Origin of the sequence: Actinacidiphila cocklensis, from assembly GCF_907177275.1 — a bacterium.
In the GTDB taxonomy this organism is placed as follows: domain Bacteria; phylum Actinomycetota; class Actinomycetes; order Streptomycetales; family Streptomycetaceae; genus Actinacidiphila; species Actinacidiphila cocklensis.
Map to the genome: position 1 here is coordinate 57,672 of NZ_CAJSLV010000064.1, position 40,928 is coordinate 98,599.

The 40,928-nt window shown below is 71.7% G+C and carries 43 protein-coding genes (1 of these 43 only partly in view); 22 read left to right on the top strand and 21 right to left on the bottom strand.

Going from position 1 to position 40,928, the window contains the following annotated elements; genetic code table 11:
* Nucleotides 1–578, bottom strand: the 5' end (the start) of a protein-coding gene (locus NFU81_RS22980) for a glycoside hydrolase family 30 beta sandwich domain-containing protein (RefSeq protein ID WP_251492903.1). Its footprint begins 1,354 nt before the window's first position; only the first 578 of its 1,932 coding nucleotides appear in the window; it begins with the start codon at nt 576–578; the stop codon falls past the left edge of the window.
* A 449-nt stretch (nt 579–1,027) separates the two neighbouring features.
* On the opposite strand from NFU81_RS22980, the gene NFU81_RS22985 reads away from it, so the two are divergent.
* From NFU81_RS22985 to NFU81_RS23005, 5 genes are all read left to right on the top strand, one after another.
* A complete protein-coding gene (locus tag NFU81_RS22985) occupies nt 1,028–1,786 on the top strand; it encodes an ABC transporter ATP-binding protein (protein WP_251492905.1) in 759 nt (252 codons plus the stop codon).
* A 1-nt stretch (nt 1,787) separates the two neighbouring features.
* Nucleotides 1,788–2,471: an ABC transporter ATP-binding protein gene (locus tag NFU81_RS22990; RefSeq protein ID WP_251492990.1), complete on the top strand. Its 684-nt coding sequence runs from the start codon at nt 1,788–1,790 to the stop codon at nt 2,469–2,471.
* 109 nt (nt 2,472–2,580) lie between these two features.
* Entirely contained in the window at nt 2,581–3,828 is a 1,248-nt protein-coding gene (locus NFU81_RS22995; protein WP_251492907.1) for an ABC transporter substrate-binding protein, read from the top strand.
* A 4-nt stretch (nt 3,829–3,832) separates the two neighbouring features.
* The gene (locus NFU81_RS23000; protein ID WP_251492909.1) at nt 3,833–4,699 is read left to right on the top strand and encodes a branched-chain amino acid ABC transporter permease; all 867 of its coding nucleotides are present in this window, start codon (nt 3,833–3,835) and stop codon (nt 4,697–4,699) included.
* A complete protein-coding gene (locus tag NFU81_RS23005) occupies nt 4,696–5,724 on the top strand; it encodes a branched-chain amino acid ABC transporter permease (RefSeq protein WP_251492911.1) in 1,029 nt (342 codons plus the stop codon). Before NFU81_RS23000 ends, NFU81_RS23005 begins: the two co-directional genes overlap by 4 nt.
* A gap of 65 nt (nt 5,725–5,789) precedes the next feature.
* Here NFU81_RS23005 and NFU81_RS23010 read toward each other — a convergent pair whose 3' ends face one another.
* The 3 genes from NFU81_RS23010 to NFU81_RS23020 form a co-directional block, all read right to left on the bottom strand.
* Nucleotides 5,790–6,935 carry an FG-GAP-like repeat-containing protein gene (locus NFU81_RS23010; RefSeq protein WP_251492992.1) on the bottom strand — a complete coding sequence of 382 codons (1,146 nt, stop codon included), beginning with the start codon at nt 6,933–6,935 and terminating at the stop codon, nt 5,790–5,792.
* Nucleotides 6,936–7,240: 305 nt separating this feature from the next.
* On the bottom strand, nt 7,241–7,825 hold the full coding sequence (locus NFU81_RS23015) for a PH domain-containing protein (RefSeq protein ID WP_251492914.1): 585 nt from the start codon (nt 7,823–7,825) through the stop codon (nt 7,241–7,243).
* A 220-nt stretch (nt 7,826–8,045) separates the two neighbouring features.
* Nucleotides 8,046–8,525, bottom strand: a complete 480-nt coding sequence (locus NFU81_RS23020; RefSeq protein WP_251492916.1) for an ATP-binding protein — start codon at nt 8,523–8,525, stop codon at nt 8,046–8,048.
* Nucleotides 8,526–8,682: 157 nt separating this feature from the next.
* On the opposite strand from NFU81_RS23020, the gene NFU81_RS23025 reads away from it, so the two are divergent.
* Both NFU81_RS23025 and NFU81_RS23030 read left to right on the top strand, forming a co-directional pair.
* Nucleotides 8,683–9,540, top strand: a complete 858-nt coding sequence (locus NFU81_RS23025) for a helix-turn-helix domain-containing protein (RefSeq protein WP_251492918.1) — start codon at nt 8,683–8,685, stop codon at nt 9,538–9,540.
* Complete coding sequence (locus NFU81_RS23030) at nt 9,537–9,782, top strand: DUF397 domain-containing protein (RefSeq protein ID WP_251492920.1); 246 nt, start codon at nt 9,537–9,539, stop codon at nt 9,780–9,782. Before NFU81_RS23025 ends, NFU81_RS23030 begins: the two co-directional genes overlap by 4 nt.
* A gap of 42 nt (nt 9,783–9,824) precedes the next feature.
* On the opposite strand, the gene NFU81_RS23035 is transcribed toward NFU81_RS23030, so the two are convergent.
* Together NFU81_RS23035 and NFU81_RS23040 are read right to left on the bottom strand one after the other, a co-directional pair.
* On the bottom strand, nt 9,825–10,334 hold the full coding sequence (locus NFU81_RS23035) for an RICIN domain-containing protein (protein WP_251492922.1): 510 nt from the start codon (nt 10,332–10,334) through the stop codon (nt 9,825–9,827).
* Between the two features lie 139 nt (nt 10,335–10,473).
* Nucleotides 10,474–11,010, bottom strand: a complete 537-nt coding sequence (locus tag NFU81_RS23040) for a TetR/AcrR family transcriptional regulator (protein WP_251492924.1) — start codon at nt 11,008–11,010, stop codon at nt 10,474–10,476.
* Nucleotides 11,011–11,087: 77 nt separating this feature from the next.
* Between NFU81_RS23040 and NFU81_RS23045 the strand changes: the two genes are divergently transcribed.
* The gene (locus NFU81_RS23045) at nt 11,088–12,137 is read left to right on the top strand and encodes an aldo/keto reductase (RefSeq protein WP_251492926.1); all 1,050 of its coding nucleotides are present in this window, start codon (nt 11,088–11,090) and stop codon (nt 12,135–12,137) included.
* A 46-nt stretch (nt 12,138–12,183) separates the two neighbouring features.
* Here the strand turns inward: NFU81_RS23045 and fxsT are convergent, their stop codons facing one another.
* A complete protein-coding gene (gene fxsT, locus NFU81_RS23050) occupies nt 12,184–14,364 on the bottom strand; it encodes an FxSxx-COOH system tetratricopeptide repeat protein (RefSeq protein ID WP_251492928.1) in 2,181 nt (726 codons plus the stop codon).
* A gap of 172 nt (nt 14,365–14,536) precedes the next feature.
* Between fxsT and NFU81_RS23055 the strand changes: the two genes are divergently transcribed.
* A complete protein-coding gene (locus NFU81_RS23055) occupies nt 14,537–14,719 on the top strand; it encodes a hypothetical protein (protein ID WP_251492930.1) in 183 nt (60 codons plus the stop codon).
* A gap of 92 nt (nt 14,720–14,811) precedes the next feature.
* Here the strand turns inward: NFU81_RS23055 and NFU81_RS23060 are convergent, their stop codons facing one another.
* Nucleotides 14,812–15,777 (bottom strand): NADP-dependent oxidoreductase, encoded by a 966-nt coding sequence (locus NFU81_RS23060; protein ID WP_251492932.1) that lies wholly within the window; start codon nt 15,775–15,777, stop codon nt 14,812–14,814.
* 111 nt (nt 15,778–15,888) lie between these two features.
* On the opposite strand from NFU81_RS23060, the gene NFU81_RS23065 reads away from it, so the two are divergent.
* Together NFU81_RS23065 and NFU81_RS23070 are read left to right on the top strand one after the other, a co-directional pair.
* The gene (locus NFU81_RS23065; protein WP_251492934.1) at nt 15,889–16,332 is read left to right on the top strand and encodes a winged helix-turn-helix transcriptional regulator; all 444 of its coding nucleotides are present in this window, start codon (nt 15,889–15,891) and stop codon (nt 16,330–16,332) included.
* A gap of 24 nt (nt 16,333–16,356) precedes the next feature.
* Nucleotides 16,357–16,959 carry a hypothetical protein gene (locus NFU81_RS23070; protein ID WP_251492936.1) on the top strand — a complete coding sequence of 201 codons (603 nt, stop codon included), beginning with the start codon at nt 16,357–16,359 and terminating at the stop codon, nt 16,957–16,959.
* Nucleotides 16,960–17,013: 54 nt separating this feature from the next.
* Here NFU81_RS23070 and NFU81_RS23075 read toward each other — a convergent pair whose 3' ends face one another.
* Together NFU81_RS23075 and NFU81_RS23080 are read right to left on the bottom strand one after the other, a co-directional pair.
* The gene (locus tag NFU81_RS23075) at nt 17,014–17,511 is read right to left on the bottom strand and encodes a hypothetical protein (RefSeq protein WP_251492938.1); all 498 of its coding nucleotides are present in this window, start codon (nt 17,509–17,511) and stop codon (nt 17,014–17,016) included.
* Nucleotides 17,512–17,615: 104 nt separating this feature from the next.
* Complete coding sequence (locus NFU81_RS23080; protein ID WP_251492940.1) at nt 17,616–18,182, bottom strand: hypothetical protein; 567 nt, start codon at nt 18,180–18,182, stop codon at nt 17,616–17,618.
* A 241-nt stretch (nt 18,183–18,423) separates the two neighbouring features.
* On the opposite strand from NFU81_RS23080, the gene NFU81_RS23085 reads away from it, so the two are divergent.
* The gene (locus NFU81_RS23085; protein WP_251492942.1) at nt 18,424–19,059 is read left to right on the top strand and encodes a dihydrofolate reductase family protein; all 636 of its coding nucleotides are present in this window, start codon (nt 18,424–18,426) and stop codon (nt 19,057–19,059) included.
* Between the two features lie 98 nt (nt 19,060–19,157).
* On the top strand, nt 19,158–20,294 hold the full coding sequence (locus NFU81_RS23090) for a DUF2510 domain-containing protein (RefSeq protein ID WP_251492943.1): 1,137 nt from the start codon (nt 19,158–19,160) through the stop codon (nt 20,292–20,294).
* A gap of 259 nt (nt 20,295–20,553) precedes the next feature.
* On the opposite strand, the gene NFU81_RS23095 is transcribed toward NFU81_RS23090, so the two are convergent.
* On the bottom strand, nt 20,554–21,057 hold the full coding sequence (locus NFU81_RS23095) for a DinB family protein (RefSeq protein ID WP_251492945.1): 504 nt from the start codon (nt 21,055–21,057) through the stop codon (nt 20,554–20,556).
* Between the two features lie 161 nt (nt 21,058–21,218).
* On the opposite strand from NFU81_RS23095, the gene NFU81_RS23100 reads away from it, so the two are divergent.
* Nucleotides 21,219–21,902 carry a winged helix-turn-helix transcriptional regulator gene (locus NFU81_RS23100; RefSeq protein ID WP_251492947.1) on the top strand — a complete coding sequence of 228 codons (684 nt, stop codon included), beginning with the start codon at nt 21,219–21,221 and terminating at the stop codon, nt 21,900–21,902.
* A gap of 98 nt (nt 21,903–22,000) precedes the next feature.
* Entirely contained in the window at nt 22,001–23,245 is a 1,245-nt protein-coding gene (locus tag NFU81_RS23105; protein ID WP_251492949.1) for a DUF4032 domain-containing protein, read from the top strand.
* Between the two features lie 10 nt (nt 23,246–23,255).
* Here NFU81_RS23105 and NFU81_RS23110 read toward each other — a convergent pair whose 3' ends face one another.
* On the bottom strand, nt 23,256–24,497 hold the full coding sequence (locus NFU81_RS23110; RefSeq protein ID WP_251492951.1) for a Gfo/Idh/MocA family protein: 1,242 nt from the start codon (nt 24,495–24,497) through the stop codon (nt 23,256–23,258).
* Between the two features lie 183 nt (nt 24,498–24,680).
* On the opposite strand from NFU81_RS23110, the gene NFU81_RS23115 reads away from it, so the two are divergent.
* Both NFU81_RS23115 and NFU81_RS23120 read left to right on the top strand, forming a co-directional pair.
* On the top strand, nt 24,681–25,688 hold the full coding sequence (locus tag NFU81_RS23115) for a LuxR C-terminal-related transcriptional regulator (protein ID WP_251492953.1): 1,008 nt from the start codon (nt 24,681–24,683) through the stop codon (nt 25,686–25,688).
* Nucleotides 25,689–25,838: 150 nt separating this feature from the next.
* Nucleotides 25,839–26,357 (top strand): superantigen-like protein SSL4, encoded by a 519-nt coding sequence (locus NFU81_RS23120; protein ID WP_251492955.1) that lies wholly within the window; start codon nt 25,839–25,841, stop codon nt 26,355–26,357.
* Nucleotides 26,358–26,468: 111 nt separating this feature from the next.
* Here the strand turns inward: NFU81_RS23120 and NFU81_RS23125 are convergent, their stop codons facing one another.
* The 3 genes from NFU81_RS23125 to NFU81_RS23135 all read right to left on the bottom strand — a co-directional run bounded on the left by NFU81_RS23125 (nt 26,469) and on the right by NFU81_RS23135 (nt 28,292).
* Nucleotides 26,469–26,693 (bottom strand): hypothetical protein, encoded by a 225-nt coding sequence (locus tag NFU81_RS23125; RefSeq protein ID WP_251492957.1) that lies wholly within the window; start codon nt 26,691–26,693, stop codon nt 26,469–26,471.
* A 397-nt stretch (nt 26,694–27,090) separates the two neighbouring features.
* A complete protein-coding gene (locus tag NFU81_RS23130; RefSeq protein WP_251492959.1) occupies nt 27,091–27,582 on the bottom strand; it encodes a glutathione peroxidase in 492 nt (163 codons plus the stop codon).
* Nucleotides 27,579–28,292, bottom strand: a complete 714-nt coding sequence (locus tag NFU81_RS23135) for a pentapeptide repeat-containing protein (protein ID WP_251492961.1) — start codon at nt 28,290–28,292, stop codon at nt 27,579–27,581. The genes NFU81_RS23130 and NFU81_RS23135 overlap by 4 nt, the downstream gene beginning before the upstream one ends.
* A 108-nt stretch (nt 28,293–28,400) precedes the next feature.
* Between NFU81_RS23135 and NFU81_RS23140 the strand changes: the two genes are divergently transcribed.
* Complete coding sequence (locus NFU81_RS23140) at nt 28,401–29,795, top strand: FtsW/RodA/SpoVE family cell cycle protein (protein WP_251492963.1); 1,395 nt, start codon at nt 28,401–28,403, stop codon at nt 29,793–29,795.
* On the top strand, nt 29,792–31,267 hold the full coding sequence (locus NFU81_RS23145; RefSeq protein WP_251492965.1) for a penicillin-binding transpeptidase domain-containing protein: 1,476 nt from the start codon (nt 29,792–29,794) through the stop codon (nt 31,265–31,267). The genes NFU81_RS23140 and NFU81_RS23145 overlap by 4 nt, the downstream gene beginning before the upstream one ends.
* Before the next feature lie 7 nt (nt 31,268–31,274).
* On the opposite strand, the gene NFU81_RS23150 is transcribed toward NFU81_RS23145, so the two are convergent.
* The 3 genes from NFU81_RS23150 to NFU81_RS23160 form a co-directional block, all read right to left on the bottom strand.
* Nucleotides 31,275–32,132 carry a polysaccharide deacetylase family protein gene (locus tag NFU81_RS23150; protein WP_251492967.1) on the bottom strand — a complete coding sequence of 286 codons (858 nt, stop codon included), beginning with the start codon at nt 32,130–32,132 and terminating at the stop codon, nt 31,275–31,277.
* 147 nt (nt 32,133–32,279) lie between these two features.
* Nucleotides 32,280–33,455 (bottom strand): CapA family protein, encoded by a 1,176-nt coding sequence (locus NFU81_RS23155; protein WP_251492969.1) that lies wholly within the window; start codon nt 33,453–33,455, stop codon nt 32,280–32,282.
* Nucleotides 33,456–33,472: 17 nt separating this feature from the next.
* On the bottom strand, nt 33,473–34,585 hold the full coding sequence (locus tag NFU81_RS23160) for a ferritin-like domain-containing protein (protein ID WP_251492971.1): 1,113 nt from the start codon (nt 34,583–34,585) through the stop codon (nt 33,473–33,475).
* A 105-nt stretch (nt 34,586–34,690) separates the two neighbouring features.
* Between NFU81_RS23160 and NFU81_RS23165 the strand changes: the two genes are divergently transcribed.
* Nucleotides 34,691–35,584: an AurF N-oxygenase family protein gene (locus tag NFU81_RS23165; RefSeq protein ID WP_251492972.1), complete on the top strand. Its 894-nt coding sequence runs from the start codon at nt 34,691–34,693 to the stop codon at nt 35,582–35,584.
* A gap of 105 nt (nt 35,585–35,689) precedes the next feature.
* Here the strand turns inward: NFU81_RS23165 and NFU81_RS23170 are convergent, their stop codons facing one another.
* Nucleotides 35,690–36,448, bottom strand: a complete 759-nt coding sequence (locus NFU81_RS23170; protein ID WP_251492974.1) for a TetR/AcrR family transcriptional regulator — start codon at nt 36,446–36,448, stop codon at nt 35,690–35,692.
* A 271-nt stretch (nt 36,449–36,719) separates the two neighbouring features.
* Here NFU81_RS23170 and NFU81_RS23175 point away from each other — a divergent pair, with 271 nt between their 5' ends.
* Both NFU81_RS23175 and NFU81_RS23180 read left to right on the top strand, forming a co-directional pair.
* Nucleotides 36,720–36,959, top strand: coding sequence for a hypothetical protein (locus tag NFU81_RS23175; protein WP_251492976.1), 240 nt, complete (start codon nt 36,720–36,722; stop codon nt 36,957–36,959).
* Nucleotides 36,960–37,052: 93 nt separating this feature from the next.
* On the top strand, nt 37,053–38,663 hold the full coding sequence (locus NFU81_RS23180) for a chitinase (RefSeq protein WP_251492978.1): 1,611 nt from the start codon (nt 37,053–37,055) through the stop codon (nt 38,661–38,663).
* Nucleotides 38,664–38,743: 80 nt separating this feature from the next.
* Here the strand turns inward: NFU81_RS23180 and NFU81_RS23185 are convergent, their stop codons facing one another.
* On the bottom strand, nt 38,744–39,727 hold the full coding sequence (locus tag NFU81_RS23185) for an RNA polymerase subunit sigma-70 (protein WP_251492980.1): 984 nt from the start codon (nt 39,725–39,727) through the stop codon (nt 38,744–38,746).
* A 34-nt stretch (nt 39,728–39,761) separates the two neighbouring features.
* Nucleotides 39,762–40,553 (bottom strand): SDR family NAD(P)-dependent oxidoreductase, encoded by a 792-nt coding sequence (locus NFU81_RS23190; protein ID WP_251492982.1) that lies wholly within the window; start codon nt 40,551–40,553, stop codon nt 39,762–39,764.
* Between the last annotated feature and the right edge of the window lie 375 nt (nt 40,554–40,928).

The following is a 40,928-nucleotide window of genomic DNA, read 5'->3' on the forward strand; positions in this document are numbered from 1 at the left end:
GAGTCCTTCATCCAGGCCGGCGGGCTCCACGGCGTGGCCATCACGGTGAGCTGCGGGTTGAGCTGCCTGGCCTGCCGCAGCAACGGCAGGATCTGCGCCTGGTCGTGGGCGACGCTGAAGTTCTTCAGGCCGAAGTCGGTCTGCCCTGCGGGCATGTCGTCGTACGTGTAGTGCGCGGCCGCTGCGGTGAAGTCGGAGGAGCCGACGGGCTGGCGCAGGAAGCTCACGCCGATGCCCTGCCGCGGGTCGAACAGCTTGCGCATCGCCGCGGCGCGCGCCGCCGCGGGCAGCGAACTGAGCACCGCCGCGGAGGAGTCGGTCATCGCGCCGCCGAAGCCGTCCATCCGCTGGAAGGTCTGGTTCGGGTCGACGGTGATCGTCGTCAGATCGGAGCCGCCGGCGTGGAACGCGACGCTTGCCTGCGGCTGCAGTTGGGCGGAGTCGTCGGCGGTGGTCAACCACACATGCGCGCTCGGCTGCGTCTTGTGGGTGGCCGGAGCCGCGGTCGCCGCGGCGGGCAGGCAGGTCAGGCACAGAGCGGCGGCGCTGACCGCCGCGGCGCCCAGGGTGCGTCTCATCGGGAGCTCCTTGAAACACATGTAACACGTTGGAAACGTTGGGGTGTTCCGCCCAGGGAACCGTTGCGCTGCCTTGCCTGTCAAGGCTTGTGCCGCACGTCCGGAGCGCCAGGTTCCGGCCGCGGATGTAACACCTCGCTGTAACGCCTCGCCATTCGCCGCCGGGCGGCCACCGTCCCAGAGGGGCTCACGGTCCGATCCGGACCACCCGCCGGTGGCCGGCTGAGCGCGCAGTTCCCCGCGCCCCTGGGCGGCACCCCCCTTGCGCAGGGGACCGCGCGACCACCGCGCCCAGCGGAAGCGCACCCTCCCGCGGGAGAGGCACCCCCACGGCACCGCGCCCAGCGGATGCGTACCGCTGGATAGGGATGTGGCCCACACATCGGTGGGGCTCTTGTGGCGGTAGGCACCATCGTCGGGGCGGGGTGCGGAAAATACCGTCACCGGGCATGGACGACGACCGCAGCATCCTGGCGACACACGGCCTGTGCAGGGACTTCCAGGGCTTCCGCGCCGTGAACGCGGTGGACCTGGCGGTCGCCGAGGGCACCGTGCACGCACTCGTCGGACCCAACGGGGCAGGAAAGACAACCCTGTTCAACCTGCTCACCGGGTTTCTCCCGCCCACCGCAGGGCGGATCACCTTCGCCGGCCAGGACATCACCGGGCAGCCGCCCGAGCGGATCGCCGCCCGCGGCATCGCGAGGTCCTTCCAAGTGACCAGCCTCTTCGCGCAGATGGGCGTCCGCGCCCACGTGGAGCTGGCGCTCCAGGCGCGCGAGGGCCTGGGCCGCCGCTTCTGGCGCAGCGAGAACCTGATGCGCCGCTTCTCCGCCCCGGCCCAGGACATCCTCGCCGAGGTCGGCCTCGCCGACCTCGCGGAGCGGCCCGCGGGCAGCCTGCCGTACGGGCAGAAGCGGGCACTGGAACTCGCGCTCGCGCTCGCGCTGGACCCGCGGCTGCTGCTGCTCGACGAACCGACCGCGGGGATGGGCCTGGAGGACGTCGACCGCACGGTCGCCCTCATCGCCCGTATCCGCAAGGGCCGGACCGTGGTGATGGTCGAGCACAACATGACGGTCGTCGGCTCGCTGGCCGACACGGTGACGGTGCTCCAGCGCGGCGAGGTCCTGGTGACCGGCCCGTACGAGCAGGTCAGGAGCGACCCGCGGGTCGTCGAGGCGTACTTGGGAGCCGACGTTGCTTGAGGTGGAGGGCGTCAGCGCCCGTTACGGCGAGGCCACGGCCCTGGACGGGGCGTCTCTCACGGTCGGCGAGGGCGAGGTGGTGACCCTGGTCGGCAGGAACGGCGCGGGCAAGACGACGCTGTTGCGCTGCCTGATGGGCCTGCACCGGCCCGCCGCGGGCCGGATCGTCCTGGCGGGGCGGGACATCACCGGGCTCGCGGCCCACCGCAGGGCCAGGCTCGGCCTCGGCTACGTCCCCGACGACCGCGGGATCTACGCCGGGCTCTCCGTCGAGGAGAACCTGACGCTGCCGCCGGTCGCCGCAGGCTCGGCGTGGCCGCTGGCCCGGGTCTACGAGGCCTTCCCCGTGCTGGCCGCCAGGCGCCGCTTCCCGGGCGGGCGGCTGTCCGGCGGGGAGCAGCAGATGCTGGCGCTGGCCCGGGTGCTGCGGGCGGGCGCGCGGGTGCTGCTGTGCGACGAGCCGACCGAGGGCCTGGCCCCGGTGGCCGTGCGGCAGATCGGCGAGATCCTGCGCGGCGCCAAGGAGCACGGGGTCTCGGTGCTGCTGGTCGAGCAGAACCTGCGGTTCGCCACGACCGTCGCGGACCGCCACTACCTGCTCGCGCAGGGCCGGGTCGTCGAGGCCCTGGACAACCGCGACGTCAAGCAGCGCGAGGACGAACTCCTCGCCCATCTCGGGCTGTAGCCCGCAACCCCGGGCGCACGCCCGCAACCTCAGGCCGACGCCCGCAACCCCGGGCCGACGCCCGCAACTTCGCAACCTCGGGCCGCGGCCCGGATCTGGAGGCAGTGCAATGAAGCGCAGGCTGACGATGGGTGTGGCCGCGGCCGCGGTGGGGACGCTGCTCGCGGCCTGCGGCGCCGGCGGCCCCGGCTCGGGCGGCGGGAAGATCAGCGGCGGCAAGCTCACCCTGGGCGTGCTCACCGACCTGTCGGGCGTCTACGCCGACCTCGCGGGCAACGGCGCCGTCGCCGCGGTGCAGATGGCCGCGGACGACTTCCAGAAGAAGTACGGCGACAAGGCCGTCACCAAGAAGATCGACGTGATCAAGGCGGACCACCAGAACAAGCCGGAGGTCGCCAACACCCAGGCCAGGGAGATGTACGAACGCAAGGGCGCCGACGCCCTGTTCGACGTGCCGACGTCGTCCGCGGCGCTCGCGGTGCAGACGGTCGCCGCCCAGCAGAAGAAGCTGTACTTCAACACCGGTGCCGCCACGACGGAGTTGGCGGGCAAGTCCTGCAACGCGTACACGTACGAGTGGGCGTACGACAGCTACATGCTCGCGCACGGCACGGGTACGCAGGTGACGCAGCAGGGCGGCAAGAACTGGTATCTGATCTACCCGGACTACGCCTTCGGGCAGGACATGCAGGCGAAGTTCACGCCCGCGATCGAGAGCGCGGGCGGCCGGGTCGTCGCGAAGGACCCGACGCCCTTCCCCAGCGACAACTACTCGACGTTCCTGCTCAAGGCGCCCACCCTCAACCCGAAGCCGGACGTGCTCGGCGCCCTCCAGGCGGGCGGCGACCTGGCCAACGTCGTGAAGCAGTACGACCAGTTCAAGGTGAAGGACAAGGGCGTCCAGCTCGCCATCGGGCTGCTCTTCGACAGCGACATCAGGGCCATCGGCGCGGACAAGCTCGCCGGGACGATGTTCACCACGGCCTGGTTCTGGAATCTCGACGACCGCTCGCGGGCCTGGGCGCAGCGCTTCCAGCAGCGCACCGGCCAGCTGCCGACCTTCGACCAGGCGGCCGACTACTCGGCGGCGACCGCGTATCTGGAGGCGGTGCAGAAGGCAGGCACCGACAAGGCGGAGTCGGTCTCGAAGGTCCTGAACGGCATGACCTTCGACGACTTCTTCGCGCGCAACGCGACCGTGCGGACCGCCGACCACCGGGTGACGCACGACGCCTACCTGGCGAAGGTCAAGGCGCCGGCCCAGGCGACGCAGGACGGTGACTACACCGAGCTGGTGCGCACCATCCCGGCGGCGCAGGCCTTCGACAAGCCCTCCCCCGACTGCCACCTGGGCTGACGACATGACCTCGTTCCTGCAACAGCTCTTCAACGGCCTGGTCAGCGGCAGCTTCTACGCCCTGCTGGCCCTCGGCCTGGCCGTCATCTTCGGCATGCTGCGTGTCGTCAACTTCGCGCACGGCGCCCTCTACATGCTCGGCGCCTTCGGCGCGGTGGTGCTCGGCGACAGCGCGGGGCTCGGCTTCTGGTGGGCGCTGCTGCTGGTCCCGGCGGCGCTCGCCGTCGCCGGGATGGCGATGGAACGGCTGCTGGTGCAGCGGCTGACCGCCCTCGACCCGCTGTACAACTTCCTGCTGACGTTCGGCATCGCCCTGGTCTGCCAGGACCTGCTGCGGATGAAGTACGGCTCGCACTCGCAGCCGTACGACCACGCGCCCTTCAGCGGCACGGTGGACCTGGGGCTGTTCGACTACCCGGCCTACCAGGTCTTCGTGCTGGCCGTCTCGGTCGCCGTGTGCGTGGCGGTGTGGCTGCTGCTGACCCGTACGCGGATCGGCACGGTGGTGCGGGCGTCCACCGAACGTCCCGAGCTGACACGGGCGTTCGGCATCGACACCCGGCGCTGGGTGACGCCGGTCTTCGGCTTCGGCGTCGCCCTCGCGGGCCTGGCGGGGGTGCTGGCCGCGCCGATGCGGGCGGTCAACTCCGACATGGGCGCCGACCTCATCATCACCGTCTTCGCGGTCGTGGTGATCGGCGGCCTCGGCTCCGTCTTCGGCTCGGTCATCGCCGGGTTCGCGATCGGCATGCTCCAGGCGCTCGGCAATCTGTACGTCCCCGTCCTGTCCCAGACCTCGGTCTATCTGCTGATGGCCGTCGTCCTGCTGGTCAGGCCCGCGGGCCTGTTCGGCAAGGAGGAGCACGCATGATCCTCGGCCTGATGCGACGGCTGGGCGACCGCCCGGCGTGGATGCGGTGGGGCCTGCTCGCGGTGGGCCTGGCCGTGGCGGCGATCCTGCCGTGGGTGCTCTATCCGCCGGTGGCCACCGACATCCTGTGCTGGGGCCTGTTCGCGGTCGCCTTCGACCTGCTGCTCGGCCACGCGGGCCTGCTGTCCTTCGGCCACGCCGCCTTCTGGGGCGGCTCGGCGTACGTCACGGGCCTGATCGCGCTGCACAGCGGACTGCCGTTCTACGTCGCCGTGTTGGGCGGGGCGGTGGCGGCCGCGGTGCTGGCGCTGCCCATCGGCTACCTCGCGGTGCGGCGCAGCGGCATCTACTTCGCGATGATCACCCTGGCGTTCGCGCAGATGGTGTACTTCGTCGCCAACCAGTGGAGTGCGGTCACCGGCGGCGAGAACGGGCTCCAGGGCATCCCGCGCAACCTGCCGGGCGTCGACCTGTCCGACGCCTTCACCTTCTACTACGCCGCCCTGCCCGTCGTGCTGCTCGGCCTCGCGGCGGCGCGGCGGATCGTCCGCTCCCCCTTCGGCCGGGTCACCGCCGCCATCCGCGACAACACCGACCGCGTCCGCGCCCTCGGCTACCCCGCCGACCGCTACAAGCTCACCGTCTTCACCGCATCCGCCTTCCTGTCCGGCCTCGCGGGCGGCCTGTTCGCCGTCAACCACGGCTTCGCCTCCCTCCAGGAGGTCGACTGGACCACCTCCGGCAAGGTCGTGGTGATGACCGTGCTCGGCGGCATCGGCACGCTGTGGGGCTCCCTGGTCGGCGCGGCGGCGATCGTCCGCCTGGAGGACTGGCTCTCGACGGCGGGCTTCGAGCAGACCGACCTGGTGACGGGCGGCGTCTTCATCGTCGTCGTCCTCCTCTTCCGCCAGGGCCTGTGGGGCACCGCCACCCGCCTCCTCCGCCCGCGCCCCCCGGCGCCCCCGACCCCGGACCCGGCCGAGCCGGCCGACCCCGACCGCACGCCACACCTGACCAAGCGCTAGGGACGTGTCCGCGGCGGCCTCGCCACCGAGCTGCACAGACGGTCGAGGCCGTCAGAGCGCATCCGTCAGAACGTGCCGTTGAGTTCTGACCAGTCGGCGTTCACCATCTTCGCCGCGCGGAAGGTGCCACGGCCGGTGCCGGAGTAGAGCAGCTGCCTGCCCACTTCACCGCCGTGATAAAGCTCGTTGGTGACGGTGTTGAGGTCGTTGATGCCGTCACCGTCTGTGTCGCCGACGCTGACGAAGGACTCCATGGCGTTCCAGCCGGATCCGATGAGCTTGCGCGCCCCGAAGCTGCTGCGGCCGGTGCCCGGGTAGAGCCACAGCCTCCCGGTGGTGTCGCGGGCCAGCAGGTCGTTCTTCTTGTCCCCGGTCAGGTCGCCCGGCCCGGTCAGGGCGTTCATGGAGTTCCAGCCGCCGCCGACCAGCCGCCGCGGCATGACGTGGCTGTGCCCGGTGCCGGGATACAGCCACAGCTTCCCGGTCTTGTCCGCGGCCAGGACGTCGTTCTTCCCGTCACCGGTGAGATCACCGGCCGCGGCGATGCGGGACATGGTGTTCCAGCCGGTGCCGATCAGTCTGCGGGTCAGGAAGCCGCCCCGGCCTGTGGCCGGATACAGCCAGAGCTTCCCGGTGGTGTCGCGGGCCAGGAGGTCTTCGATTCCGTCGCCGGTGAGGTCGCCGTGCCGGGTGATCGCGGTCATGGAATTCCAACCGCCGCCGATCAGCCGGCCGCTGTTGTCCCCCGGTGCGAACCAGAGCCGACCCGCCGTGTCGCGGGACAGCACGTCGGCGCGGCCGTCACCGTTTATGTCGCCGAACCCCGCCTTCGTGGGGCTCTTTTCCGAGTACCACTGGCCGTAGGCGGTCCAGATGCACTCGCGTTCGGTCTTGAAGAACCTCAGCGAGGTCATCACCTTCAGGTAGATACCCCCGCCGCCGCCCCCGGTACCGTCCGGAAGGTCGGTGTGAACCGTGCCGTCGGTGCCGTACAGGCACGCCACGCTCGACGTGCGGTTCACGGTCCACTTCAGCTTGCCGTTGAAGGCGCCGAAGGACGACAGGTTCGTCTTCGTCTTCATCATGCTTCCGGTGGCGTCGCTGCCCGTCCACCCGCAGTAGTAGCCCATCGGGCATGCACCGGCGCCGCTCGCCGCCTGAGACGGGACCGCCGCGGGCAGCACCCCCAGCACCGCGCCCGCCGTTGCCACAGCCAAACCCCGCACCATCGCCCTGTGCACAGCCGAACTCCTCACCCTGTCGGGTCCCCACCCTTGAGATCTGAGCAGTGAATATAATCCCTCGGCCCGGACACCCACGGCCGCCACCGACCGATTCACGCCGCGCGCCCGGGGAGGCGGCGAAGCGGCTCGGGACCCGATCCAGCGATTCCCTCCGGCTCCCCACAGCCCAGCCGTCCCCGGCGCCTGCACGGTCGGTCATCAGCCGCGATCCCCGGCGGGTGGAGCCCGCCGATTCCGACCGCGAGGCGCACCTGGCCGGGCAGTGACCCCGGCTACCTGTGCGCCAGGATCACGACGGCCACGATGACGACCCCGACGCCCACGCCCACCAGCCTCCCGATCTGCTCAGGCGACCTCCGGTACAGCCAGTTGCCCGTGGCCCGGAACCTGGTGGACGGGTCCGTGCTCGCCTCCCACCAGCCGATGACCTCCTGGCAGTTGGCGTCGAAGTCAGGGTCGGGGTACAGGGAGCTGCGCTGGAGCGCGGGCAGCGAGCGGGTCCGCCCGTTCGCGAAGGTGACCTGGAGCGTGGAGTAGCCGTCGAACTGGCCTCTCGCGTGATGGACGCCGACCCATCGGACCTCACTCCAGGGGTGGGTGCGCCCCCGCCCGAAGTCCGAGCAGATGGTGACTCCGGCCGCCCCGACCGTCGTCCGGCACCGGCGCATCCTGACGATGGTCAGCCCGGCGAACGCCAACGTCCCGCCCACCAGCCACCCGGCCGCCGCGGCACTGAGCTGCGAGAAGGAGACGGCTCCTTCGACGAGCACCAGCACCCCCAGCAGGGAGATCCTCGACCACTGCGCGTTGCGGTACCGGTCCCTCCCCCGGAAAGTCAGTTCCTGCCCAGCACTCACAGCGCATCCCCCCACCTCGCCCCCGCGACGGACGTCCGATCCGCCCGCCGTCGTCCGGCCCTGCCCCCCGGCGAGCAGGATCAGGGATCTCGCTCGCGGGTGCAATGGTGGCACCAGCTGTCCTGATCCACCTGTGCCGTACGCGGCAGCTTCACCAGGGCGAACACTGCCGACTGCTGATGCAACCGATCGCCGCCCGCCGGCGTCTGGCGCCGCAGGACTACTGCGCCCTGCCCGCCGGGCGGGCGGGGAGGTCGAGTTCGGCGCGGACGGTCTTGCCGACCGGGTGGCGGTCGACCACCGCCCAGCGGTCCGCGACCGCCTCGACCATCAGCAGTCCGCGCCCGGACTCGGCGAGCGCCCCCGGGGACAGGAGTTCGCCCGGGCCTGGCGGGCGCCGCTCGCTGCGGGTGTCGGAGACCTCGATACGCAGCGTGGCCCGGCTGAGTACGAGCCGCAGCTCGAAGTCCCGCCCGGTGACGCACCCGTGCGTCACCGCGTTCGCCGCCAGCTCGGCCACGATCGTCTCGGCCGCCTCGAACTCGGCGGAGCTGTACGGGATTCCCCAGCCGCTCAACTGGTGCAGCGCCAGGTGCCGCGCGAGCCGCGCACCCCGGCGGGTGGAGCTGAACTGCTGGCTGAACTGCTCGATGAACTCACCCTGCGCAAGCGGGAGTTGACGAGTGGTGGGAGTTCTCATGATGCCCAATGTGGCCTGCGGAAACACCGTGACACCAGCGCCCCGCCTTGTACGCTGCGCGAGCGTACATGCACCAACGGTGGACAGTACACGTCACCCAGGGTGACCCTGTACTACGGCGGTAGTACCACCAGGGCGAGTGCGCGGGAGGTGGCCGATGACGGCCAACAGTACGGGCGGCGGCGGCAGCGGTACGGGCGCGGGAGGCGAGCCCGAACACTCCGACAGCTTGCGGACGTTCGGCGCGTTCGTCCAGGCCTTACGCGAACACGCCGGCCTGAGCCGGGAGGAGTTCGGCGGCCTCGTCGGCCTCTCGAAGCACACGGTGACCTCTATCGAGGTCGGGCGACGGATGCCCGATCCCGACTTCGTCGAGCGGGCCGAGCCGCTGCTTGGCGATACGGGGGCGTTGCGCAACGCCGTGCGGCACCTCAGCCGCAAGCCGGGGCTGGCCAGTTGGTTCAGGCAGTGGGCGAGGAAGGAGGAGTCGGCGATCACGTTGTGCACGTACGAGTGTCGCCTGATGCCTGGTCTCCTCCAGACGGAGGCGTACGCGAGGGCCCTGTTCGAGGTGCGCCTACCGCCCCTCAGCGACGAGGAGATCGAGGCCCAGTGGGCGGCGCGCGCCAAGCGCCAACGCCTGTTGCAGGAACGTCCGAACACAGCGTTCAGCTTCGTGCTTGACGAGCACCTGTTCCTCCGCCGAACAGGAGGCCGCGACGTCAGCCTGGAACTGGTTGACCACACGATGGAGATGGGCCGCCAGCGCAACATCGAGATCCAGATCCTTCCGCTGACCACCGGTGTACACCCAGGGCTTGACGGCCCGATCGTGCTGCAGGAGACACCCGAACACCGTTGGTTTGCCTACGGCGAAGGCCAGGAGACAGGCCAGCTCATCGCTGACGCTAAAGGCGTCAGCGTGCTCCAACAGCGGTATGCAAAACTGCGCTCGCAGGCCCTCACCCCCGAGGAGTCCAGGAGCCTGCTGTGGCGACTGCGAGGAGAGCTATGAGCACCCCCGAACTGGCCTGGTTCAAGAGCAGCTACAGCGGCAGCTCCGGCGACAACTGCATCGAAGTCGCCCTCTCCTGGAACAAGTCCAGCTACAGCGGGAGCTCCGGTGACGACTGCGTCGAGGTCGCCGCCTGCCCCGAGACCGTCCACGTACGGGACTCGAAGGACAAGGAAGGCCCCCGACTGGCCTTCACCCCCGCCGAGTGGTCGGCCTTCGTCACGTACGCCCGCGCCCTCTGACACCCCCGGGTGGGGCGGGGGAAAGCCCCCCGCCCCGGTTGTTCATCCGTGCCACTGCTGGGTGGTACCGGCGTAGCAGTCGTACTGCACCAGCGTGGTGCTGTTGCTGTGGCTCCACACGGCATCCAGGCACTTGCCGCTGTCCGCGTTGACGACCTCCCACGAACTGCCCGCCGCGCGCAGGCTCCAGAGCTGGGTGGCGCCGCCGTAGCAGTCGTACTGCACGACAGCGGTGCTGTTGGCGTGGCTCCACTGGGCGTCGAGACACTTGCCGCTGTCCACGTTCACGATCTCGGAGCCGTTCCAGCTCCAGTACTGCGTCGCGCCGACATAGCAGTCGTACTGCACGACGGGCGTGCTGTTGACGTGGCTCCAGGCCGCGTCCATGCACTTGCCGCTGTCGCCGTTCACGAAGTACCCGTAGCTGAGAGCCGCGGACGCTTTCACGTGCCCGGGAGCCGCCGCCGGTGCGGCCGCGTCCGCCGCGGTGGGTAGTGCGGCGGACATGAACAGTGCGGCCCCGGCTAACGCCGTGACGGTGGACTTTCGCATGGTTGTCCCCCTCTCACCGCGGCCGCCCTGGCCACGGTGATCCGAAGCGTAATCGGGCCGTCACACCCCGTACCAGAGCCTTCGCGGGGCGGAACAACAATGGCCAGAAGTCGCGAATCGGCGCGGGCGGCGGCCCCCGCTACGGCCGCCCCCGGAGTCCGTCGAGGATGAGCGCCAGCATGCGCGGCGCGCGGTCCACGGGCTCCGTTGCGGCACGCCACAGCGCGCCGGTGAGCTGGAGGAAGTCCTCGGGATCGGCGTCCTCGCGGATCGCGCCGTCCTGCTTGCCGGCGTCGAGGAGTCGGGTGATGGCGGCGACGACGGGAGCGTAGGTCTGCTGGGCGATGGCCTGGTGGGCGCCGGGGCTGAGGGCGTCGCCGAGGCCGTGCTTCCTGCGCATGGCCTCGACCAGGCTCATCGTCCACGCGCGGAGCGCTTCGAGGGGCGGCAGCTGCTCCAGGAGGCCGGGGACGGCGCCGATGAGGCGTTCGACCTCCTCCTGGTAGACGGCGAGCACCAGCGCCTCGCGGGTCGGGAAGTTCCGGTAGAGGGTCCCGGCGCCGACGCCGGCGCGCTGGGCGACCTGGTTCATCGACGTACTGCCGTCCTCGGCGAACGCCTCGCGAGCGGCGGCAAGGATGCGCTCCCGGTTCTCACGGGCGTCTGAACGGACCACGGAATCCTCGCTTTGCTATGTGGAGAGTTCTCCACTACGGTAAATGGAGACCTCTCCACATAATCTAGAGGAGCATCGTGCGGTACATCAAGCTCGGCACCACCGGCATGGACGTGTCCCCGATCGCGATCGGCGCGATGACGTACGGCGACCCCGAACGCGGGCACCCCGTCTGGTCGAAGGGCGAGGACGAGGCACGCCCGCTGATCAAGCATGCGCTGGAGGCGGGGATCAACTTCTTCGACACCGCGAACATGTACTCGAACGGGTCCAGCGAGGAGATCCTCGGCCGGGCACTCAAGGACTTCGCCGACCGCGACGACGTGGTGATCGCCACGAAGCTGCGCCACCCGATGCGTCCGGGGCCGAACGGGCGCGGGCTGTCGCGGAAGGCGGTCATGACCGAGGTCGACCACTCGCTGCGCCGGCTCGGGACGGACTACATCGACCTCTACCAGGTACACCGCAACGACCATGCCACTCCCCTGGAGGAGACCCTCGAAGCACTCAGCGACCTCGTGAAGGCGGGCAAGGTGCGCTACCTCGGTGCGTCGTCGATGCACGCGTGGGAGTTCGCCAAGGCGCTGCACCTGCAGAAGCTGAACGGCTGGGCGCGGTTCGCGGCCATGCAGGACCACTACAACCTGCTCGCCCGCGAGGAAGAACGCGAGATGGTCCCGCTGTGCCGGGACGAGGGTGTCGGCACGGTCGTCTGGTCGCCGCTGGCCCGCGGCCGTCTCGCCCGCGCGTGGGACGACGCCCGCTCGACGAGCCGCTCCGCCACGGACGGGGCCTTCGCGGACCTGCTCTACTCGCCCGCCGAGGAGGCCTCCAACCGCGCGATCGTCGACGCGGTCGGGCAGGTGGCGGACGCCCACGGCGTCAGCCGCGCGCAGATCGCGCTGGCCTGGCTGCGCCGCCAGCCGGTCGTCACCGCACCGCTGGTCGGGGCGGGTTCCACCGGGCAGATCGACGAGGCGGTCGCCTCCCTGGACGTCGAACTGGCCGACGAGGACGTCCGCGCCCTGGAGGCGCCGTACACGCCCCGGTACGACTGGCAGGGCATCTCCGACGAGGCGGAACTGGACGCGATCCGCCGCCGCATCCCCGGCATGGCGCTGTCCTGATCCGGCGGCCGGCGGCCGGCGGCGCGAGCAGCCGTACGGTCCGCGTTCAGGATCCCGGACCCGTTCCCGCCAGCACGTCGGCCAGGGCGAAGGCGTCGGCGGTCTTGGGGTGGGCCCTGCCCAGCCGCGTGTCCAGGATCTGCGCGCCCCTGCGCGCGAGGCCCGCCGCGGCGGGGTCGTTCAGCGCGTGCACAGCCCGGGCCTTGAGCAGCAGGGCGTATCCGATGTACAGGTGGTCCGGCGCGTAGCTGGCCTCACGGATGCGCAGCGCCCGGGAGATCAGCGGCACGGCCACGGCAGGGTCGTCCAGGGCGAGGTGGACGCCCGCCAGTGCGATCAGGTCGAAGCTGACGTACGGGTCGTCCGGCCCGTACGCCGCCTCGTCGATCCGCAGCGCGCGCTCGGCCAAGGGCACCGCCGCCCGGTGATCACCGAGAAGGTGCCGGATGCGCGCCAGGGTGGCCAGGTCCGTCGCGATGGCGGGGCTGTCCGCCGGCAGGCAGGACTCGTGCAGGCGCAGGGCACGTTCCGCCGTCGAACCCGCCTGCTCCGGAGCGCCGCGGTCCCGCTGGATCTGCGCCAAGGTGATCAGGTCGAAGCCGAGTTCCGCATCCCTGTGTCCGAGCGACTCGTCGATCGCGACGGCACGCTCGCACAGGGGCAGCGCCACCGAGGGGTTCCCGATCGACAGGAGGAACTCCGAGGCCAGCCTGAGCAGTTCCGCGGTCTGCGCGGAGCACTCGGCCGGCGGCTCGTCCCTGGTCACCACGAGCGCGTGCGGGAGCAGTCGCTGCCATCGCGACCACGCGTCCGGGTCACCGTGGATGTCGTGCGGCACCGCCGCGAGCAGCGCCCGGCACAGCCGCACCCGGGCGTCGGTGCGTACGTCGGCCGGCATCGCGGCGCGGACGGCGGCCTGCACCAGCCGGTGCAGCACCAGGGAGGTGGCTTCGCGCCTGGCGAGCCCCAGACCGGCCAGCGCACCGACCGTCGTGTCCCACCCCACCGGGTCGGCCGCGGCTGCGTTCAGCGGTTCTGTGCTGCCGGTGAACAGGTCCAGCGGGATCGGCTCGGGCGCCAGCAGGGCGCACTGCTCCAGCAGTTGCCTGGCTTGCGGCTGTTCGGCCTCCAGCTTGCGCACGCTGAGCTGCCACAGGGTCGCGACCACCACCGCCGGCCGGTCCGGCAGCTCGCCGAGCGCGATCATGTCCTCCAGCCGCGAGGACAGCAGCGCCAGGTAGTCCTCGGGTGCGGTGTGGTTGTAGTCCATGTACCCGGCCGCCTGCTCCAGCGCCAGCGGCAGGTCCCCCAGCTGCTCGGCGATCCGGTCGGCCACCGCTGTGGTCATGCCGCGCACCCGCCGGGCCAGCAGTTCCACCGCCTCCCGGCGGGTGAACACCTCCAGGTCGATGACGCCGGCCCTGCTCGACCAGCCACGGCGCCTGGTCGTGACGATGACGTGGCCGCCGCTCCCCAGGTCACCCGACGGCAGCGCGTCCAGGAGCGTGCCGGGCCTCTCCCCGTTGTCGAAGATGACCAGCCAGGGCGCGTGGTCCAGTAATCGCCCGTACACCTGCGGGACGACCTGCTCGGAACTCACCTCCGCCAGCCCCAGTTCCCTGGCCAGCGACGCGAACTGAGACGCCACCAGATCGGGGTCCTCGGCGTCCACGAACACCACGTACCGGTATTCCGACCGGTAGAGGTAGGCGTACTCCACCGCGAGCTGCGTCTTGCCGACGCCGCCCAGCCCGTGCACGGCCTGCATCGCGCCGTCGTCGCCCGAGGTGAGGCGCTGCCGCAACTCCCGCAGTGCGGCGTCGCGGCCGGTGAAGTGGGTGTTGCGCGGCGGCAGCCGGTACGTCGCCGGACGGGTTCGCGAGCCCGCGGGACGTGCCGCCGGAGCGCGGACCTCCCTGAACGCGGCCTCCAGCAGGTCGGTGAGCGTGGCGTGGTCGCCGCGCAGCCGCGCGAGTTCCTCCTCCGGGGAGAGGTCGATCCGAGCGGCGTGCGCGGCGCGGACGCAGGCGGTCGCGTAGGCCGCGACCCGCTCCCACGGGGGCGGCTTGGTGAACTTGCCCGCCAGCAGGTCCGACAGCGACGACCGGGAGAGGACCTTCTTCTCGTCGTAGGCCAGCAGTTGCGCCTGGGTGGGCGACCCCGAGGACGTGCGCAGGCGCCGCAACCGGTTGACGAACCAGCTCTGCGGTGAGTCCGGTCCGCCCATGTACGCCGCTCTCCCCGTCTCGCCCTCCGGAATCGTCCGGACATCGGAGTCCGGACATGTGGCTCATCCGGCGGCGGAGCCCAGCGGATCCGGGCTCCTCCGGGAACTTCGTACCCGATCTGAGCCACCCCTCACCGTGGACGGCGGCAATCCGAAACGAGAGGGGATCGACATGGAATGGGACGTCTCACCACTCACCCGGCTGGCCGGTGCGGGCGCGGCGCTCGCACTCGGCTCGACGCTGATGGTCGGCGCCGCGACCTCGGCGCAGGCGGCTGTGGCCAACTACCGGGTGATCAACGGCAACAGCAGCGACGACTGTCTCCAGGTGACCGTCAAAACAGGGGGCGCATGACCCGTCGTCCTCGGCACCTGCGACCGCAGCGACCAGGTGTGACACGCCGGCCGGCCCCGTGAGCCCGGCGGGCCGCCTACCCTCGGGCTTCCTCACGACTCGCGCTGAGGCGTGAGGACGATCTTGCCCTTCGCCCGGTTGGTCTCGCTGCGCTCGTGGGCCAGGGCCGCGTGCTCCAGCGGGAGGACCTGGTCGACGGCCGCCCGCAGCTCGCCCTGTTCCACCAGGGCCGTGATCGCGTCCAGGTCGGTGCCCGACGGGGTGAAGCCGAACTCGGTGAAGCGCAGGCCGCGTTCGCCGGCCCGGGCGCGGACGGCGTCGCGGTGGGCGTCGGAACCGGTGGAGCCGGTCACGTCGACGAGGAGCCCGCCGGGGGCCAGGGTGTCCAGGGAGCGGGGGCCGTAGTCGCCGCCGACCGTGTCCAGTACGACGTCGACGCCGGTCACCGTGGCGGCGAAGTCGACGGCGGTGTAGTCGACGAGCTGGTCCGCGCCCAGCTCGCGCAGGAACGCGTGGTTGCCGGTCCTGGCCGTGCCGATGACGTGGGCGCCGCGCGCCTTGGCGATCTGCACGGCCAGGTGGCCGACACCGCCGGCCGCCGCGTGGACGAGCACGCGCTGCCCGGCGCGGACGTCGGCGGTGCGTACGAGCGCCTGCCAGGCGGTGAGGGCCGCGACGGGCAGCGCCGCGGCGTGCACGCTGTCGAGGCTCGGCGGTTTGGCGGCGAGCGTGCCCACCGGCGCGACCGCGTACTCGGCGTACGCGCCCCGGGGCGGGAGGGTCACGCCGTACACCTCGTCGCCGGGCCGGAACCGGGTCACCTGCTCGCCCACGGCCTCGACGACGCCGCAGACGTCCAGCCCCAGGGTGAACGGCGGCTCGCCGAACCTCGTCACCTGGCCCGAACGGATCTTCCAGTCGGCGGGGTTGACCCCGGCGGCGCGGACCCGCACCAGCACCTCGCCGGGACCCGGGGCCGGCCGGTCGACCTCGACGACCTTCAGCACCTGCGGGCCGCCGTAAGCGTCCTGGCTGATCGCGCGCATGCGGATGGTCATATGGGCACTCCCGTCGGATCGTGGTGATCGCTGGTGCCGATCACGGTGTCCATCCTGGTCAGTGCAGGTATCCCTTGTGAAGAAGGCACCTGTTTGATATCTAGGTTCCTCATGGATACCACCCCAGTGGCGAGTTCCCCGGACTGGGCCGCCCCCTACGGTCCCCGGGACTGCCCCTCGCGCACCGTCGTCGAAACCCTGGGGAACACCTGGACGCTGCTCGTCCTGGGCGCCCTGCGGCTGCACGACCGGCCGCTGCGCTTCAACGAACTGCGGCGCCTGCTGGACGGAATCACCCAGAAGATGCTCACCCAGACGCTGCGCAAGCTCGAACGCGACGGCCTCGTCAGCCGCACCGTCTACCCCACCGTCCCCCCGCGCGTGGAGTACGGGCTCACCGAACTCGGGGTGAGCGCCGGGCGGTTGACCGGCGCCATCGCCGACTGGTCGGTGGCGAACGTCCACGAGATCCTCAGCGCACGCCGGACCTTCGACGAACTGGCCGCCGCAGCGCCCCAGCCCCTCCCGCACCCTGGTGGCCCACGGGCCGTGTGACGCCGGCCCTGTACGCTCCGGAAGGTGGCCGGGTTACAGCGTATGGACGAACTGTCGGCGGCGGACTGGCTCGTCGGCTCGGGCTGGGGCTCGGGCGCCGAGCCGATGCGGCTCATCACGTTCGGCCCGCCCGGCTTCGCGGCGTACGCGCGGCTGCGCTTCATCCCCGACCCGGCAGGACCCGGACTCTCCGAGGCCGACGTCTTCCTGCCCGAGGACCACCCCTCGGAGATCGAGCAGTCCCGCATCGCCCTGCGCACGCTGGCGTCCGGGAGCGAGGCCGCCGACTGCTACTTCTGCGTGTGGGAGGGCTACACCGGGTCCTTCCTCTCCCCCGAGCTGACCCGCGGCCCGCTGGTCACCCTCCCCCACCGCCGCTACGTGCTCTTCGCCGGGCCGCTGGCCGAGGTCGAGCGCTGGGAGGACCACTTCGGCGCCGGCCGCCCCTGCCCGCCCCCCGCCTTCGCCTGGCCCGCGGACCACGCCTGGTGCTTCACCAGCGACGTCGACCCCCACTGGGCGGGCATCGCCGCGAGCGCGGCGGCGGTCACGTCCCTGACCACCCACCCGTCCCTGGACGTCGTCCCCGCTTCCCCGGACCGGCCCCCGCAGGCCTACGACAGCTGACCCGCGCATCCGCCCATTGCCGCGCGCCCCCTTGCCAGCCGCTGCGCCGAGCCCTCACACGAAGCCGGTCTCCGTGAAGGAGAGGCCTCCGCGGCCGGCGGGGGTGAGGACGAGGCGGGGGGAGAACCGCGGCGGGCGGCGCATGTACTGGTGGAAGCCCGCGGCCCGGAAGGTCAGGTCGAAGGAGTGTCCTTCGAGGTGCCAGCGCGGGCCGCCGCGGGGGTCCTCGGGGGTCGAGCGCCGGAGGTGGTCGATGTCGAGGCTCAGGGCCGTCCCCTTGAAGTCGAGGTCGCCCTCGACGTCCCAGACGTCGTCGAAGGCAAGCGTGGACGGGGCGATCCAGAAGCTGAAGTGCGTCTCCGGGGCGACCGGATGCACCCAGCGCACGATGTAGTCGAGGTCCAGCAGCAGGCGCGGCAGCGCGTCGTCGGAGGCGGCGGGCTGCACGCACAGCCCGTGGACGGTGGCGTCGTGCCACCCCATCACGTCGAAGTCCGCGTCGCTCCAGACGCTCTTCGTCAGCCCGGATTCCGCGTGCGTGCCTGCGCTCATGGCGGCATCCAACCAGCCGCGGCAGGTGTCGCCGCTCGGCCCCGGGCGGTCCACGTCACTCAGCCGTGCAGCTGGGCCACTCCGTCAAGGAATCCGGACCCGTCTCAGATCGGAGAGAGGTCCCCGAGCGGGGAGTCCAGGAAGAAGTCCAGCCCCACCAGGACGAAGAAGACCAGAACCACGGCATCGGGTTCGTCCAGTCCCGCGCAGCTCCATCGCCCTCGGCTCTCCTGTGCCAGGGGGACCGACACTCCGCCGCTGGACGATGACATGACCCGGCGGAACCCCTGCGCGCGAAAGCTGACCACCTTGTCGTGAGAGGTGAAGTCCACACGTCGGCGCGCCGACATCAGGTTGCGCATGGCCCCCTGCGCGCGGAACTCGTTTCCCAGGATTTCACCGTGGATTCCGGTCCGCATTCTCTTCTGCAGGGAGATGCCCGGCGCACCCGCGTCGCGCACGCTCATCTTGGTCTCGCCACCGACCACCAGCTCCCAGGCCTCCAGGCAGTTGGCCCGTGCGTCGAAGTCCTGAGCAGCGCTGCGCCGCCGGTAGAACTCGGCCTCACCCATGCTCGACTCCACCAGAGCGTGCAGCTTCCGGGCGCCGGCCGGGCGCACCCACTCGCGGCGCGGCACGAGAAGCTTTCGCTTGATATCGCCATCCGACATGAGTCCACCCATTCACAGGCATGCCGAGCATCGGGCCCACGCCTGCACGAGCGTAGATGACGCATCCTGCTCCAGCCGTCCGAACGCAGACACCTGCCGCAATCGGACCTGCGGCGAAACCCACGCCTGCGCCGACGCCGGGACGGATGCCGCCGAAGCCGGATGCCGTCGCAGCGATGAGTTTCCCGGGGTCGGCCGGTCTACCCCCCGAGCGAGACAACCACCTCACCGGGAGCACGCCATGGGCCTCATCGAAATCGAGCTGTTCGCCACGCTGGACCTCGTCGGGCAGGCGCCCGGCGGTCCCGGGGAGGACGAGGCGGGGGGCTTCCCGTTCGGGGGCTGGCAGGCGCCCCTGATCGACGAGGTCACCGGGGCGCAGGCCGGCGCCGCGTACGAGGACACCGACGCGCTGCTGCTCGGGCGGCGCACGTACGACCTGTTCGCCTCCTACTGGCCGCACCAGAAGGGCGGCGAGGACGGCGGGATCGCCGAGATCTTCAACCGCGTCCCGAAGTACGTGGCCTCCCGCGGCACCGCCGACCTCTCGTGGGCCGGGTCCACGCAGCTCGGCCAGGACCTGGCCGACGAGGTGCGCAAGCTGCGCGAGCGGCACGAGCACGTGAAGGTCGTCGGCAGCCTGGACCTGGTGCAGACCCTCCTGCGCGAGAAGCTCTTCGACCGCCTCGACCTGTGGGTCCACCCGGTCATGCTCGGCGTCGGCAAGAAGGTCTTCGACGGCGGCGAGGTCCCCACGAACCTCACCCTCCTCGCCCCGCCGGCCGCCGGCCCGAACGGCATCGTCTACCTGCGCTACGGCCTGGCCGGCGGCATTCCCGCGACGGGCGACATGAGCGCCCCGAGCCGCGGCGTCTGAAGTCCCGCCGCCACGCGTGGTGCTGATGTGACGGCTCCGCATGTTCGGCGCGTCCTCATAGGGGCGGACAGCCCCAAGATCGGGAACGGAGACCGAACATGACGATTGCCGGACGCGGGCGCCTCATCAAGGCGACCCTCGCAATGGCAGCCTTCCTCGGGGCGTCACTCGCGCAGACGGGCGGCGCCGCAGCGGCCGGAGGCAGGTGGGTCGCGGAGCCGGTGCCGTACCCCCAGGGCTACCTCGCGGACATCACGCACCTGGACGCCCACACCACCTGGGCCGTCGGCAGCCGGGAGAGCACCGTCGACCCGTACCACCCGGTGCTGGTCGGCAAGGACGACCGCGACGGGCAGGGGTGGAAGGTCATCCCCACCCCGGACGACGGCCAGGACCACACCTGGTACCGGAACCTCGACGCCTCCTCGACGCGGGACGTGTGGGCGGTGGGCGGCGCCCTGTCCGGCACCTCCGTCCCCGCGGTCCACTGGGACGGCAGCACGTGGCGTTCCGCGGACATCCCCGTACCGGAGAACAGCAACGTGGACATGCGCGTCGCCACCGTCTCCCCCACCGACGCGTGGGCCGCCGGCTGGTACAGCGACCCGGACACGCAGATCAGCTCACCGCTGCTGCGGCACTGGGACGGCACCGCCTGGAACGCCGTGCCGGTCCCTGCGGACGCCGACGTCATGAACCTCATGGCGATCGAGGCCACGCCCGCGCACGACGTGTGGGTCACCGGCTTCTCCGACACCGACCAGCCGCGCGCCCTCCACTACGACGGGACGGGCTGGACGCCGGCCGCGATCCCCTTCACCGGCGTCAACGGGGAGCTGTACGACATCGCCGCGAACGGGCCTGGCGACGTGTACGCGGTCGGCCGGACGCTGCTCGACGAGAAGGACTGGGGCCACTCCCTGGTCATGCACTACGACGGCACCGCCTGGCACCAGGTCGCGGCACCGGCCAAGGCCGGGCAGCTGATATCCCTGGCGAGGACCGCCGACGGCGGCATCGTGGCCGTCGGACAGGACGTGGACCGCACCGAGTCGATCGTGCTCAAGAGCACGACGGCGGGACTGTCGATGCGCGCCCTGCCGTCCGTCAACGGCGTGGCGCCCTACGTGGACGGCGTCGACGCGACCGCCCGCGGCACGGTCACCGTGATCGGCATGGCGGGCGACACTGCGGGCGACCCGCCCGCTCCCCTGGCGCTCACCGGATCGCTCTGACCGCCCGTACGCGACAAGGACCAGGGGGGCGCGGCACACGGGGGTCGCGCCCCCCGCCCCGACGTGAACGCGACGCGCTGTCCCCCGGAGGAGGAACGGTCCGTAAGGCGACGACGGATGACGCCACCTCATGGGCGGGGACAGAGCCTGGTCTTCGGCCAGGCCTTACCGCCGGTGCCCTGCCGGGCGGAAGCCCCGGGCGGCGGCCACTAGTGCCCGGCCACGCGCTGGTGCCCGGCAGGGCGGACGCCCCGCCGGGTCAGTCGCCGGTCGTGCCGTCGGCCAGCTCGCGGAGGATGTCGAGGTGGCCGTTGTGGCGGGCGGTCTCCTCGATCAGGTGCAGCAGGATCCAGCGCAGGTTCATCCGGCGGCCGTCGCGGATCGGGCGCTCGGCGAGGTCGTCGAGGGAGTGCGCGGCGACCGTCTCGCGGTGCCGGGCGGCGTCGGCGGCGTAGTCGGCGAGCAGCTCGTCCAGCGGGATCTCGGCGCCGACCCGCATCTCCCGGTCGGGGTCCTCGTCGGTCCACGGCCCCTTGTCCTCGCCGCCGAGGAAGATCACGTCGAACCACCAGTGCTCCACCCACCGCAGGTGGCTGATCAGCCCGCCCAGCGTCATCAGCGGGGAGCCGGGCAGCTGCACCTTGCCCGCGTCCTGCGCGGCGACCCCCTCGCACTTCATCACCGCGGTGTCGCGTACGTAGTCGAGGAAGGTGACCAGCGACGCGCGCTCGTCCCCGCTGGGCGGTACATCGGTTCGTGTCATGAGGACGCATGCTCTTCGATCGGCCGCCCGTTGTCGAACGCATAACGGGGACCGCCGCACACCAGGGCTCCTGAAAAGCTAGCGGCTAGTCTTGGTTCATAAGCTGTTGTCACCGGTTGTCGCAGCTGCACAGCTCTCCTCGCCCGCGGGAGGCGGTCGCCATGAGGCCGAAGCGCACATACGGCGACGGATGCGGCATCGCCCGCGCCCTGGATCTGGTCGGGGAGCGGTGGGCGCTGCTCGTGGTGCGGGAGCTGGTGCTCGGGCCGAAACGCTTCACCGGCTTGCACGCAGGACTGCCGGGGGTGAGCCCGAACGTGCTGGCGCAGCGGCTGCGGGAGCTGGAGGCCGCAGGGGTGCTGCGGCGGCGCACCCTGGGGCCGCCCGCCGGGGCAAGGGTGTATGAACTCACCGAGTGGGGCCAGGAGTTGGAGCCGCTGCTGGTCGGACTCGACCGCTGGGGCGGGCGCACCCCCGAGCCGACCGCCGACCCGTACCGCAGTGCCGACTCGCTGATGCTCTGGCTGTGCTCGCGCTACGCCCCCGCCGCGGACGTCCCCCGGCTCTCCGTGGTCCTGGCGGTGCGGATCGGGGACGACCGCTTCACGGTGACGGTGGGCGAGGGCGCGCTCACCGTGGGGCGCGGGGTGCCCGAGCGGCCCGACGCCACCCTCGCGGGTGACCTGGTCACGTTGACGGACGTGCTCCAGGGGCGCCGCCCGATCATCGCGGCCGCGCAGCGCGGCGAGCTGGCGGCCGGCGGCGACGTGGCGGCGGTGGACCGGCTGGTGGACGTGCTGATCAGCTCCCGGCCCTCGGTGGCGGGGGCCGCGGTCCCGGCGTAACCCACCCCTTCGGTCCGCGGCGCGCGCATGGCAGCATCTGACCGAACGCACGGCCGACGACCGGCCGGCCCCGGGGACCACCAGAGACGAGACGCGCCATGCCGCTGCAGATCAGGGCCTTCGACGCCGGGCATCCCTCCGACCTGCTCGACCTCGAATGGCATCTGCCGCTGGAACAGTGGTCGGACGAGTCCCTGGTCGCGCTGCCGCGCGGCATCTCGCGCCACGTGGTGCGCTTCGCGCGGGCCGGCGACGAGGTGGTCGCGATCAAGGAGGTCAGCGAGTGGGCGGCGGTCCGCGAGTACGGCCTGCTGCGGGACCTGGACCGGCTCGGGATACCCGGCGTCGACCCGATCGCGGTGGTCACCGGACGGGTCGACGCGGACGGCAAGGAGCTGGAGCCCGCGCTGGTGACCCGGCACCTGAACGGCTCGCTGCCGTACCGCTCGATGTTCGAGACGACGATGCGGCCAGGCACGGTCAACCGGCTGCTCGACGCCCTCGCGGTGCTGCTGGTGCGCCTGCACCTGGTGGGCTTCGCGTGGGGTGACTGCTCGCTGTCCAACACCCTCTTCCGGCGCGACGCCGGCGCCTACGCCGCCTACCTGGTGGACGCAGAGACCGGGCAGATCCAGCCCGAACTGAGCGCCGGGCAGCGGGACTACGACATCGAGCTCGCCCGGGTGAACATCGCGGGCGAGCTGATGGACCTGGAGGCGGGCGGCTCGCTGCACCCCTCCGTGGACCCGGTGACCTTCGCCGAGGCGATCTGCTCGCGCTACAACGACCTGTGGCACGAGCTGACCCGCGAGTCGGTCTACCCGGCGGACAAGCGGCACTACATCGACCGGCGCATCCGCCGCCTGAACGAGCTCGGCTTCGACGTCGCCGAGATGCAGATCCAGCGCTCGCCGGCCGGCGACAGCGTCACCTTCCTGCCGAAGGTGGTGGACGCCGGGCACCACCAGCGCCAGCTGCTGCGGCTGACCGGCATGGACACCGAGGAGAACCAGGCCCGCTCCCTGCTCAACGACCTGGACTCCTGGATGACCACCCAGGACGACTACGCGCCGGGCGACCCGATGGGCCTGGGAGCCCGCCCCGAGGTGCTCGCGCACCGCTGGGTGCGGCAGGTCTTCCGGCCCACGGTGCGGCTGATCCCGGCCGACCTGCGGCGCAGCATGGAGCCGGCGCAGGTCTACCACGAGATTCTCGAACACCGCTGGTACCTGTCGGAGGCCGCAGGGCACGACGTCGGCCTCGACGAGGCGGTGGCCGACTACCTCTCCGACGTCCTGCCGCACATACCCGACCCGAACGCGCTGGTGGACGAGCCGGAGTGACCCCGGCGCCTCAGGTCAGCCGCAGCGCCGCCTCGCGTACGGCCAGCGCGTCGGCACGCACCTCGCGCAGTCCTGGCAGCGGCCAGATGCCGGGCCGCGGCGCCGGGCGCGGACCCGGGTTCGGAATCCAGGACACGCTGCGGGTCCAGGCCCGCAGCTGCTCGCGGAAGCCGATCCTGGCCGGCCCCGCCTGGTGGGTGCGCCGGGTGGCCATACCGGTGCCGGCGTCCCACGTGTCGATGTGCAGGGTCGCGCCCTCGTCGCGGGCGTAGGGCGAGGGCAGGGTGAGCGTCGCGACCGAGTCGGTGCCGGTGAACTCCAGCGTCTCGCGGTAGCGGCGGTGCGCGGGCACCCGCAGGTGGCTGACCTCCACGACCAGGTCGTCGTCCGGCCGCCAGCGGCAGCTGACGGCGCTGCCCCCGGCCCACTGCATGCTGTGCTCCAGGCTGCCGTGCAGCGCGCGTCCCGTACCGTCGAGCGCCGCGTGCACGATGTTGACCTGGTGGATGAGCGAGCCGCCGAGCCCGCGGGCGTAGACGTCGCGCTGGAGCGCCGAGGCGCCGGGGCCGAGCGCGCGGGCCAGCGCGGCCTCGGCGGGCGGCGGCTGCGGGCCGACGGGCGGCGCCGGGTACGGCACCAGGTGGTCGACCAGGTGCGGGGCGTTCGGGTCGTGGATGTCCACCGCGATCCTGCGGGCGGTGTCCGCGTGCTCCCGGCAGTGCTCGATGAACAGCTGCACCACCGGGTCGTGCCGCTTCATGTACCCGGCGGTGACGGGGACGCCGGTACGCACCTCGGCCGCGATCAGCTCGTCGATCTCGGCCGGGTCCAGGCTGACCGGCTTCTCGCACAGCACCGGCAGCCCGGCGTCCAGGCAGCCCAGCACGGCCTCCCGGTGGGTCCACCACGGGGACAGCACGAGCGCGGCCGTCGCCCCGGCCCACACCGACTCCTCCGGCGTGCCGCACACCGCGGTCCGGGGAAATCCGGCCATCAGTGCCGCGCGGTGCGCGGGATCCGGGTCGATCACGGCGACGGGCCTGATCAAGTGGGGCAGGTCGCGGATCTCCCGCAGGTGCGCGGCGTGCGCGACCTTGCCCGCACCGATGACCACGACCCTTACCGGCGCGGGGGTGGACTCCGGCTCGTCCGCAGAGCCGGAGGCACCCTCCGGCCACGGGTTCTCCGCTGCGGTGAGGGTGTCCGGCACCCCCGGCTGCCCCTGCTGCCCCGCCTGACGCATCGTGCTCATCCTTTCGGCGTTCGGGGTTCGTTCCTACCAGGAAACGTGGCGCGACCGCGACGCCGGGGTGTCCGAACCGTGATCTCCCCCATGGCGTGAGGGCCATCCATTGCTAGAGTCGGTATAGCGTGCGGTTGCCACCTTGCAGGCACCTGCACGTTTCGGCGCACCCGGCGACGAAAGAGGGAATCCGTGGCCAATTCGGTGAGGGGCGGTGGGCCGAATGCGGCCGACATCGGGCTCGCCCTTTATCAGACGCTGCGCACCAATGGCTCCTCCGTCCCGGCGAAGGCCGCGGCAGCGATCGGGCTGACCGAGGCAGAGGCCGAGGCGGGCTGGCGGGAGCTGGAGGAGCTGGGGCTGATCCGCCCCGGCGACACCGGTGACGTGGTGGACCCGGTCGAACCGGACACCGCCCTGATCGAGCTGCTGGCCCGCCAGCGGGCCTCGCTACGGCGCCAGCGCGACGAGCTGACCTCGATGGTCACGGCCGCCGAGTCGCTGATGGAGCGGTACCGCCCGGCGGTGATGCGGGAGAACGCCGAGATCGAGGTCGAGCTGGTCACCAAGGACCACCGGCGGCGGCAGTTCCTGCGCGACTTCGACGCGACGATCACCGAGTCGGCGAGCTGGATGCACCCGGGGCCGCTGCCCTCCAGCGAGGTCCTGGCCGGCTCGCTCACCGCGGACAACGCGCTCATAGCCCGCGGCATAAAGGTACGCGCCATTTATGGCCAGAGCATTAATTCCGCACCCAGGCAGCGTAAATATCTCTCCGATCTCACTGCCGCGGGAGTGGAGGTCCGATTGGCGCCGCAGGTGCCTTTCGATCTTCTGATGGCTGATACACACAGTGCGCTGGTACTAGCGAATCCGGAAGACCCCTCAGGCCCCGCAGTCGTCGTCAGAGGACCGGCTCTCGTGCGTTCGTACGTGGCAATGTACGAGGATTGCTGGCTGCGCTCGGTCCCCTACACAGCGAACGCGGCGAACGGCCTCGACCCGGACAACGAGCTGACGGAACAGCACCGCACGACGATGCGACTGCTGGCCAACGGCTTGACGGACGAGCGGATCGCCCGAAAACTCGGGGTGTCACTGAGGACGGTGAGTCGCCTGGTTTCCGAGATCATGAGGTATCTTGAGGCTGAGAGCCGATTCCAGGCAGGGGTGCTTGCGGCAGCGCACGGGTTGATCTGAAGACGATCACACCGGCGCATTCACGCCATGGCAGAGATACGCACAAGCGGAACCTGGCTTCCGCCTGTGTGCATTTGCCATCATTGGGAAAGTTACGTGTCGCCACACCACCATAGTGAGCACCCACTTCTCTCTGCCCACCTAAGGATTATGATGTCGCGGATCCGGCGTTCGACCCATGTCTCCGCTGTTGCAGCACTGGTGCTCGTTCTGTCGTCGGCCGCCGGCACTGCCGTTGCCGCCGAGACTGCTTCTTCCTCCCCCGCCCCGGCCCCGGTCTCCTCGACCGACACCGTCACCCCTGACGGATGGTTCCCCGAGGTTGCTTCCGCGGGCTGGTTCCCGGACTCCACCACGCCGGTCTCCCCCGACGGCTGGTTCCCGGAGGCGACTCCCGCCGGCTGGTTCCCGGACTCCACCACGCCGGTCTCCCCCGACGGCTGGTTCCCGGGGGCGACTCCCGCCGGCTGGTTCCCGCAGACCGCTCCCGAGGTTGCTCCCGCGGGCTGGTTCCCGGGGGCGACTCCCGCCGGCTGGTTCCCGCAGACCGCTCCCGAGGTTGCTCCCGCCGGATGGTTCCCGCAGTCCACCCCCGCGGCCGCTCCCGCCGGGTGGTTCCCGCAGACCGCCGCCCCGGCCGGCTGGTTCCCCACCGCCGTCGAGGTATAGCGCACGCAGCCGAAAGCACCGTGCGGTCCGTGATGATTCGCGGACCGCACGGTGCTTCTTGCATTTTTCGTGGGGGGAACCTCGGGGCGGACGGCCCGGTCGGAGCTCGGGTCAGGACCCGACCGAGACCGCCATCGCCATCAGGGCGTGGTGCGGCCTGGCGACGGTCAGTGCGTGCTGCAGGACGGTGTCGATATCGGTGGCCGCGTCGTCGGCTGCCGGGTGAACGGCGAGCCAGCCGAGGTGGCGGCGCAAGAAGGCCGCGAGGGCCGGCACCGTCCGCAGGGGGAGGCGGACGGTGCGGCCCTCGACTATCAGATCGGCCCAGGAGGCCAAGGTGTCCCGAATAGCTGCGCGCGCCTCGACTGCCGACCCGTTCAGGGGGATGCCGGGCCGGTCAGTGCCGGACAGTCTGTCGCCGGGGTCCTGCGCTGCTACGAGTACAACCTCCAACTCGCCGTATACCCGGGGAAGCAAGGCGAGCTGCCGATCCAACCGCTCCTGGCAGGGCAGGCAGAGCGCAGGATCCGTCTCGACACACAGGTGGCCGGTCCGGAATTCGTAGTCCTGCACTTCCACTGTCCCTTCTCGTCGCCGGGGCGGTGGTTAAAGACTTCCAGCAGGGCAGCTTCCGGACAATGTCCGCCGACCGGCCGGATTCTGCCATGGCGCATACGCGCATCTAGGCACCTCCGTCCCAGGTCAGACCGGGAGTGCCACCCCGGGGAGTGGGTCAGCGCGACAGCAGCGCCTCGATCGCCCCAGTGACCTCGGAGGCCTCCGGAGCGACAGCGGGGCGGAATCGCGCAACAGCCTCTCCCGAGCCGTTGACCAGGAACTTCTCAAAATTCCAGGTGATATCGCCCGCTTCGCCCGCCGCGTCGGGCAGCTGCGTCAGCTCCGCGTAGAGCGGGTGGCGGTTCGCACCGTTGACATCGGCCTTGGCCAGCAGCGGGAAGCTGACGCCGTAGGTGGTGGAGCAGAAGGTCTGGATCTCCTCGGCGGTGCCGGGCTCCTGGCCGCCGAACTGGTTGCACGGCACACCGAGCACCGTGAAGCCGCGGTCCGCGTACTTCTGCTGGAGCCGCTCCAGGCCTTCGTACTGCGGGGTCAGCCCGCACTTGGACGCCACGTTGACCACCAGGACGGCCTTGCCGCGGTGCTCGCCGAGGGTGGTGGCGGCGCCGTCGAGGGTCTGCAGCGGGATGTCGTGGAGGGTGCTCATCGTGTGGTGCTCCTGTCGTGGTGCGACGTGAGGGCGGGCTCGGCCACGGTCAGGCCGAGGGTCTGGGCGAGCGCCGGGGCGAGGTCGAGCAGCTGGGCCGGGGAGATCACGGCGCCGCGCAGCGACTCGTAGCCGTCGGCGAGGTCGATGGTCAGGGCGCCGCGCAGGTCGGCGTTCTTCAGCGTGGCGCGGCCGAACCTGGCCTGCTCGATCCGGCTGCCGGGGAAGGTCACCCCGTCGAGCCTGGCCTCGCCGAAGTCGACGTCGCGCAGCACGCAGTCCTCGAAGGCCACGTCGTGCAGCGCGGCGGAGCGCAGGTTGACCGAGTCGAGCTTGCAGCGCACGAAGGTGACCCGGCGCAGCACCGCGTCGTAGGCCTCGACGCCGGCCAGCGAGCAGCCGACCAGCGCGGTGTCCAGCCACTGGCTGCCGGCCAGGGTGCAGCCGGTGAAGCGGGTGCCCGACGCCCACGCGTCGTTGAAACGGGCGCCGCGCAGGTCGGTGCCGGCCAGGACGCAGTCGGTGATCGCCGACTCCAGGAAGCGGGAGCCGGCCGCCCCCGTCCCCTCGGGCACGTCGAGCCGGTCGAGGTGGACGGTGTCGTAGTCGCCCTCGACGGCCAGCGGCCCGGTGTGCGGGCTCAGCAGCGCGGCGTACGGAAGGTCGGCGAGGTCCTCGGGGACGGCGGCGCGTGCGCCCTGTGCGGTCACACGGGAAACCCTACGCGCGGGGCCTGACAGCGCCCCGGGGGGACCGGCTCCGCCGCCTCGCGGGCGACATGACGGACATGTCGGCCGCGCCTTGCTAGGTTGCAGCCCATGAGCGCAACGTCGGCCGACGCTCCGCCACCGAAGGCTCCCCCGGCCGCGGCCCGACCCGCGGCGCCGCCCGGGTCCCGCCGCCGCGGGGTGGAGCTGTCGCTGACGGTGGCGGCGGTGCTGGTGTCGGTGTACGGCTACGCGGAGGTGGGCCTGGCCACCAGCGGGGCGGTGCCGCGCGACGCGGCCGGCTACGGCGCCGGGCTCGCGCTGCTCGCGGTGCTCGCGCACCTGGCGGTGCGGGCCAGGGCTCCCTACGCGGACCCGCTGCTGCTGCCCATCGCGGTGCTGCTCAACGGCTTCGGCCTGGTGCTGATCTACCGGCTCGACCTGGAGCCGGCACTCGGGCCGCGGGCCGCGCCGACCCAGCTGGTCTGGTCGACGCTGGGCATCACGCTGTTCGTGCTGGTGGTGCTGGCGCTGGACGACCACCGGATGCTGGCCCGCTACTCCTATCTCGGGGCGACCGGGGCGCTGGCGCTGATGGCGGCGCCGATCTTCTTCCCCGCGGTCAACGGGGCGAAGATCTGGATCAGGGCCGCCGGATTCTCCATCCAGCCGGGCGAGTTCGCGAAGGTGCTGCTCGCGGTCTTCTTCGCCGCCTACCTGTCGGCGAACCGGGCGGCGCTGGCGTACACCGGGCGGCAGGTCTTCGGGCTGCGCAGGCTCCAGCTGCCCACCGGGCGGGTGCTCGGCCCCGTACTGGCGATCTGGCTGCTGAGCGTCGGACTGCTGGTGCTGGAGCGGGACCTGGGCACCTCGCTGCTCTACTTCGGCCTGTTCGTGGTGCTGCTCTACGTGGCGACCGGCCGCACCGGCTGGGTCGCGGTGGGCCTGCTGCTGTCCGCGGCCGGCGCGGTCGCGGTGGGCTCGCTCGAACCGCACGTGCACAGCAGGGTCGAGGACTGGCTGCACCCCTTCGCGTCGGTCGACGCCGGGCTCGGCCCCGGCCAGCTCGCCCAGTCGCTGTTCGCCTTCGGCAACGGGGCGGTGCTCGGTACGGGCCTGGGGCAGGGGCACTCGGCGCTGATCGGCTTCGCGACCAAGTCGGACTTCATCCTGGCCACCGCGGGCGAGGAGCTGGGCCTTGCCGGGCTGTGCGCGCTGCTGGCCCTCTACGCGCTTCTGGTGGCCCGCGGGATGCGGGCGGGCCTCGCGCTGCGCGACCCCTTCGGGCGGCTGCTCGCGGTCGGGCTCGCGACGATCCTGGCTCTGCAGGTGTTCGTGATCACCGGCGGGGTGACCGACCTGATCCCGCTGACCGGTATGGCGATGCCCTTCCTGGCGCAGGGCGGCTCGTCGGTGGTCACCAACTGGATCATCGTGGCGCTGCTGATCCGGGTCAGCGACAGCGCCCGCCGCCCGCTGCCGGACCTGCCCGAGGGCGCCCCGTGATCCGCTGCATCCGCCGCTGCGCGGCGCTGAGCCTGGTGCTGCTGCTGGCGCTCGCGGCCAACGCGGTGCGGGTGATGGTCGTCGACGCGGGCTCGTACGCCCGCGACCCGGCCAACCGGCGGATCGCCATCGCCCGTTACGAGCACCCGCGCGGCGGCATCCTGGTCGGCGGCAGGAGCGTCACCGGGTCGCAGGACACCGGCGGCCAGCTGGCGTACGCCCGCACCTACCGCGACGGGCCGCTGTACGCGCCGGTGACCGGTTTCGCGTCGCAGACCTACGGCACCTCGCTGCTGGAGGGCACCGAGGACGGGCTGCTGTCCGGCACCAGCTCCCAACTGGCCTCGGTGCCCCTGTGGAACGAGATCACCCGCGACCGGCAGCGCCCCGGCGACGTCCACACCACGATCGACGCGGCGGCCCAGAAGGCGGCCTACGACGGGCTCGACGGGCGGCGGGGCGCGGTCGCCGCGGTGGACCCGGCGACCGGGCGCATCCTGGCGCTGGTGTCGTCGCCGTCCTACGACCCGGCGCTGCTCGCGGGGACGGGACCCGCGGTCACCGCCCAGTGGCAGCGGCTCAACGACGACCCGGCGCAGCCGATGCTGGACCGGGCGATCCGGCAGACGTATCCGCCGGGTTCCGCCTTCAAGGTGGTCACCGCGGCCGCGGCGCTGGAGACCGGCGCGGTCACCGACCTGCTGGCGCCGACCGACTCCCCCGACCCCTACCGGCTGCCCGGCACCACCTGGTCGCTGACCAACGAGGGCCGCGGCTGCGCCGACGCGAGCGTCTACGACGCCTTCCGGGTGTCGTGCAACACCGTCTTCGCCAAGCTGGGCGCGGACGTCGGCCTGACCGCGATGGCCCGGCAGGCGGAGGCCTTCGGCTTCAACGACAGCGGGCTGCGGGTGCCGACGGTGGTGGCGAAGAGCAACTTCGACACGAAGATGAGCCCCGACCAGGTGGCGCTCTCCTCGATCGGGCAGTTCGACACCACCGCGACCCCGCTGCAGATGGCGATGGTGGCGGCCGCGGTCGGCAACGGCGGCGAGCTGATGACGCCCTATCTGGTGGACCGGGTGACCAACCACGGCGGTGCGGTGGTCTCCCACACAGGTCCGGCACGGCTGCACCGGGCGCTCGGCGAGAGCACCGCCGAACAGTTGCAGCAGCTGATGGAGGCGGTCGTCGCCGACGGCACCGGCACCAACGCGGCGATCCCCGGTGCCGTGGTCGGCGGCAAGACCGGCACCGCACAGCACGGGGTGGGCAACAAGGGCACGCCGTACGCGTGGTTCATCAGCTACGCCAAACCGCCCGGCGCGAGCCGGGCGGCGGTGGCGGTGGCGGTCGTCGTGGAGGACGCGGAGGCGGCCAGGGCCGACATCTCGGGCGGCGGCATCGCGGCCCCGATCGCGCGGGCGGTGATGCGGTCGGTACTGGCCGCGCCGCCCCGGCCGTACAACTAGTGGCTGCTCAGCGGACCTTGGGGAAGCTGAAGGTGTAGCCCTGCTGGGCCAGCCAGGTCAGCGTCTGGTCGAGGGCCGTCACGGTCTGGCTGCGGTCGCCGCCGCCGTCGTGGAAGAGGACGGTCGGGCCGTTGCTGATCTCGCCCTTGACGGTGGCCATGATCGTGCCGACCCCGGGCCTGGTGTAGTCCTTGGTGTCGACGTTCCAGCCCAGCGGCCGCATCCCGTTCTTCGCGGCCAGCGCGCGGCTGGCCGGGGTGAAGGCGCCGCCGGGTGCCCGGTAGTACTGCACGGGGGCGCCGCCCGACGCGTCCTCGATCATGTCGAGGGCGTCCATGATCTCCTTCTGCTGGTACGCGAAGTCCCTGTGGTCCATCGACTCGTTGTGGGTGACCGTGTGGTCGCACAGCCGGTGGCCCTCGGCGACGACCCGGCGCACCAGGGCGGGATTCGCCTTGGCCTGCGGGCCGATCATGCAGAACGTCGCGTGCACGTGGTGCCGCTTGAGCACTTCGAGGACCCTCGGCGTCCACAGCGGGTCGGGGCCGTCGTCGATGGTGATGTTGACCGCCTTACCGGGCGCCTCGGCCTGGTGCACGATCGAGTCCGGCACCGCGGCGACCGTGGTCGGCGGGGTGGTGGCCGGGGTGTGCGACCCGGTCGAGCCGGGCGGCACGGAGGCGTGCTGGGTGCCGCCCTTCTGGTCGCCGGTGGGCGAGGCGGCATGCGCGTCGCTGCCCCCGCCGCCCGGCGCCACCAGCGCGGAGACCAGGGCCGCGAGCAGCACCACCGCCAGCGCGACCCCTATCACCGCCGCCTGGGGTGCGCCCTTGAGCCGCCCGAGGGATATCCGCCGTCCCGTCATGATGAGTAACCGCCCGCCCACTTCGTCGCCCGTCCAGATGTCGCAGATCCGTGTCCAGCGCGGCCTGCGCACGGATAGATGCGGGCGCCCACAGTACGGTTCCTTCGCCCCGCCCCCACCAGGGGGTCGTTACACGATCAGGACGTATCAGTGCGGAGCGGTCGCCAGGCCCGTACATCCCCGCAGTTGCGCGTACCGGTCGGTGATGCTGCTCCCCGCGGCGCCGGTCTGCGGCCGGGGCACTCCGTTGCCGTCGACCAGGGCCGGGGTGAAGACCGCCTTGGCGACCTTGCCGTGGGTCACGGTCAGGGTGGTGACGCCGGTCTGGTCGGAGTGCGGGTAGGGCGAGGAGCCGTACCAGAGGAAGTTGCCGAAGCCGTAGGCGACGTAGGTCGGCCCGAGCATGCCCGAGCCGAGCATCACGTGCGCGTGGGTGCCGACGACCGCGGTGGCGCCCGCCGCGGACAGGTCGGCGGCGATCGACTTCTGCTCGGGTCCCGGGCAGCTCTGCCCCTCGGTGCCCCAGTGCAGGTACACCACGATCACGTCGGCCTGCTTCTTCGCGTCCCGTACCGCCTGCAGCAGCCGCGTCCGGTCCAGCGCGGAGGCGATACCGGGACTGTCGGGTCCTGCCCTGAAGTTCTGGTTGGTGTAGTCCTGGACCTGGCTGGCGGCGACCACCGCGAGGCGCACGCCGTTGATCGTGGTGACGTACGGCCGGTAGGCGGCGGCCTCGTCGGCGCCGATGCCGACCACCGGGATGGGCGAGGAGGCCTGGGCGGCGAGGCTGTCGGTGAGGCCCTGCGCGCCGTAGTCGACGGCGTGGTTGTTGGCCATGGTCACCGCGTCGATGCCGGAGCGCTGGAGGGCGCCGAGCGCGGCGGGGGTGGTGCGGAAGTGGTACTTCTTCGGCTGCGGGGTGCCGCGGGTGGTGATCGCGGTCTCCAGGTTGACCATCGCGAAGTCGGCGGCGGACAGGGTCGCCGCCATCGGGCCGAGCGCGGGGTCGACGCCGAGCCGGTTCGCGGTGCGCTCGGTGAAGTGGACGTCGCCGGCGAAGGCGAGGGTGACGGTCCCCTTCGGCTCCGCCGGGGCCTTCGCCGACGGCTTCGCGGCCGCGCCGTGCGTCGCCGCCGGGGCCGGCCCGGTGGCCTGGCGGGCGGCGGCGTCGGCGGGGCTGCCGCCGCGGCCGTAGACCGCCCAGCCGGTGGCCACCGCGGCGAGCAGCACCACGGACACCCCGATGCCCGCGTTTCTGCGGCGCCGGCGACGCGCCTTGGCCCGGCGTTGCGCGCGCCGCGATATCGGTCCGGTGTCCGTCATCGGACAAGCGTACGATCCTACGCGGCTCCGCCGCCCCCCTGACTGATGGTTTCCGTCACCTCGGAAACCCGCGCCTCCTCCTCGGCGGCGAACCGCTCGGCGTCCAGCCGCTCGGCGATCTCCTCGTCCTGGGTCATCAGCAGGTCCAGGTTGGAGTCCCCGAGGTCGAAGACGCCCAGGTCGACGTACGCCTTCTGCAGCCGCGGCCCCCACAGCCCGATGTCCCTCACGCACGGCACGATCCGGGAGAACAGCAGCTTCCTGAACAGGTGCAGGAACTCCGACCTCTCGGTCAGCTCGGCCGCCTCCGCGGTGGGGATGCCGAAGTTCTCCAGCACCTCAAGGCCGCGCAGCCGGTCCCGCATCAGGTAGCAGCCCTCGATCACGAACTCCTCGCGCTCGCGCAGTTCCGCGTCGGTGAGCTGCTTGTAGTAGTCGCGCAGCGCCATCCGCCCGAAGGCCACGTGGCGGGCCTCGTCCTGCATGACGTAGGCGAGGATCTGCTTGGGCAGCGGCTTGTTCGTGGTGTCGCGGATCATGCCGAAGGCGGCCAGTGCCAGGCCCTCGATGAGCACCTGCATCCCGAGGTACGGCATGTCCCAGCGGGAGTCGCGCAGGGTGTCGCCGAGCAGCGCCTGGAGGTTGTCGTTGATCGGGTAGAGCATGCCGATCTTCTCGTGCAGGAAGCGGCCGTAGATCTCCGCGTGCCGCGCCTCGTCCATGGTCTGGGTCGCGGAGTAGAACTTCGCGTCCAGGTCGGGCACCGACTCCACGATCCTCGCCGCGCACACCATCGCGCCCTGCTCGCCGTGCAGGAACTGGCTGAACTGCCACGAAGTGTAGTGCTGCCGCAGCAGGCCGCGGTCCTTGTCCGACATCGCGTCCCAGTAGCGGGTGCCGTACAGCGACATGGCCTCGTCCGGGGTGCCCAGCGGGTCGTACGGGTCGACCTCCAGGTCCCAGTCGATCCGGCGGACCGCGTCCCACTGCTTGTCCTTGCCCTTCTGGTACAGCGCGAGCAGCCGGTCGCGGCCGTCGTCGTACTCCCAGCTGAAACGGGCCGAGCCCTGCGCGGGCACCTGCCAGATCCACTCGGTGGGCGGTCGCGTGTAACGGCCTTCCGTCGACATGGGCGGCTCCATTCGCCGTGCGGGGGGGCTTGACGGCCTTGTTGACACAGAGTCTCATAAGAGCCGTACCGTAGGTAACCCTCGTGCACCGGAGGCCCGTTCGGCATGGACGCCACACTGACCGACCGCGAGAAGACCGCGGAGCGCCTCCTCGCGGCGTCCGCGAAACACTCCTTCGACCCCGACACCGAGCTGGACTGGGACGCGCCCTTCGAGGAGGGCAGCTGGTACTGGCCGCCCGAGCTGGTCTCGCTCTACGACACCCCGCTGTGGAAGCAGCTCTCGGAGGAGCAGCGGATCACGCTGAGCCGGCACGAGGCCGCCTCGCTGTGCTCGATCGGCGTGTGGTTCGAGACGATCCTGATGCAGCTGCTGCTGCGGCACACCTACGACCTCGACCCGACCAGCGGCCACGTCCGCTACGCGCTCACCGAGATCGCCGACGAGTGCCGGCACTCCAAGATGTTCGCCCGCGCGGTGACGAAGATGGAGACGCCCGCGTACCGGCCGAGCCGGCTCGACCTGCAACTGGGCCGGGTCCTCAAGACGGTGTCCACCACCCCGGGCTCCTTCACCGGCACGCTGCTGGCCGAGGAGATCCTCGACTGGATGCAGCGGCTGACCTTCCCCGACGAGCGCATACAGCCGCTCGTGCGCGGCATCACCCGTATCCACGTGGTGGAGGAGGCCCGGCACATCCGGTACGCCCGCGAGGAGTTGCGGCGGCAGATGGCCACCGCGCCGCGCTGGGAGATCGAGTTCACGCGGCTGTCCTCCGCGCAGGCCGCCCGGGTCATCGCCCGCTCCCTGATCAGCCCCAGGGTCTACGCCTCGGTCGGCCTCGACCCCGAGTACGCCGCCCACACGGCGCTGAACAGCCCGCACCGGCAGGACGTGATGAAGCAGTCGGCGAAGCGGCTGATGGACTTCTTCGAGGAGATCGGCTTGATCAGGGGACCGAGCCGGAGGCTCTGGCGGGCGTCGGGGCTCGTCGGCTGACGCTTGCGGGCGGGCGGGCCGGACGCGGGCCGGTCGCCGATGCGGGTCGGCTGCGCCGGGCCTCCCGGGGGCGCGGGGCGACCCGCGGGGCCGGCTGGTGCGGCGCTAGCCTGCGCCTTGGCTTGGGCTTTCGCCCCCGCCCTCGCCGAGCAGGTGGCTCACCGCAGGGGCCAGGGGGGTCAGGCGGGCGAGCAGGCTGCCCGCCGGGCTGTCCCCGGTCTCCTGGGGCAGCGCGCGGGCGGCGGCCTCCGCCGCCTCCGGGTCGGTGGTCGCCGTCACCAGCAGCAGCCCGATGAAGTGGTCGACCAGCCAGTCCCGCAGCTCCTCGACGGGCGGGCGGCGGCCCTCGTCGATCCAGATCAGCGAGACCGCCTCGACCGAGGCGATCCACGACCGCACCATCATCGCCAGGCGCGGGCCCGGCTGCGTCACGCCCAGGTGGTGCAGCACCTGCTCCGCGGCGCGGCGGCGCACGCCGTCCACGATGGCGCCGGTGCGGCTCGTCTCGGCGACGCCGCCACCGCCGAGCAGGGCGCCGTACGCGGGCGCGTGCTCGTCGACGTAGGCCAGGTAGCGGTCCAATGCCGCCGCCAGGCGCCCGGTGGGCGGGCCCTCGGACGGTACGGCGAACCGCCCGGTCAACTCCTCGGCCGCGCCGAGCACCGCGGCCTCGTAGAGCTGCTGCTTGCCCCCGGGGAAGTAGCGGTAGACCAGGGGCCGCGAGACGCCTGCCGCCGCGGCCACGTCGTCGATCGACACGTCTTCCGGGCGGCGGTGCCCGAACAGGTCGACCGCCGCTCTCAGCAGCTGCGCCCGGCGCTCAGCCACACTCATCCGGCGGTACGCCGGCGCCACACCGCCCATCCCCTCAGAGTACGGCGCCCTCCCCCCGGCCGCGGGGGGTGTACGGCTCCCCTTCCGACGGCGCGGGGCCTCGTGGGGGTGCCCCTGCGGAGGGCGGTGCTCCTCAGGGGCGCGTGGGGGTACCCCCGCGCGAAGCTCTGGGGAAGAACGGAGCGACCAGCCCTCCACCCTCCGGTGGTCCGGAGCGGACCGAACAGCCCCTTCGGGTCGCGGCCGGCGGATGCGCGCCGTCAGGCGCAGGTGTGGCCGGGGGGCGTGGGAAAGTGGGCCGGTGAGGCATGAGGAGTGTGAGTTCGTCGGGGGGCCGCTGGACGGCCGGGTCATCGAGGTGATCGTGGGGATGACGGGGCAGCCGCCCCGTTCGTACACCGTGCCGGCCGGTGAGCACCGGTACGTGTACCACCGGGAACACGGGGAGCGCGGAAAGCACCGCACGCCGTGGGTGTTCACGTTCGACCCCGACGGCAAGCCGCCGGCAGGGCCGAAGTGGCCCTGGTCGAAGCGGGGCTGACGCACGGGCGGGGACTTTGGTCCGGACCATTGACACGATTGGTCTAAACCTGTTTGCTGCGCGGTGAGCGTCCCCCACCGAAGGAGCCCCCCCATGCCCACCCGGAGAAGATCGCTCGCCGCCGCGTCCGCCGCCCTCGCGGCGGCCGTCGCCGTCGGCGGCCTCGTCGCCCTCGCCCCCACCGCGAGCGCCGGCGAGTTCCTGGCCAACGGCGGCTTCGAGGCAGGGAACCTGAGCGGCTGGACGTGCGACGCGGGCGCCGGCGCCGTCAGCGGCCAGGCGCACAGCGGGACGTACGCGCTCCAGGGTGTGCCGTCCGCCTCCGCCACCGGCCAGTGCAAGCAGACCGTGAGCGTCGCGCCGAACACCGCGTACACGCTGACCGCCCAGGTCAAGGGCAGCTACGTCTACATCGGCGTGGACGGCGGCACCAGCACCTGGACGCCCGGAACCGGCAGCGGCTACGCCCAGTTGAGCGTGTCCTTCACCACCGGCGCGAGCCAGACCAGCGCGTCCGTCTTCGTCCACGGCTGGTACGGGCAGCCCGCGTACCTGGCCGACGACATCTCGCTCCAGGGTCCCGGCGGCGGCGCCACCACCCCGCCGACCACGCCCCCGACGACACCGCCGACCACCCCGCCGACGACGCCTCCCACCACTCCCCCGACGACACCGCCGTCCTCCGGCGGGCTGCCGGCCCACGCGCTGGTCGGCTACCTGCACGAGACCTTCGCCAACGGCTCGGGCTACATCCGCCTCGCGGACGTGCCCGACAGCTGGGACGTCATCGACCTGGCCTTCGGCGAGACCAGCTCGCCGACCTCGGGCAGCATCCACTTCACCCGCTGCTCGGCCGCCGAGTGCCCCTCGGTCGAGTCGGACGCCGACTTCAAGGCCGCGATCAAGGCCAAGCAGGCCAAGGGCAAGAAGGTGCTGCTGTCGATCGGCGGCGCCAACGGCGAGGTGCAGCTGACCACGACGGCCGCCCGCGACGCCTTCGTCTCGTCGGTGAGCGGCATCGTCGACGCCTGGGGCCTGGACGGCATCGACATCGACTTCGAGGGCCACTCGCTGTCGCTGAACACCGGCGACACCGACTTCAAGAACCCGACCACCCCGGTGGTCGTCAACCTGATCTCGGCGCTGAAGTCCCTCAAGGCCCGCTACGGCAGCGGCTTCGTGCTGACGATGGCGCCGGAGACCTTCTTCGTGCAGATGGGCTACCAGTTCTACGGCTCAGGGCCGTTCGGCGGCCAGGACCCGCGCTGCGGCGCGTACCTGCCGGTGATCTACGCCCTGCGCAACGACCTGACGCTGCTGCACGTCCAGGACTACAACTCCGGGCCGATCATGGGCCTGGACAACCAGTACCACACCATGGGCGGCGCGGACTTCCACATCGCGATGACCGACATGCTGCTCACCGGCTTCCCGGTGGCGGGCAACACCGCCAACATGTTCCCGGCGCTGGCCCCCTCGCAGGTGGGGATCGGGCTGCCCGCCTCGGTCAACGCGGGCAACGGCTACACCGCCCCCGCCGCGGTCGACCAGGCGCTCGACTGCCTGACCAAGAAGACCAGTTGCGGCGGCTACGCCACCCACGGCACCTGGCCGGCGCTGCGCGGCCTGATGACGTGGTCGGTGAACTGGGACAAATTCAGCAACTGGGAATTCAGCAACAATTTCCACAGCTACTTCGGCTGACCGCCGGGTAGCTCCCCGATACGCGTACGGCTCGGTCCCGAGGGCGGCGACCGGGCCGTACGCTTGTCCGCCGCCAGGCGCTAGTCCTCCGGCAGCACGAGGGGGAGGCCGAAGGCCGGGAAGAGGTCGGCGTTGAAGGTGGTGATCTCGGCGATGGCGCCGTCCCTGATCCGCAGGACGTCGAACTTGAAGGCCCGGTAGGCGGTGTCGCCCGGGCGGCGCAGGTAACTGGCCGCGGTGGGCATCCGGTTGGCCCGGGTCGGCACCAGCCGCCAGTCGCCGCCCAGTTCGGGGCCGAAGGCCTGGTCCAGGAGCGGGGCGATGGCGTCCCGGCCGTCGTAGCACATCGGGAACGGCGGCATCGTGATCCGCAGGTCCTGCGCCGAGATCGCGATGGCCGCGGCCGCGTCGCCGCTCTCGTGCGCGGCGATGAAGCGGTCCAGCAGGTCGCGCTCCTCGGCGCTGGTCTCCCCGGCGCTCCAGTCGCCGCGGCGGGCCGGGACGTGCGCCCGCATGGTCGCCCTGGCCCGCTGCAGCGCGCTGTTGGCGGCGGCCACGCTCGTTCCCAGCAGCTCGGCCGACTCCCCCGCGGGCCAGCCCAGCACGTCGCGCGCCACGAAGGCAGCCCGCTGGCGCGGCGGCAGCACCTGGAGGGCGGCCAGGAAGGCCAGTTCGATGGTCTCCCGCTCCACCACGACCGCGTCGGGCTCCTCGGCGACCGGGGCGACCTCGTCCAACTGCCCGTCGGGGAAGGGCTGGAGCCACGGCACCTCGGCGAAGGACGCAACGTGCGTCAGGCGGCGCGAGCTGCGGCGCAGCAGGTCGAGGCAGACGTTGGTGGCGATCTTGTAGAGCCAGGGCCGCAGCCCGCTGTCGTCGGCGAGGGAGTCGCGGGACTTCCATGCCCGCAGCAGCGCCTCCTGGACGGCGTCCTCCGCCTCGTCGTACGAGGCGAGCATCCGGTAGCAGTGGACGTGCAGTTCGCGCCGGTGGCGTTCGGCGCGCGCGGCGAACCCGCTGCCGTCGTACGCCGTCCTGCCGTCCTGCGGTGTCGCGAGGGTCATGGGGTCGCTCCTGTCTTCCGGCCTACGGCGTTGTCTAGCGCAGAACGAGTCCGGCGGACACGTTCACCATGCTGCCGGTCAGGCCGGCGGCGCCGTCCGAGGCCAGGAAGGCCGCGGTGGACGCGACGTCGGCCAGCCGCACGTTCCTGCGCAGCACCGACATCGCGGCGATGCCGTCCAGCGCGCTCTGCGGGTCGGGGGCACGGTCGCCCGCGACCGCGGCGAGCTTCTCCCGGGTCAGCGTCTCGGCGACGCCCGCGGTCCAGATGCCGCAGACCCGCACCCCCTGCGGGCCGTTCTCCGCGGCGAGATAGCGCATGAAGGCCTCGGTGGCCGCGTCGGCGGGTCCCGTACTGCCCATGCCGGGCATCGCACCGGCGCCGGAGCCGCTGTTGAGGTGCAGGATCACGCCGGAGCCCTTGGCGGCCATCCGGCGGGCCGCGCCGCCCGCGGTGTGCAGGGCGCTGAGCAGGCCGTTGTCGACGGCACGCAGCAGGTCGGCCGGGGCCATCGCGGTCAGCGGCACCCCCTGGACGTCGCCGCGGGTGACCAGGTTGAACGAGATGTCGACGGCGCCCGCGGCCGCGACGACGTGGTCGAGGTGGGCCTCCACGGCCGCCTGGTCGAGCGCGTCGACCACCGCCGCCTCGGCCCGGCCGCCCGCGGCGGTGACGGCGGCGACGACGGTGTCGAGGGTCGCCCGGGTGCGGCCCGCGAGGAAAACCCTGGCCCCCTGCCGGGCGAACTCCGCGGCCACCGCGCCGCCGATGCTGCCGCCGCCTCCGTAGATCACCGCGGTCCTGCCGTCGAGGATGGTGCCGCTCATGTCCGCCTCCAGTGGGGTGCTTCGGGGTGTCGTGGTGCTCGGTTGCCGGTGTAACGACGCCGGGCGCGGAAACTCATCGGTGGGCCGCTGCACCGGTGTGGCGGTGAACGCGCGGGGAAGAGCGGAGGGCGAGGGAAGACGGTCACTCGTCGGAGTGACCCACTTGGGCGGAATCGCCCATTCCAGCTGTCGAAGATACGACAACCTATGACACGATCCTGAGGGATCGTCACCGGGAGGACATGGGGATGCAGGTGGCTCGGACAACCAGGACCTGGCTGCGCGCCGCCGCGGTGTGCGGGGCGCTGCTCGCCTCCGCGGCGCTGTCGCTGCCGGCGGCGCAGCGGGCCGCGGCACGCCCGTACGACCCGCCGG

Bases quoted from the DNA above. Each gene is read 5' to 3' on its own strand.
- NFU81_RS22985 (WP_251492905.1), top strand. From the start codon at position 1,028: ATGGACGACGACCGCAGCATCCTGGCGACACACGGCCTGTGCAGGGAC.
- NFU81_RS22995 (WP_251492907.1), top strand. From the start codon at position 2,581: ATGAAGCGCAGGCTGACGATGGGTGTGGCCGCGGCCGCGGTGGGGACG.
- NFU81_RS23000 (WP_251492909.1), top strand. From the start codon at position 3,833: ATGACCTCGTTCCTGCAACAGCTCTTCAACGGCCTGGTCAGCGGCAGC.
- NFU81_RS23005 (WP_251492911.1), top strand. From the start codon at position 4,696: ATGATCCTCGGCCTGATGCGACGGCTGGGCGACCGCCCGGCGTGGATG.
- NFU81_RS23020 (WP_251492916.1), bottom strand. From the start codon at position 8,525: ATGAGAACTCCCACCACTCGTCAACTCCCGCTTGCGCAGGGTGAGTTC.
- NFU81_RS23025 (WP_251492918.1), top strand. From the start codon at position 8,683: ATGACGGCCAACAGTACGGGCGGCGGCGGCAGCGGTACGGGCGCGGGA.
- NFU81_RS23030 (WP_251492920.1), top strand. From the start codon at position 9,537: ATGAGCACCCCCGAACTGGCCTGGTTCAAGAGCAGCTACAGCGGCAGC.
- NFU81_RS23035 (WP_251492922.1), bottom strand. From the start codon at position 10,334: ATGCGAAAGTCCACCGTCACGGCGTTAGCCGGGGCCGCACTGTTCATG.
- fxsT (WP_251492928.1), bottom strand. From the start codon at position 14,364: ATGGGCGGACCGGACTCACCGCAGAGCTGGTTCGTCAACCGGTTGCGG.
- NFU81_RS23055 (WP_251492930.1), top strand. From the start codon at position 14,537: ATGGAATGGGACGTCTCACCACTCACCCGGCTGGCCGGTGCGGGCGCG.
- NFU81_RS23060 (WP_251492932.1), bottom strand. From the start codon at position 15,777: ATGACCATCCGCATGCGCGCGATCAGCCAGGACGCTTACGGCGGCCCG.
- NFU81_RS23065 (WP_251492934.1), top strand. From the start codon at position 15,889: ATGGATACCACCCCAGTGGCGAGTTCCCCGGACTGGGCCGCCCCCTAC.
- NFU81_RS23075 (WP_251492938.1), bottom strand. From the start codon at position 17,511: ATGAGCGCAGGCACGCACGCGGAATCCGGGCTGACGAAGAGCGTCTGG.
- NFU81_RS23080 (WP_251492940.1), bottom strand. From the start codon at position 18,182: ATGTCGGATGGCGATATCAAGCGAAAGCTTCTCGTGCCGCGCCGCGAG.
- NFU81_RS23085 (WP_251492942.1), top strand. From the start codon at position 18,424: ATGGGCCTCATCGAAATCGAGCTGTTCGCCACGCTGGACCTCGTCGGG.
- NFU81_RS23090 (WP_251492943.1), top strand. From the start codon at position 19,158: ATGACGATTGCCGGACGCGGGCGCCTCATCAAGGCGACCCTCGCAATG.
- NFU81_RS23095 (WP_251492945.1), bottom strand. From the start codon at position 21,057: ATGACACGAACCGATGTACCGCCCAGCGGGGACGAGCGCGCGTCGCTG.
- NFU81_RS23100 (WP_251492947.1), top strand. From the start codon at position 21,219: ATGAGGCCGAAGCGCACATACGGCGACGGATGCGGCATCGCCCGCGCC.
- NFU81_RS23105 (WP_251492949.1), top strand. From the start codon at position 22,001: ATGCCGCTGCAGATCAGGGCCTTCGACGCCGGGCATCCCTCCGACCTG.
- NFU81_RS23110 (WP_251492951.1), bottom strand. From the start codon at position 24,497: ATGAGCACGATGCGTCAGGCGGGGCAGCAGGGGCAGCCGGGGGTGCCG.
- NFU81_RS23120 (WP_251492955.1), top strand. From the start codon at position 25,839: ATGATGTCGCGGATCCGGCGTTCGACCCATGTCTCCGCTGTTGCAGCA.
- NFU81_RS23130 (WP_251492959.1), bottom strand. From the start codon at position 27,582: ATGAGCACCCTCCACGACATCCCGCTGCAGACCCTCGACGGCGCCGCC.
- NFU81_RS23140 (WP_251492963.1), top strand. From the start codon at position 28,401: ATGAGCGCAACGTCGGCCGACGCTCCGCCACCGAAGGCTCCCCCGGCC.
- NFU81_RS23150 (WP_251492967.1), bottom strand. From the start codon at position 32,132: ATGACGGGACGGCGGATATCCCTCGGGCGGCTCAAGGGCGCACCCCAG.
- NFU81_RS23155 (WP_251492969.1), bottom strand. From the start codon at position 33,455: ATGACGGACACCGGACCGATATCGCGGCGCGCGCAACGCCGGGCCAAG.
- NFU81_RS23160 (WP_251492971.1), bottom strand. From the start codon at position 34,585: ATGTCGACGGAAGGCCGTTACACGCGACCGCCCACCGAGTGGATCTGG.
- NFU81_RS23165 (WP_251492972.1), top strand. From the start codon at position 34,691: ATGGACGCCACACTGACCGACCGCGAGAAGACCGCGGAGCGCCTCCTC.
- NFU81_RS23170 (WP_251492974.1), bottom strand. From the start codon at position 36,448: ATGGGCGGTGTGGCGCCGGCGTACCGCCGGATGAGTGTGGCTGAGCGC.
- NFU81_RS23180 (WP_251492978.1), top strand. From the start codon at position 37,053: ATGCCCACCCGGAGAAGATCGCTCGCCGCCGCGTCCGCCGCCCTCGCG.
- NFU81_RS23185 (WP_251492980.1), bottom strand. From the start codon at position 39,727: ATGACCCTCGCGACACCGCAGGACGGCAGGACGGCGTACGACGGCAGC.
- NFU81_RS23190 (WP_251492982.1), bottom strand. From the start codon at position 40,553: ATGAGCGGCACCATCCTCGACGGCAGGACCGCGGTGATCTACGGAGGC.